Here is a 57,671-nt window from a genome sequence, read left to right as displayed (position 1 = left end):
GGCTGTTCCCTGTCCGTGTTGCCGGTCGACGACGCCGTACTCGCCCGGCTCGACGCCCCCACCACGGCCCCGGCCTGGCCTGCGCAACACCAGGGCCGGGCTGCCCGCGCCGTCGGCCGCGTCTCGAAGCGAACCCGCCCCGACACCACGGGGCACGTCGGCTCGGACCGTACGAACGGAGCTCGCGAAGCGCTGCGCGGCCACGTGGAGAACGTGTGCCGGACCCTGTCCGAGGCCGAGCCGGAACTCACTGCCATGGACCGTGAAGTGGGCGACGGCGACCTGGGCACCAGCCTGCTGCGCGGCTCCGAGGCCGTTCTGCGGGACTACAACACGTACGGCGACACCGCAGCCGCCGTCCTGCGCGGCATGGCCGCCACGGTGCGCCGGGCGATCGGCGGCACCTCGGGCCCGTTGTACGCCGTACTGCTGATGCGTGCCGCCGCGGTCATCGAAGAGGCGGAAGCGGCCGGCGCCGCCCCCTCAGCCGAGGCGTGGTCCCGAGCGCTCGCCGAGGGCACGAACGAACTCGCTCGACTCGGCGGCGCACAAGTCGGCGACCGGACCATGATCGACGCCCTGGTCCCCGCCGCCGAGGCCCTGCGCGACGCGCTCGCCAAGGGCTGCGACGGCAGGACGGCGCTGACCCGCGCGGTGGAAGCGGCGAACTTCAGCTCGGCGGCCACCGCCACGCTCGTCCCCCGGCGCGGTCGCTCCAGCTACCTGGGCGACCGGGCACTCGGCCACCCCGACCCCGGCGCGGTGGCGGTCGCCCGCTGGCTCACGGCTTTGCTCGACAGCCCGCCGCCGCGCTGACCCGGGCAGGGGCCGCCCGCACTCCGACTCGGGCGGGCCCTGGCCGAAGGCGGGCCCACCCCGTCGCATCGTCCCTGGCCCGCGCCGCGCTCCGGGCCGCCGTGACGACTGCGGCATTCGGGTGACACCACGAGAAGGAGACCGTATGGCCGTCGGCCGTCGCGGCTGTCGGGCCTGCGAGTGCGGGGGCGCGGTGTCGCCCTCCGCGGAGTGGGACCGGTGGGAGTGGTCGCGGCGCGGGTCACGCTCGGCGCACTCGTCCTCCTCCCGTTCGCCCTGCGCCGCGGCGGCCTGGTCGCTCTGCTGCGCAGGCGGTGGCGCGCGCTGGCGGTGGTGGAGCTGGCGGCGCCCTTCCTCCTCATCGCGTTCGCCGAGCGGAACCTTCCGACCGGGACCACGGGTGCGCGTCCGCCTGCTACGCCGTGGGGGCCCTGCTGATCAACCGTGTGTTCCCGACGGAGCCCGCCAGCACGCTCACCGCGGCCATGCTCGCCCTGGCCGCGTTCACCGAGCCGGCTCCCCGCCTGACAGCCGGATCCGCTCTCGCCCTGCTCGTCCTCGGCGCGGCCTGCACGGCGGGCGGTTTCGCCGCCTTTTCGCGCTCGTCAACTCCGCTGGCGCGGCGAGAGCCGCTCTGATCACCTATTTCGCGCCGGTCGTCGCCGTCTCGGCGGGCACGCTCGCCCTCGGTGAACGCCTCACCCTGCGCGCGACCCTCGGCACGGGCTTGATCCTGCTGGGCGCGCTCCTCGCATTGCGGACTTCGGGGCTGACAGAGATGGAGAACATCATGCAGTGCACCACCCTCACACTCAGCCTGCCCCGCTGTCCGCAGGCGGTGGCCACCGCCAGACATGCCGTCCGGGGCCTGGCCGCGGCCGACCCGAACCTGCGCGACCGTGTCGCGCCGGCCGTGACCGAGACCGTCGCCAACGCGGTCCGGCACACCCAGGGCGGGTCCGTGGAGCTCATCGCAGGTACCGACAGCGCCGGACTGTTCGTGGCCGTCTTCGACGAGGACCCAGCCGCCGCACCGCGGCCCCGCCCCGGGTTCGAACTGCTGTGACATCATGACGCCACAGCGACTGGCGGCCCGGGTGGAAGCAACCATGAGGGAGCGGTCTGCGGGGTCCGGCCGCCTGGGTGCCCGCTGAGGAGCTGTCATGAACGCCTTCTCGGATGTCGACGGCAGCGGGCGGGACCGGGAACTGATCGACTACCTCGATCAAGTCGACCGTGCCCTGCGCGCGCCGCACGGGCCCAAGCAGAGGCTGCGTGCGGGGCTCGTGCCGACGCCCGGCGGCCGGGTCCTGGACCTGGGGTGCGGTGCCGGGCACGAGCTGGTGCAGCTGGAATCCGACGGCATGCGCGCGTACGGCGTGGATGCCAGCGCCGCGATGCTGGCCGCGAGCCGGGACCGCCTGCAATCCCTGGGGCACCCGGCGAGGCTGGTCCGTGCCGATGCCCAGCGCCTGCCCTTCGCGGACGGGTACTTCGACGGATGCCGGATCGAGCGCGTGCTGCAGCACGTGGCCGACCCGGCGGCCGTACTGGCCCAGGCCCACCGGGTGCTGCGGCCCGGCGCCGTGATCGGGATTCTCGAGCCGGACTGGGCCTCCCTCACCCTTGCCTCCCGCGACCGTGAGACGGCACGGGCAGTGGCCGACCAGGCCGGCCGGCACATCCCCCACCGGGACATCGGAAGGCACCTGCGCAGACTCCTGGCCCACAGTGGCTTCGACCGGATACACGTCGAGGTCGAGCTCATGGCCTACAACTCCGTCGAAGAACTCTCCCGGATCATCTCCCTCGACGACATCACCGATCAGGCCCGCGACACCGGCCGCATCGAACCCTCCCGCGCCACAGCCTTCCTCGACGAACAGCACGCACTGTCTGCAGCCCGTGCCTTCCACGCCACCCTCCACCGATCCACCCTCGCCTGGGCACACCGTCCCTGATTCACCGACCCCGCAGTGCGGCGGCGCGGCGGCACAAGTCGCGACAGGCCGGTCTTCAGCATGGCAACGCTGATCTCGCGTACCAGGCGCAAGTGGGGACCGGCATCCCGGGCGGGACAGAACGACGGAGGCATCCCCCGGGCTCGCCCACGCCCAACAGATGGGTGTTGGCGGCGAGCATCGGACCGAACCCCTCCAGCTCGGGCCTCGTCGGCTCCTCGGCGAACGCCCCCGCGAGATTCAGACCTCGATGTACGCCACGACCACCACGGTGCGCAGCGCTGTGACGAAGTACAGGACGCGGACGGCTTCGACCTCGTCGGCGTACTGGCGCAGCTGGGGGCCCGTGGTGTCGCCGGGGATCGGGTCACCGACGTCCGGGTCTACGGAGATGACGACCAGGGCGCGGTCCAGGGCGTGGATCTCTGCCTCGCTGGTGAGGTTCTCCAGCTGCTTGGCTGCGGCGTCGGAGAAGGCGATGCGGGCGCGGCGGCGTCCGTGTCCCGGCATCAGGCGACGGCGGGACGGTGGGCGGCGAGCCGGACGAGGTGGGCCTCGCGCAGATCCTCCCAGGGCGTGCAGAGCTCCGGGTCGGGCAAGCCGTTGGTGGCGACGTCCTCCAGGACGGCGGCGAACTGGTCGGCCTGGGCGCGGGTCCTGGCCGCGTACGCGCGTACCGCGTCGGCGGCCGCGGGCTCCAGTAGCTGCCGGGAAACAGGATCGGCAGGTGCCGGCTCTTCGCTCATCGAGGACTCCATGGGCCGAACGGGCTTGTCCGACTACGGTATCGCCAGGTGCGCCGGCCCGGGACCACTCCTGGCAAAGCCGGGGCGTGTGGAGAAGTGTCGCCACGGTCCGTAGTGAACGTGCGTACGCGCCGCACAGGCACTTGGCGGCGTCGGACGTGGTGATGAGGTAAGCGCCCTCTTCCCGTCGGCGTGACGCGAAGCAGCACGGCCTCGGTCCCGGCCGAATGCCATGGCTGCAGGCAGGAGCAATCCCCCGCTCACGGCCGGGTCATCATCGGGTTGGTGAGAGGCGGCCCTCCTGGCCGGGGAACGTTGGCGCCGATCAGCCGACAAGTACCCGCAGGCCCCCCGCACATGCCACACCATCAGCTGCCTACAAGCACCGGCGCAAGCGGAGGCGACGCCACCCATGTACTCGATGGCCTTGACCGGCTCGGTGCCCTGTGGGGGTGCCGCCTCAGGGCAGGAACTCGTGTGCGTGCAGGCCGCGTTCGCCGACGGCGACGAGACCGCGGCCGTCGGGCAGCCAGACGCAGGAAATGAGCGGCGTCTCGGCGCGGACGCTGGCGACGGTCCGGCCGGTGGCGGCGTCCCAGACGCGGAGCAGGGAGCCTGCGGTGGCGATCCACTTGCCGTCAGGGGAGACCGCGAGGCCGTTGACGGGGCCGTCGGGGTCGGCGACGGTCGTCAGGAGAATGCCGGTGAGCGGGTCCCACTGGCTCACGTCTCCGCTCAGGGACGCGGTGAGGAGGCGGGTGCCGTCGGGTGTGACGGCGAGGCCGGTGAGTTTCTCGACTCGGTGGATCTGGACCTGGCGGGCGACGCCGGCGCGGCCCCCCGCGAGGCGGATCACCTGCACCAGGGACTCGGCGTCGTTCCGGCCGCGCCGCGGCCGGTGGCGCAGGACGGCCAGCCAGGACCCGTCGGGTGCGACGGTGATGGTGTGCGCCCGGCTATCGGCATCCCACGGACCTGGCACGGTGGCGGTTCGCACCTGCGGCAGACGGTTCCACAGCTGGAGCGCTCCCGCGGAGTCGGCGACGGCGAGCCATCTGCCGTCGGGGGCGACGGCGAGGGCCTGCGCGGTGGTGGACGGGCCCAGTGGGAGGACCGCGGGGTCCACGTCCGCCGGCTGGTCGATGGTCTTGATCTCCACACCGTGAAGGTGGCCCGCCGCGTACCAGCTGCCGTGCGGCGCGAAGGCGACCGGTCCTCGGTACTCCCCGCGACGTGAGGACAGGGGGCTGCTCCAGGTGTCACCGTACGGGTCACACAGCCTGATGCTTCCGTCGCGGTGGGCGACGGCCAGCCGCTCGGCGTCGTCGACGACCGTGACCGTCCGCATTCCCTCGCCGGCGCCGAAGCGGCTCCTCTCAGGCCCACTGCTGTCCCAGACCCTTACCGTTCCGTCCTCGCCGGTGCTGATCACCCGGCCGCCGTCCGGTGTGACCGCGACGGCGTGGACCGGGCCGGCATGGGCGGTGTACCGGGCGCGGCACTCCCGTGTAAGCCGGTCCCAGACCGCGACGGTGCCGTCCTCGCCGCCGCTGGCCAGCCACGTGCCGTCCGGCGAGACCGCCACCGCGGTGGCGGGGCCTCTGTGCGCGGAGATCTGCGACGTGTGGAGGGGCGGCGTCTCGTCCCAGATCTGCAGCACGCCGTTCGCCTCGGCGGAGACGATCCAGTTGCCGTCCCGCGCGATGGCGATGGCGTTCACCGGAGCGCCGGCGGTGGGACCGCGGTCCTGCACCTGGGCGAGGTCCGCGGACATCAGCCGGACTCGCCGGAGGCCGCCGACGGCCAGCCACGCACCGTTGGCGGAGAACGCCACGCAAGTGTGCTCGTCACCCTGCTGGACGTTCTGGGCGAGGTGGGTCCCGCTCCAATCCCAGATCTCCAGAGTGCCGTCCGTGGCGACGGTCGCGATCCGGCTCCCGGAGGCCGCCATGGCCCGCACCGATGCCCCGCGGCCGCCGACCGGCCCGAGGGTTCTCGTCGGCGGGGTGGACCGGTCGAAGGTCCATGTGTGGAAGGAACGGCCCGGCCCGCCGGTGACCAGGTCGGTGCCGTTCGGGGCGACCGCGAGGACCCGAAAGCGGCCGGGGCCCCGGACGTCCACGGTGAACTCGCCGCCGATCTCGGGGTCGAGCCCTCGGGCCATCCCCTCGGCTCCGACGGTGATGAGCGACGTGCCGTCGGGCCGGAGCCCGACGGACCACACGGGTCCGGTGTGGCCGAGGAACGTGCGGAGCAGCGCCGGTTCGGGCAGGTCCGGCGGGGTACTGCGGTTGCGCAAGAGCGGTCGGGCCGCGATCTCGGGGGCGGCCCGCCGGCCCGCGATCCGGTCGCGCCACAGCGGCAGCCACTCCAGGCGGTTGTGCAGGACGTTCGTCAGGAGCTCGGGCGGGTCGGTCGGGGTGAGGAGGTGGGCGGCTCGGGTGAGATCGTCGGCCAGCCGGGTCGCGTGCCGTGTGGGGACGTCGAACAGGTCGGCCCAGGCCGCCATGGGGCCGCGTTGGTGAAGTCGGGTCTCGATCCAGCGCAGGTCGCTCGCGACGCGCTCCGCGTCATCCGTCCGCCCTGCGGCGAGCAGGTGCTCGATCGCGTGGTCCAGGACGTATCCCTCGGACGACTCCCAGGGACGGGGTCCGAAGGCATCGGCGAGCGTGCCGTGCAGCGCGGTCGCGGCCGGTTCGCCCAACTCCTTGTGCAGATAGTCGCGGAGCACGTCGTGGATCGCGACGCGGCCGCCGTGGTCAGGGGTGAGCGAGATCAGGGAGAGCCGGTCGAACGCGGCGCAGAGCGTACGGCTCTCGTCCTCCGTCAGACCGCTCGTCGCCGTCCACAGCCGGGCGATCAGCGGGACGGGGATCGACTCGTCCTCCGCGAAGACGGACAACTCCGCGAGGCGCCGGTCACCACCGGGCGGCAGCAGGGTCCGGGCCGCCTCCACTGTGGCCCGGACGGCCTGGGCGCGGCGGGCCGGATCGTCCAGGTCGAGCGTGGCCGGGTCGGAGTCGACCACGGCTGGGCCGTGCGCGACGAGCCCTTGCAGGGTCTCCGCCGCCGCGTGCTCCGGATCGGTGCCGGTGGCGATGCGGAGGCTGATCAGCCGGTTGGTGAGGCGCAGGAGCAGGGCCCAGCGTCCGGTCGCCTCCAGGAGGTCGCGGACGAGGGGTTCGGGTAGCGCGGGCAGGTCCCAGGTGAGGACCGCGCGGGCCTGAGCGGGGGACATCTGGTCGACGCGGACGCGTTCGGTGCCGCGCGGCAGGGCGCCGGGCACTCGGGTGGTGACGAGGCGGACGCAGCGGGCGCCGCCGCGCAGGAAGGGGTCGAGCTGTTCGGCATCCCAGACGTCGTCGAGGAGGAGGAGCGTGCGGGGGCGGCGGTCGAGGAGCCGGCCGAGGTGGTCACCTGCCAGGCCCGGGTCGTCGAAGGCCGTCGTGTCGCCGGTGACGAAGCGGGTTGCCTCGGCCACCTTGGCGGCGATCGCCGCCCGGCCGCGGACGTCACGGCCGATCGTGATGACGTAGATCCGGCCGCGGAAGCGCCGCCGTACGCGCGGACTCGCGGCCACCGCCCGGGCGAGGACCGTCTTGCCGAAGCCGCCGGCGCCTTCGAGGGCGGTCGTGATGGCGACGGTACGGCTGCCGCGCCGGGTACGGCACACCGCTTTGACGGTGCGTGCCCGTTCGGTGCGGTCGATCACCCAGTCCGGAACGGCTTGCGCGGACGGGGCGGGCGGATCGTCGGCGGGCCGCTCCTGCCTCCAGGCCAGGACGGCGGCCACGAGGATCCCGGCGACGGCGAGTCCGGCGACCCACCACCACGGCTGCTGCCGGATGCGGTCGAGCACGCCGGGCCAACGGTCCTCGGACGTGGCGCCGTTGGCCGCGAGCGAGGCCAGTACGGCCACGGCCGCCGCGAGTCCGGCGAGCGATGCGCCCTTGACGGCACCGCGCACGGGCCACCTCCCTGTCCTGACTGCCCTGACGATAGCCAGGGGGCGGGGCGGGCGTCAGCCGGTGGCGGCAAGTACCGGCCGGGATGCCCGTGCCAGGGCCTGGTCGTAGCAGTGCAGGATCGGCCGGGTGGGGGCCGCTTCCGCAGTTCCCCCGCGGCCGGTGTCCGGTGCGCCACCCGTAGCGGCGCACCGGGTCACGGCCGTAGCAGTCCTTCAAGACCGGCCAGCCGGGCCAGGTACTCCCCCACCGTGAAGGGCGGTTTGCCCGTCATCGCCGCGCGCTCGGGGGAGTCTGCGTAGACATCAGTGGGGGTGGTGGGGTCGTGGCCCGGTTCCAGGTAGAGGGTCACCGTGCCGCCCGGCTCCTCGTTCCACGCCCGGTGCAGGGTCCGGGGCGGCAGGAAGTAGCTCGACCCGGTCCCGTACCGCGCTGTGTGGACCAGGCGCAGCCGCGCCGGTCCGACGGGGGTGAAACACCAGTCGGATCGCGCGGGACCGGGCGCCTCCCGGAAGTGGAATGCGGGCATCCCGCCGTCCGCGCAAGGCTCGTACAGGGCCATCCCGAGCGTTCCGCGCACCACCCGTGACCCCAGGGCGCAGCGGTGGTTGTGGATGTCCTCCCGCGACCGGTCGGAGGCGTCGCCGGGGTGCCAGAGGTGGGCCCGGAGCATGAACGCGGGGCCGCCGTCGAGGAGGAGGAGTTTGTCGAAGCCGAGGACGTGGGGGTAGGAGCGGCGGGCGCGCCCGGCCGGATCACCGCCGCCCTCGGCGAGTTCGGCGACCAGGGGCCGTAATCGGCCGGGGGTTCCCCAGTGGTCGACGAGGTCCTTGACCATCGCGCTCGACTCCCCTTGGGTCCCCTCCTTGCCGAGGGCGGCCAGTACAGCGCGTCGCACCCGGCGTGCCACAGGACCGTCGGGGGCCGCAGGGCCTGCGGGGCCGGTCATGGAACGTTCCCGAACGCGCACAGCAGCGCTTTGTGGTCGGAGAAGTTCGTGATGGCCTCGGCCCGCAGCGGCCGTCCCGCGTCGGCCGTGTGCAGCACGTCATCGACCGCCCCGCGCGGGTAGGTGACCCGGCCCGCCGTAGCACTGGACAGGGGCAGGGAGCCGCGGTCCAGCACCAGCGCCCGGTCTCCGGTGTTGAAGTCCCCGCAGACCAGAGCGGGTCCGCTGCGCGCACTGACGCGAAGATCGGCGGCGAGGGCGTCCCAGATCCCCTTGAACTCCGCTTCGCCCGGGTCACGGCCGAACAGGTAGAAGGGGAAGGAGTGCAGCGAGGTCACTCCGAGGTCCCGGTCGCCCCAGCGGCAGGTGGCGTGGACCAGGCCCTTGTCATGGCTGTGGATCTCGTTTCCCCCCACGACCGTGCTCAGCCCGGGGTTGGGCAGCAGGACGCGGCGCACGTCCCGCCAGGGGAAGCGGCCCGCGAGGGCGACTCCGCCGAGCCGCCCGGGGAAGAAGGACGAGGCGTGCAGGGGGAAGGTGACGACGTGCCGGAGCGCGGTCGTCTCTTGTACTCGGGACAGGAGCTCGGAGAAGCCCTGGGCGTCGAAGCCGACTTCCTGAAAGGCGACGACATCGACCCTCCGGTCGGTGAGCAGTGCGGCGACCTCGGCGAGCACCGCCGGGTCGGCCGGGCCCGCGTCCGCTCGCGCACTCACCCCCTCGTGCAAGTTCCAGCTGGCCACGACGAGTTCGTGGCGCTCCGCATTTCCTGCCCCTACAGCCATGTCGTGTTCCTCAAGGCGAAGTCCCGTAGGACCGTTGCTCCCTGGTAGGTCATCCAGATCGGCCGCGTCTGGTCGTGCCACCGCCAGGTCCCGTTGTCGCATCCTCGCAGAACCTCCGCCACGGCGGTGCGCAAGCGCTCTTGACTGGAAGGGAGTTCGTGGGTGATCGGCAGCATCAGAGCCCGGGCGACCCATGCGGCCGTGAAATGTCCGATCACCAGCACGTCCACGGTCCCGTCCCCCACCGGCCGGCGCAGTTGTTCGTCCGTGGTGCGCAGATCAGGATCCTCCTCGCACAGCCAGGTGAGGCCCGCGCGGATCTCGTTGCCGAGGAGGGCGCCCGCGGCCGGAACACGGGTCGCGTAGGCATGCAGGGCGCACACCGCGCGCGCCGTGTGCGCCACGGACCGGCCCGGTCCGCGCGCGCTCTCGCCCCAGTGCTGCCGCGCTCCGGCGCCGGTGCCGTCCCGGTGCCCGGCCCCGAGCAGGCGCTCGGCCAGCACGGGCAGCGCGGGTGAGGCCGGTGCCACTTCCGCGAGCGCGGTGAGAGCGGCCGTCACCACGGTGGTCCGATCCATGCCCATGGGGTCGTTCTCCGGGTCGAGCATGTCCTCCAGCACCCGGACCAAGGCGGAGCGCGTCGCACTGTCGACGAGTCCGGAACGGACCATGGCAGCAAGTACCCATGCGGTGATCTCCGGCCGTCCCCGGTCCCGCTGGGTGCTCGCGGCCCAGCCACCGCCCGGTTTCTGCAGGGCCAGCAGGGAGCCCAGGACGCGCTGCCGGTCTGCCCGTGGCTCCCGCACGTCGAAGGCGGTCAGGACGCGCAGCCCGTACGAGGTACCGACGGCGGTGGGCGGGACCTGGTGGTCGTCCAGGTACTGCGACCACCCGGCCAGTTCGGCGCCCTGCCGGGTGACCTCCCGGTACTCGGCCAGGACCCCGCGCACGGCGTCGCCGAGTACCTCGCGCGCGTCCACCGCGGGAGGCCTCCCGTCCGGGAGCGGCGGGGCGGGCGGCGGAGCGGGGGCCAGTCGCTGCCCCCAGACGTGCAGCAGCAGTCCCACGCACAGCGAGCAGAGCCCCGCGAAGACGATCCGCAAGGCCGAGGAGGCGAACCAGTCTTCGGGGAGCAGGTAGTCCAGGGTCGTCTTGAAGGCGACGAGGGCAGCGGTGAAGGGGGCCAGCGAAACCGCGGCCCTGGCCAGCCGCCGGGCGGGCCCGTCCGCCGTGGTCGCAGCAGCGAGACCCGTACGGCCGGTACCGATCAACGTCGCCCCCCGGTGACAGCGCCCCCAAGACCCGGCCAGGGTAGCCCCGCGCCGTCGGGCTCCACTACCCCCCGATCAGGTGCGGGGCAGTAGCCCGAGGAGTACGTAGGGAGGACTACGTAGGAGGGGGCGGGGGCCGGGGAGGCCGGCGGGGACCACGGCGAGCCAGTCGCGGCCGACGGTGATCCCGACCCTGCCTTAGGAGGCGGCCCGCCGAGCGGATCGCCTGAGCCGCCGGAGGGGGCACCGGACGTGCCGCAGCCCTCCTCGCCGAGACCGTCGCGACGCCGGAGGCGTGCGTCGTGGTTCCGCAGCCGTGGCCGGACAGCGCGGGTACCGCGTGCGCGGGGGCGACAGCCTCGCCCGCAGCGCGGGCGAACAACTCGGCAGCGCCGAGCGACATCACGTCCGCTCCGACCGCACCGGAGCGCCACGGCATCGACTCCGCCCTACCGCGGCCCCGGAAACCAAGCCGGGGACGTGCCGGGCCTCCGTCCTCGGACGACGGGCGGATCCGGGAAGCGAACGCCGCAAGCGATTTCTGGCAGTCGACCCCACCGACCGGCTGGTTCCAGCCAACCTCCGGGAGCCGCCGCCCCAGCAGCACGGCGGCTCCCCGACATGATCAGCGCCCACAGCAAGGAGGCCGCCAGCGCGAGGTCGGCCAGATCCCGCTGCTCCGGCACCCGGACTGCGCTCTACTCACTCACTCCAGTCCCCCGCCTCTCGCGTCCGGCTCACCTCACCGTGCAGACGCGCTTCCTCGTCATGCGCGAGAGCGGGCGAACTCGGCTCCACAGCTCGCCGGTTGAAGGAGATATCGCGTGTCCGAGCAGCAAGACGTGAAGCAGAAACCCGTCGCGGCCCCCGCACCACCGGAGTTCAAGTACACCTGGGGCCAGCACAACGAGACGATGGAATCCCTGTCGCTCCGGCAGATGGCCCGCCGTGTCCCGGCCGCCCTGAAGCAGACCTCGCGGCTCGCCCTCGCCGTGAACCGCAGCGCCTTCTACGTGCTCGTGGCCGCCCAGATCCTTGGCGGGATCTGTACGGCCGCCTCCCTCGCGGCGATCTCCAAGGCGATGGTCCCCCTGCTGGCCGGCGACGGCGTCCATGAACGCATCTCGGCCGCCGCCTGGCCGCTGGTGATCGCAGCCGCGATGACCGCGCTCGGCGCGCTCTCCTCGATCGCCTCCGGCAGCGCCGCCCGCCGGCTGAACCCCGGCATGGCCACCCTCGCCGACCTCGCGATGGTCGACGCGCACATGGACGTCGAGCTCGAGGCCTACGACGCCCCGGACTTCACCGAGCGCTCCGAGGCGGCCGAGACCGGATCCGCACGATCGGCGATGCTCCTGCAGGATGCTCTGGGGTTCACCGGCGGCTTGATCGACATGGTCGCCGTCGCCTCCGTGCTCGCTCTCGTTCATCCCGTGCTGCTGCCGCTGCTCCTGCTGTCGGTGGTCCCGCGCGGCCTCGGGTCCGTGTACGCAGCACGCCTGGACTACCGCCTGCACAACGCGACGGTCGCCTCGCGGAACATCAAGCACATGATGCGGTGGCACCTGACGACGCCGAAGCTTTCGGAGGAGCTGCGCGGCAACAGCATGCGGCCGTACGCGCACGCCTGGTACGCGGCCGTCTGCGAGCGCATCGACTCCCGGATGGTGTCCTCCGCCCCCCAGTACCTGGTCGTCTACCTGATCGCCGCCGTGTGCTCCGGGGTGTTCGTCGTCGCGACGTACGGTGCGCTCGCCGCGCTGGTGGTCGGCGGGTACATGGCCATCGCCGCGGCCGGCACGGCCATCGTCGCCATGCGCACCTCGACCGCAGCGCTGTCGCAACTGGTGGTCTACGGGGCGGCGATGTTCCAGCACGCCCTGTACCTCGGGGACTACACGACCTTCGTGAGGGAGGCCGCCGTGAAGTCGGGGCCCCGCGGCCCTCAGGTCATCGAGGGCGGGCCGGAGAAGATCCGGCTCGAGGAGGCCACGTACACCTACCCCGGCAAGGACGAGCCCGCGCTCGGCCCGGTCTCCCTCACCCTGACCCGCGGTGAGGTCATCGCCGTCGTCGGCGAGAACGGCGCCGGCAAGTCCACGCTGATCCGGCTGCTCACCTCCCTGACCGTCCCGAGCTCCGGCGCGGTCTCCTGGGACGGCATCCCGACCACCGACTGCGACCAGCGCACCGCCTGGCAGCATGTCGGCCTGGTCACCCAGTCCTACGGCTACTGGCCGTTCTCCACCCGGGAGAACGTCACCCTCGGGCAGCCCGATCCCGTGCGGGGTGAGGAGGCCGTGTGGGATGCCCTGAACGCGGTCGGCATGCGCGAGGCCGTCGAAGCGTTCCCGCAGCAGCTGGACACGCTCCTTGCGCGTTCGATCTGGGGTGGCCATGAGCCGTCCGGCGGGCAGTGGCAGCGGCTTGCGTGTGCGCGGGCGTTCCACCGGCGGCCGCGGCTGCTGGTCATGGACGAGCCGACCTCGGCGATGGATCCTCGCGGTGAGCACATGGTCTTCACCGGCCTGCGGGACATGAAGCAGGACCGGATCACGGTGATCGTCACGCACCGGATGGAAAACTGCCGCCTGGCCGACCGCGTGATCGTCCTCGACGGCGGCAGGATCACCGAGCAGGGCACCTACGACGAGCTCGTCGCCGTGGAAGGGGGGCGTTTCAGGGAGCTCGTCGATCTTTCGCAGGATCGATGACCCGCTAGCCAGGGCCTCTGGAGGTCTCCGCCTTCGGAGACCTCTTCAGACACCACCGCCACCGCCACCGCACGGCTGACAGGCCGGCACCCGCCCGAAGCAGGCAAGCCGCCGATCGGGTGCCGCTCCACCGGCTCCACTCGAACGCGTGAGTTCAAGACCGCCCAGCCCCGCGCGATCCGCCCCGCACACCGCAGCCGCAAATTCGTTCTATGAATCATCCGTTCCCGGCCGTTACGACCCGGGGATGAGCGCGTTTTTAGAGCACCAGTACCATCCCGCCACCCAGTTGGAGGACGCCGTAGGAGCTGACATCGACACCGGGCAAACGCCTTTGGGAATCGAACACTCCTGGGCGGTGAGCCAGGTCCCGAACCCACGACAGTCCGCCTGATGGCCAGTGCCTCGGCTCTGCGCCCCGCCGGCAGCTCCAGCCCACCGCTCCCCTCATCCGCCATCTCTGTGAGGTCACCTTGCCGCCCTCCACCGCCCACATCCGCGCTCTCGTCACCGCCTACCTGGAAGAGCACCCGGTCGAAGCGCCCGCGCTCGCACCTCTGTTGCGGATGCTGGACGAAGACGCCGAGCCCACGAGCCGCTCGACCATGCCCGGGCACATCACGTGCAGCGCGGTCGTCGTCGACCACGACCGCCGTGTCCTGTTCATCCACCACAACGTCTTCAGGCTGATGCTGGCACCAGGCGGGCACGTCGAGGCAGGTGATCGCTCACTGCTGGAGACGGCGCTGCGCGAGGTCCACGAGGAGGCCGGCATCCCGCCCGGTGCCCTGTGCGCCACCGCCGCCTACGGCCCCCTGCCCATCGACATCGACGTCTTCGGCGTCGACGCCAACCCGGTCAAGGACGAAGGCGCTCACCAGCACTGGGACTTCCGCTTCGTCTTTCAGCTGGTGGACAGGGACGTCGAGGTCACCGTGCAGACGGAGGAGGTCTCGGCCGCCGAGTGGCGCGCCTTCGACGAGGTCAGGGCCCCGCAACTGCGCGCGAAGCTCATGGCCTCCGGTCTCAACGGCCGCATCGAGCCGGTCAACGCCTCCACGCTGATCCATGACGGCCGGGGAAAGTACCTTCTTCATCTGCGTGATGACGTCGAGGGGATCTGGGAGCCGGGTGCCTGGGCTCTGCTCGGTGGTGGCCGTGAGCCCGGGGATGTCTCGTTGGAGGCCACGGCCCGCCGCGAGCTGTGGGAGGAAGCCGGACTCGCCCTGCCGGTGCTCGAGCCGTTCGCCGTGGAGGTGGTCACCGGAACCAACGGCATGGCTGTCCCGGTCCAGATCTTCTGCGGCCTGTGGACCGGCGATCCGGCCGGCGTCGACCTCCGGGAAGGGGTCATGGTCGCCTGGTTCAGCCCCGAAACGATGACCCGCCTCAGGCTGAGCCCCTCCACCCTCGACCTCGTACGCCGGCACGCGGCCGGACCCGCCTCCAACACCCACTCCGATCCGGAACTGTTGGCCGTTGCGGAGCAACGGCCAAGGTCACGGGGAGGGAGCAGCAGCGCCCCGCACATCGTGGGTGTCCATCTCTACCTCCAGCGCGAGGACGGGAAGGTCCTCCTCGGGCTGCGCCACCCCACCTCCGCGTTCGCCGCCTCCACCCATCACCTGCTCGCCGGCCACTGCGAGCAGGAATCCGCGGTGAGCTGCGTGGTCCGGGAGGCAGAAGAGGAGGCGGGACTGCTGATCGACCCGGACGAGGTGGAACTGGTCCACGTGGTGCACATGGTCGACGCGCCCGGGGCCCAGCCACGGATCGGTCTGTTCCTCCGTGCCCGGCGGTGGCAGGGCACACCCGAGGTCCGCGAGCCGGACCGCTGCACGTCCTGGGACTGGCACGACCCGACACGGCTTCCCGAGCGCGTCGTCCCGTACGCAGCGGCCGCCATCGAAGGGATCCAGGCCGGCCGCGTCTACACCGAACTCGGGTGGTCCTGAGCTGTTCCCGGCGCCGTAGCCGCCTCGCGCTCCGTCTCCGACTCCCTGAAGGAACCGCCCATGAACCGGTCTGCCGCCGACCGCGCTCAAGCCCTCGTGCCACTCCAGAACAACGGCCCGGAACCACAAGCCGCCCGGGCCGCGATGATCGCCCGCCTCGAAGAGGAAGACGTACTGCACCCAGGACGCGTGCGCGACGCGTTGCTGGCCATCCCGCGCGAGGTGCTGATGCCGCAGGCGTACGTACGCCGCACGGAGGACGACGTGACTCCGCCGGAGTGGAAGCTCCTGGACTGGGCGCAGTCGGCGGACCGAGCCGAGCTGCTCGACGTCCTGCACTGCGGGGAGAGCGTGCTGACCCAGCACGACGGTGAGCCGGTCCTGGGCAGGGAAGCCGGGACATGGAGGAAGGGCGGCGAGATCACCTCTCTGTCCAGCGGCATGACCATGACCGCGGGCCTCATGGAGCAGCTCGGCCTCCAGCGGGGCATGCAGGTGCTGAACCTGGGCACCGGGCCCGGCGTGACGTGCGCGGTCACCTCGACGATCTGCGGCGCGCAGTACGTGGTCTCGCTGGACAGCAGCGCACACGTCACCGAGGCCGCACGTGTGCACCTGGCCCGCCTCGGGCTGTATCCGACGCTGGTCACGGGGCAGGGCGAGGACGGCTGGCCGGACCTGGCACCGTACGACCGGATCTTCGCCTCGTACGCGGTCCCCGCCGTCCCGGCGCCCTGGCTGGAACAACTCGCACCCCAGGGGCTCGCGCTGGCCCACATCACCTCCGGGTCCCCGTCCTGGCCCGCGCTCGCGGTCATCACCAAGACCGCCGGCGGCACGGTGACGGGAGAGCTGCGCCCGGCACGCTACGGGCACCGGGCCGGCCACGGGCTGCCCCGCCTCTACCTGTCCAAGCCGTTTCGGGACCGGATCGACGCGGGTGAGGGCGCCGTCGTCACCCGCAGCCGGCAGGAGGTGCCGGCATGGACCGAGCGTGGCTTCTGGCTCGCGTACGACGCCCTGCACCCCGGAGCGGTCCGCCGGGGAGGCGTGGAGCATCTCGTCATCGGAGCGCCGGCCTGCGGATCCTGGATGACCGCCGAGCCCGCGCCCGACGGCGCGTGGACGGTAGGCAGCCTCGGGCCACGGGACATCTGGGCCGAGATCCAGGACACCGCCTCGCGCTGGCGGGCCGCCGGATCCCCCGACTCCTACCGGATCCACCTCGCCCCCGACGGCACGCAACGGGTCAGTGCCCGCTCAGGGTCAGGGCCCGGGCAGCTGTCCTGGCCCCTGCCCATCGCCACCCCTCCGGCACCCGGGCCGGTCCCGGCACCGGACGCCGAGGAACGACCGAACCAGGAGATGACCGCATGACCCCCACCCCCTCCAGCGAGCCGCGCACCGGTGGCTGCATGGGCCGCACCATGGGCACGGCATGAGCGGCAAGCAGTGGCTTCCACTGGAGGAGTTCGCCGCGAGCCTGCCGAAGGCGAGCATCTTCGGGGCCGTGTTCTTCACCGACGAGGACGACCGGCCCGTCCAACTGCGCGCCACCTACTCGAGCGCCCACCCCTGGCAGTGGCCGGGCGGTGTGGCCGATCCGGGCGAGCGGCCCTGGGAGACGGCCGTCCGGGAGTGTGCCGAGGAGACGGGGATCATCGTAGCCGGGCCTCCACGGCTGCTCGCCGCGGTCTTCGGACTCCCCGGGAAGACCTGGCCCCTGGCCACCGTCGGCTACGTCTTCGACGGCGGGTGCCTGACGGCCGGGCAGCTCGCCTCGATCGTCCTGGACCCCGATGAACACGACGAGGTCCGGGCCCTGCCGGTGGCCCGGTGGCGGGAACTGATGCCGGTCCGGGACCATGACCGCCTCGAGGCGGTCATGGCCGCCCGCCGGAGCGGCGTACCCGCGTACTTCGACACCTGGGACTGGGAGGAGTAGGCGCCCGCCCGCAGGTCACCGGGTCTCGGCTGCACTGCCCGCGATCACCTCGGTGCCGGCTGCTCCAGATCGAACTGTCGACGGGCCCTGACGGTCCCGGCGAACCGGCACGTTTCCGCACTGCTGCCCGCAACGACCCACGAGGAGCACTCCGTGGCGTACACCCGGACCGAATGGTCTGAGACGTTGCCGAGGGCGCGACCCAACGGGCCCGCGTCTTCGTCCGGGACCGCGGGCCGGGGTCCTGCCGGGCTCGATCCGGTCCACTCCTACGCGTGCGTCGGCGCCGTGCCCCGCCGACGTCCGGGCGCAGCCCGGCGAGGGCGACCGGTATCGAGTCGACACCGGGCGCTCCACCGTCGAGCTTCTCGAGCCGGCGGTCGACGTTCCCGCGTATCGGCATGGCGAGCAGCACAGCGCCGGACTCGGACTCCTGAACGCGGGCGAGGAGCGTCCGTCGGCAAATTTTCCCCCTGCTGACCGGCTCCCGGATTGCGGGCCTCTGGTCATGCAATCCCCGCCCAAAGCGCTCCGGCGCCGCACCGGAGCACGAACCTCGGACCTCGGACCTCACTGGAGAAAGCCATCCCAACGCCATCCGTAATGGCCATCTTTGCCCACCCCGACGATGAGTCCTTGGCTGCTGGTGGAGTCCTTGCGCAGCACGCTGCAGCCGGCTCCCGCACCGCCGTCGTGACGGCCACCTGGGCACCCGGCACCCATCGCGCCGAGGAACTCGCCCAGGCGCTTGAGGCCCTCGGGGTCGGCGCACCCCGCCTGCTCGGCTACGCGGACCACCAGGTGCCGGTCTCCGCCCCCGGACAGCCACGCCTGTGCGATGCACCGTTCGACGGGGCGATCGGCCGCGTCGTCGCCCACCTGCGCGCATTCCGGCCCGACATCGTCATCACGCACGACCCGACCGGGGCATCCGGCCACCCCGATCACGTTCGGACCCACCACATCGTCCTGCTGGCCACCCATTCCGCAGGGATCGAAGAACTCCACCCCCAGGCCGGGCCGGCCTGGACCCCGAGCAGCCTCTGGCTCTCCGTGTACCCGGCCGCGGGCGCCCGGGCTCTGGGCGACCTTGTCGCCACGGCCGGGAAACGCCTGCGTACGGTCCCGGACGAGATGATCACGAAGGCGGTCGACGTCCGGCCGTGGATCGACCGGAAGCAGGCCGCGATCCTGGCCCACCGGTCCGAAGTGGCGCGGCCCCGCTCCCTGCCCGCCCTCCTGACCGGCCTCCCCGACAGCGAGCGGGCGCACATCCTGGGTACCGAGTGGTTCGTCTGCTACGACCTGGCCCCCGGCCGAGTCCCTGGGCACCGTATCCAGGAGCTGCCCCGGCCGGCGACGGAGCGAAGCGCGTGAAGGCGCCACGGCAGTACCCGGCCGAGCTGGCAGGGTGGGTGGAGCAGCGCCTCGGGCCGGTCTCGGCCGTACGGGACACCTCGCACGACCGGCCTTCCTCCCGGGTCTGGCAGCTGGAGACCAGCAAGGGCGTCCGGTACTACCTGAAGGTCTCGCCCGATGGTCTGGCGTTCACTCGCGAGACCCTGGCCTACCGATCCGCCGTGCCGACCCTTGGCCACAGCCGGGCGCCTCAGCTCCTCGACTGCCGCGCCGAAAGCCTCGCCCTGCTCCTCACCGCCGTGCCCGGGACTCCCGTCAAGGGTCTCCGTTTGAATGCGGTCGAGCAGCGGAGCGTGGGCTGGCAGGCCGGTGCGCTGACCGCCCGCCTCCACGAAGCCGGCCCGGCCGGGGGGCCAGTCCGCGCTGTCGCAGAAGCGGCCTTTTACGCGGCGGCGAACGCGGTGGAGGAGCATCTTGTCCGAGCCGGAGCCCAGATGAGCCTTGCCGAGCAGAGCCTGGTCCGCGGGTACGCGGAGCGGCTCCGGCATGTCGCCGGGGTGCCGGTGGGCCTGATCCACGGTGACAACAGACCTCGGAAGCCACCTGAAGAAGATCGGCACACGCTGGCGGGCCCTGCCCGCCGGGGAGATCGCCGGGATCGTGTCGGCGGTCCTGCGCTGTGACCAGCGCCCGGGCGACCTGGCCGGCGACAACGGGGTCCACCGCACCACCGTGGGCCGGTGGGTGCGGGAGGTCGTCGGCCTGCTGGCCGCCCGCGCCCCACGACTGGACCGCGCGTTGAAGAAGATCGCCCGGAAGGGTGGCGGGGTGGTACTGCTGGACGGCTCGCTGATAAGTACCCGCCGCCGCACCGGGGCGGCGAACCGGAAAAACTACTCCGGCAAGCGCAAATGCCATGGCCTGCTCGTGATCGCACTCGCCGACGACAAGGGCCGGCTGGTCTGAGCCTCGGCGCTCCGGCCCGGACGCACCTTCGGAAATCACCGCCTGCCGTCACGACAAACTCACCACCCATCTCCGCGAGGCCGGGCTCGGCGCCATCGCGATTTCACGATGCACACTGCTCAATGGGCTACCCGGAAGGGGTAGCCGGTGGGGTCTGGTGGATCAGAATTGGAGGGAAGCCAACCAGCCGTAGAAGCCGTCCGTGACCCTCGGGCCGAGGATCGGTTGCAGTAGGCACAAGAACATGATCAGGGACATGGCGACTGTCATCGGCGTACCCATGGGGCGTCTGCCTCGGCGTGCCACGGGGAGGGCGAGCAGCATCCCGAGTACGACAAGCAGGTATCCGAGGGGGCTTCCATACGCCATAAATGTGTGGAAGACGATCAGGAGTGCCAGTGCCGTGAGCAGCCTCAGCCACCGCAGGGCCAGGGTCACCCTCGGTCGCCGCGCCGCGGACGGAGCGCCCCCGCCACCCGGGGTGGGGGGCAGCGGAGTTGCCGTAACCGGACCAGCCGTCGGGAGAGCTGGGGAAGTCAGGGAGGCCGGGGAACCAGGGAACGGCACCAGTGGAGGGGCGGAAGGCGGTGGCCCGAACGGTTGCTTCGGGACGTTCAGGGCAGTCGGCGTCGGGGCGGCCCCGGGGACCCGCAGGGCTGCCCTCATGGCGTGGGCATCGGCATACCGTTCCTGCGGTCCCTTGGCCAGCGCACGCGCGAGCACGGTCTCCAGCTGGGGCCGGCCAAAGATCCCATGTGAGGCCAGCGTGGGCGGCGGCTCCGTCACGTGCCGGTAGCCGATCACGTAACCGTCCTCGCCGTCGAAGGGCACCCGGCCCGTCAGCATTTCGAAGAGCAGCACGCCTACCGCGTACAGGTCCGAGCGACCGTCCACCTCCAGTCCCCGTACCTGCTCCGGAGACATGTACTGCGGGGTCCCGACCATCATCCGGGTCCCGGTCAGCGGCACGTCATCGCCCACCATGGCTCGTACGATCCCGAAGTCCGCCACCTTCACCGTGTCCTCGGACCCGGCGAGCAGTACGTTCGCGGGCTTGATGTCCCGGTGGACCATGCCCCGCTCGTGGCTGACGGCCAAAGCTGCCAGCACCTGGTCCGCGATCCTGGCCGCCTCGGCCACGGGAAGGGCCCCTTCGGTGCGCAGTCGGTCGGCCAGTGAGCGTCCGGTGACCAGCTCCATGACGAAGTACGGCACCGGCGGCCCGTCGACGCGCGGCTCCTCCCCAGTGTCGTGGACGGTCACCACGTTCGGGTGCGCGAGCGCGGCCATGGCCTGCGCCTCCCGCCGGAACCGCAGCGAGTATCCCTCGTCGAGGCTGAGTTCGGGCCGCATCGTCTTGACCGCCACGGCTCTGGAGAGGCGCGTGTCCCACCCGTGGTAGACCAAGGCCATCCCGCCACTGCCGAGCGTCCCATCGATCCGGTAACGCCCACCCGCCAAGGTCTCACCCTGCTCGAAGATCTCCCCCATGTGCGCATGGTAGGTGCAACACCCTTACGAACTAAAGCACTTGTCTTCCTCGCCGTCGCCGACGAGACCGCTGCTGCGACGCGCCTGCGGGGACCTGGCGAGGCCTTCGGGTACGTGGCCGTGGCACCCGTGCCCCGTACGGCCCGCGTACGGACGGCCGACCGGCATTGGAGGGCTGGGCTGCCCCCGCCCACCAGGTGATGCCGGAACCACCCCAGTCGCACGGTCAGAAGATCTTCACCCTGGACACCCGACGCCGGCCAGCGCGAGCACGCCGACATCCACGCACACCAGCCCACCTGACCATGGATTTTCACGATGCACACTGCTCATTGGACGGGTCCGCTCCACTCCCCCACCCCGGGCCTTCCAGCTCCGCCACCAGGACCAGCCGCAAGGCCCTTTCGGTATCGGTCAGGCGTCCACGATGGGGAGTTCGGCGAGCGCTTTGCGGACCCGCTCCGCGAAGTCGCAATGCCCCACCTCGTGGTGCGCGGCCGGGAAGGTGTTCGCTCGGGGCTTCTCCCGCCACTCGTACGTGGACCGGGCAGCGCGGCGGACGTACACCACGGCTCCCACCCTGTTCTGGTGGAAGATCACCTCCAGCTCGCTGAACCGACCGGTCGGGCGAACGCGGTCGGTCAGGAAGAAGATCTGGTGGGTGCCGCGTTGGGCTTCCACGTCTGGAATGTACGCGTCGATCAGTTGCGACCCGTCGACGAAGTAGCCCTCCTGCGCGAAGGCATCAAAGACCGCTTCGTACAGCGGCGGCGCCGCGATATGCAGAAAGTCCAGGTCACGGACGGGGGAATCGGAACCGTAGGTGAGTCGGGTGGTGAGCGAGACATCAACACCCAAGGCTTGGCCGTAGAGTTCGGTGACCGGGCACTCCCAGGGCAACCGGCCGCTGAACGCGACTACGGTCTCCTCGCCAGGAGCCAGCTGCAAGTCGTACCGCTTGGCGCTCAGAGAGGTGATCTCGTCGTCGTTGAGGGACCCGTTGTAGTAATAGGCCTTGGCGACGACGGCGAGGCTGGGGTGTTCCGCCTTGAGTCCCTTGCTGCCACCCTTCAGGACGATCTGGCCCTCGATCGTCTGCCCGGGCTGCGGAGCAACCGTGGTGATCTGGGTGTCGATCTCCGACGGATCCTGCTCGTCGTCCGCGATGCCGAACAGCCTGCGAAAGCCCATCAGTAAACACTCCCCCATAGGTTAAGAGCATCATCCTTCGAACTACTGGGTGGCTTGGTTCGTCCGGTCGGGGTGGATGATGTGCCAGCCCACTCCGCCCAGCGCATCCAACGGGGCGCACCCTCGCGGAAAAGGCACCTCAGGTCCAGCCGAGAACACCCTCTGCGCGCCTCCGGCGGGAGCTTCACGCTGTTCCGCTCCCAGCCGCGGCCCTCGAGACCGGCGAGCGCGGCCTGCACCAGATGGTGTTCGAGGTCGTCACGTATGCCGTCGACGAGCACCTTGCCGGCCACGCCGACACCATCGAGGTCACGATCACCGCGGACGGCGGCATTCGCGTCAGGAACAACGGGAGGGGCCTGCCCGTCCAGGTGGAGGAATCCACCGGTAAGCCGACCGTCGAACTCGAACTGACGGAACTGTCCTTCGGTCTTAGGGCACGTACCGGCTACTGGGTGTCCGGCGGCATCAACGGCCTGGGGCTGTGCGTGGTCAATGCGCTGTCGAGCCGCCTCACGGTGGAGATCCACCGCGACGGCCACCGCTGGACCCAGGCGTACGAGAAGGGCACCCCGATCACTGCCTTGAGGAGGCACGAGGAGAGCAGCGGACACGGCACCGCGATTGCGTTCCTGCCCGACGCGGACATCTTCGAGACCACCCGCTACTCGTTCGCCACGCTGTCGGAGCGCCTCCAGGAACTGGCCTTCCTCAACGGGGGGCTGGCCATCTCGCTCACCGACGAACGTCCGGAGCGGCCGGTTCGCTACCACCACTCGGACGGGCTTCGGGCCTACGTCGCCCATCTCAGCCCCTACCCTCCGAGGCTCGTCCACTCCCCCGCGATCGCCTTCGAGTCGGAGAATCAGGATGCGACGATCTTCGTGCAGGTCGCCATGGAGTGGAACACCTGGTCCACGGGAGGGTTGCGCTCCTTCGCGAACAGCACCCGCACCCCTGAGGGCGGCAAACACGAACAGGGCTTCCGTAGCGCACTCACGAACATCGTCAACGACCACGCGCGCCGTCAACGGCATCTGCGCGCGGACGACGAGGACATCACGACCGAAGCGATCTACGAGGGCCTGACCGCGGTGGTGTCCGTACGACTCGCCCATCCAGTCTTCGAAGGCTCCACCGGAACGAAACTCGGCAATCCCGAGGTGAACGCCTACGTCCAAGAGGTCGTCCGCGAGCACCTCACCGACTGGCTCGACCACCACCCCAACGAAGCCGCGGCCATCATCCGCCACATCCTCAACGCCTCCACCTGACGAGGGTGCACGCCGACCGGATCTCCTCCAGCAGCTCCAGGTAGTGCTCGCCGTAGGTGTTCACCGCGGCCCACACCGCGTCCAGCGCCGCCTTCAGCGGGTCGGGGTCGGCGGCGGCGAGCACGGCGGGAAGAGCGATGTACGGCTGTGAGATGCGGAGAGGGCCGTGCGGGGTACGGGAGGTGTGTACCGCCATCGTGATGTGGCCGCCGCCCCCGGTCGGTGTCGGGCCGTCGTCGGCGGGGGCCGGTGGAATGAGCGCGCCCAGTCCCCGGCCAAGGGGCCACCCCGCCGGCCTGTTGTCCCCCGGCTTCTCGGCCGGGAGCGGCGCCAAGCCAGCCGCCTCCGGGGACGTCGGCGGACGGTATGGCGGCCGCTCGGACGGTATCGCCTCGAGCACCGACCGGCTCGGGACCTGTGGATCGGAGCTCAGGGTCTCCCACATCCGGTCCGGGTCATCGAACGGTGGCGGCAGCGTCCGTCCCTCCGCCAGCGCCGTGAGCGCCTGGCCGATCCACGAAACGCCGAGCAGGCCCGCCGCCCCGCAGGCCCTCCGGGCGGCCAACAGGGCCACCGCGCGCTGGACATCGGAGCCCACGGTATCAAGCGCGTGGTTCGGTCTCGGCTCGCTGCTCCGGTGTGGGGGGGGTGGTGGAAGCTCGCGCGCGTAGTCGTGCCAGTAGGCGGCGTGCTGCGAGGTCTGGCGGATCACGCGGTCCGCGCGGGGCGGTGCGGGCCAGAACTGCAGGAGATAGCTGTCCGCCTGTGGCTCTCCTGACGCTCTGGTGTCGAGGTTCCGTGCTTCGTCCATCCCCTGGGCGCAGTACCGCACCCGGTAGTCGGTCCGCGTGAGGTTCAGGTCCCACGCTGCCTCGCCCGCCCACTCCGCCAAACCGGTGCTTTCCGATACCGGGTGGAAGGACACCTCCACGACGTCTTCCCAGACCGGGTCCAGCGCGGGTTCCTCGTCGTGGACCTCCACGTCGAAGGCGATGTTGCCCGTGTGCAGCCCGGTGATCAGCCAGAGCACACCCGGGACCGCCGCCCCGCACAGCCCCACGCTCTGGCCCGCGAACGCCTCGGAGAGGCCCGGGAAGCCGTTGTCCTGATCGCTCTGCACGTAGATCTGAGCGTAATGAACGTGTACCTCGCCGGTGACCGGCCTGCGCACAGCACCCTCCCTCCGTAGTTGACGGCCTCGAAAGCCCTCGGTCGGACGGGCCGTCACATGCCCCGCATCATGCAGCAGGCCACTGACAACCGGTCCGCTACTCCTCCTGTTGTCCGGAGGCCAGCAGGGCGATGCCGCCCTGCTCCGCCGACCCGGCACCTGGGGCGACTCCGTCGCCGGCCGGGGCTCGGGCAGGATGGCTCCGTGGAGACATCGGAGCTGATCGTGAGGGCCGGCCTGCTGGCCGAGCGGGGCTCCCGGCGGATCCTCGGCATCGCCGGACCGCCCGGAGCCGGGAAGTCGACCCTGGCCGCGCTGATCGAGGACGCGCTCGGGCCGGAGCGCGCCGTCGTGGTGCCGATGGACGGGTTCCATCTCGCGCAGGCAGAGCTGGAGAGGCTCGGGCGGGCCGAGCGCAAGGGTGCCCCGGACACGTTCGACGTGGCCGGGTACGTCTGCCTGCTCCGCCGGCTGCGGCAACCCGGCGGACCCGCCGTGTACGCACCGGCCTTCGATCGCTCGCTCGAGGAGCCGATCGCGGGCAGCATCGCCGTCGCCCCGGGCGTCCCCCTGGTGATCACCGAGGGGAACTACCTGCTCCACGAGGCGCCGGAGTGGGCCCCCGTACGGCATCTTCTGGACGAGGCCTGGTACCTGGCTCCGGAGGAGACCCTGCGCGTGCAGCGCCTCGTCGACCGGCATGTCCGCCACGGCAAGGACCCGGCGTACGCGAGGGCGTGGGTGGCCCGGTCGGACCAGCCCAATGCCCGCCTCGTCGCCCTGGGCCGCCACCGCGCCGACCTCGTCGTGGACGCCGGCTGACGCGGCCCGGACTCCCTCAGGGGGCCCGGGCCTGAACCATTCCCTCAACACGTCCCCGGTGGCCATCGCGGTTTTGTGAACGGGCTCGGGCCGGGGTGACAGGCCGGAGTCAGGAAGTGTGGGTCTTGAGGCCGTCGAGGACGAGATTTGAGGCCGAAGTCCAGGGCGGGTCTGACGTTGCCGTCGTCTTCCATGGCGCCCGAGGTCATCAGGGATGCGAGGGTGGGGAACTCGTCGGGCTGGACGACCTGGGCGAGCAGGTTCCCGTAGTCGGAGCCGGACGGGACGATCTCGGTGGCGATCCGGGCCAGCTCATTCGGACCGGTCGGGGCCCCGGTGGTCGCCACGCGCAGCATCCAGGGGTGGGCAAGGTAGAAGTCCCAGGCTGCATCGGCCCAGTTCAGGATCTCGGCGCGCCACTCCTTCCCCGGGCCGGGGGTTTGCCTTGCGCCCGGTCGGCCATCAGGGCGACCAGTTGATCCTTCCCGGGGACGTGCCGGTACAGGGCCATCGCGGTGTAGCCGAGTTCGCCGGCGACCCGTTGCATCGACACCGCGCCCAGGCCTTCGGCGTCGGCCAGCGCGATGGCGGCCTCGACGATGCCGCCGACGCTGAGAGAGGACCAAGCGCTCTCCTTGGTCTCCCACAGGAGTCGGAAGGTAGCCGCCGCGCTCTTGTCCGCTGACACTTCCACCGCCGATTCTCCGAGGCCCATCCCGGGTGCCCAGGTTGATTCAGGGCGACGACGTAGGCCGACCGGGCGGCCCACTGGGACAGCAGGCCTGAGCGAACCGCGGCATATCCGGCTGCGATCAGGAACACCGCCGTGAGGATGCGGCCGATCGAGCCGTACAGCAGATAGGAGCCCGCGGCGGTGATCGTCGGATCGACCGGTTCTTCGGCGGCAATGACCTCCCCGGCCTGGAGGGAGTGTGCAACGAAGGTGACCGCAATGTAGGCCAGTGCCGCGCCGTAGGCGAAGTCCGCGACCCAGCCGCAGGCCGGGTCCGCCTGGCGGACGAGTTCAAGGACCCCGGTGACGAACCCTAGGAGGAGTACGAGGACGACAAGGCTGAGCCCGCTCAGGTTCCGGGGAGGATGCGGCGCGTTTCGTAGGCCCACATCGCGATCTCGACCCGGTTGCGGGCCCCGAGTTTGGCCATGAGGCTGGCCAGATGCGTCTTCACCGTGCTGAGGCTGATGTGCAGCGCATCGGCGATCTCGGTGTTGGTCAGCCCGCGAGCGACGGCCAGGAGCACCTGCTCCTCGCGGGCGGTGACGGGGGCGACCGGCTGGGCCGCGGGCCGGCCGGCGGGAAGGTCCGCGAAGGTCTGGAGCAGGCGGACGGTGACGCTGGGGGCGATGAGCGCCTCGCCGTCGGCCGCCGACCGTACGGCCTGGGCCAGAAGGTCCGGTCCCGTGTCTTTGAGGAGGAATCCGCGGGCGCCTGCGCGCAGCGCGCCGTAGACGTACTCGTCGAGGTCGAACGTGGTGATGACGACCACGGTGAGTGGGTTGGCGACGCCCGGGCCGGCGACCAAGCGGGTGGCCTCCAGCCCGTCGATCAGGGGCATGCGGATGTCGAACAGGCAGACGTCGGGGCGTAGTTCGCGGGCCAGGCGTACCGATTCCTGTCCGTCGGCGGCCTCGCCGATCACCTCGATGTCGGGCTGGGCGTTCAGCATGATCCGCAGCCCGGTGCGGATGATGGTCTGGTCGTCAGCGACGAGGACGCGTATGGGCACCGCTCTCGGTCCTCCCTCTCGGCAGCTCGGCTTCGACGTGCCAGCCCTGGTCGGCGCCGGGGCCGGCTCGTAGTGTGCCGCCCAGCAGGGCAGCGCGCTCGCGCAGTCCGGCAAGCCCGTATCCGGCACGGCCCCGACCGGTGCGTTGGCCGTTGTCGCGCACGCTCACCCGTACCGTGTGCCGTTCGGCGGCGACCCGGACGACGACCTCGGACGCGTCGACCGCATGGCGCATCGCGTTGGTCACCGACTCCTGCACGATGCGGTAGACGGCCGCGTCCACGGCCGGGGGCAGCGCGTCCAGCTCGCCGTCGAGTCCCAGGTCCACCCTGAGACGGCCACCCGGGGTCCGCACCAGGCGCTCCAGATCCGCTACGCCGGCGGGCGGCGCCAGCTCGGCGCCGACGCCGCGGTCCCGCAGCGCGGCAACCATGGCGCGCATTTCCTCCAGCGTGCGCGCCCCTTCCTCCTCGACTCCCTCCAGCGCCTCGACGGCGGCGGACGGGTCGGTGCCCGCGAGTACCCGGCCCGCCTGGGCGATGATCACCATGGCCGACACGTGGTGGGCCACCGTGTCGTGCAGTTCCCGGGCGAGTTGCTCGCGCTCGCGGGAGCGCACCTGGTCCAACTGCCGCTCGCGAGCGGTCACCCGGAACCGCACGGCAGCCCCGACCACGCCGTTCAGCAGCAGGAAGGCGAAGCCCGCGACCTTTTCGACGACCGGGGTCTCGTCCGTGACGGTCGCCAGGGTGCAGGCCGCGATGATCACCGCGCCGCCGAGCACGATCTCCCGTCCCGATCCCCACCGGGGCAGCGCGTACACCAGCACGAGCACGACCGCGCCGGTGTCCAGGCCGACCGACTCGCGCGGTGCGGCGACGAGCGAGGCCACTTGAACCAGGATCACCGAGCCGAACGCCAGCTTGACCATCGTCAGTGGGCGGGTCCGGCGCCACAAGGGCAGCAGGCACAGCCATACGGCGAACACCACCGCCACCGGCCGCCACACGACGTTCTCGCGCAGGGTGGCCTCCAGGACCACACCGCCCAGGCCCACGGCGAGCAGCGCCCAGTCCCGCCACACCCGGGCGGGCGCGTCGGGCGGCCGGGGTTCGGTCCACAGGGTTCGCAGGTCGTCTCGTAGCACGGTTCTCAGCCTAGGGGCCGCGCCGTGCCGCGCATCGGCCGAAAGGACGGGGCGTCACTCCGCCCTGGGGCCGACGGATCGGCGGCCCGCGAGCCGATGCCGCGGAGCGCCGTGGCGACGAGCCTTGGCACCGGCGGCCGTACAAGGACGGCCGCCGAGGTGGTTGGAGGAACCGATGCTCTCGAAAGCCCTGTTGCGCCTGGGCACAAGCGCCGCACGCCATCCCTGGCGGGTGATCGCGGCATGGCTGATCGCCGCCACGCTGGCCGTCCTCGCCGCGATCGCCTTCGGCGGGCGGACCGCGGACTCGATGACCGCTCCGGGGCTGGACTCCCAACGGGCCGCGGAACTGATCGAGCGGGCCGGCACCGGCCAGGAGGGGATGACCGCCCAACTGGTCGTCACCCCCCTCGACGGCGGTGCGACGTTCTTCGACCACGGCAGTGCGCGCACCGCTCTCACGCGGCTGCAGACCGAGGTGCAGCGGCTGCCGCACGTGCTCGGCACGAGCGACCCGGCGGGGGCACTGGACGCACCCGGGGACACCGCTGTGCGCGGCGGCCTCGTCTCGGCCGACGGGCGGATCGCAGTCGTCCGGGTGCAGTACCCCGACCAGAGCCGGCTGTCGGCCGAAGACCTCGACGCCCTCGTCGATCTCGGCGGCCGGCTGCGCGCCGAGCTGCCCCTGCGCATCGAGATGGGCGGGAGCCTCTTCTACGCCTTCTCCGACCCCGACGGCGGCGCGAGCGAGCTGATCGGCATCCTCGCCGCGGCCGCGATCCTGTTCCTGGCGTTCGGTTCGCTCGTCGCCGCCGCGCTGCCGATCGGCATGGCGGTCTTCGGGCTGACCATCGGGGTCGCCACGATGACGGTACTGGCGGGGGTGACGGACGTCCCGACCTTCGCCCCCGTCCTGGGCAGCATGGTCGGGCTCGGAGTGGGCATCGACTACGCGCTGTTCGTGCTCGCCCGGCACCGGGAGTACCTCGCTCGCGGGCTCGATCCCCACGCGGCGGCGGGGCGCGCGGTGGCCACGGCGGGGAGGCCCGTGGTCTTCGCCGGCGGCGTCGTCGTCGTATCGATCCTCGGCCTGGCGGTCGCGAACGTGCCGTTCATGACGGTGGGCGGGCTCGCCGTCTCCATCGTCGTCCTGACCATGGTGGTCGCGTCGGTGACGCTGCTGCCGGCCTTCCTCCGCGCCGCCGGCCCACGCCTGGCCCGGGCCGGCCGGATCGGCCGGGCCCTGCAGACCTGGAAGCCGGGCCGACTCGCTCGGCGGCGGGACACGGTGGCGGGCGCCGCTCCCGCCGCCGGTTGGCGGCGCTGGATCGGGCACGTCAGCCGACACCCGGTGCCGTACGCGATCGGCGCCGCGGGGCTGCTGCTGACCGCGACGCTGCCCGTACTCGGCCTGCGCGTCGGCCTTCCCGACGACGGCTCACAGCCCCACAGCCGTACCGAGCGCCGCGCCTACGACCTCGTCGCCGAGGGGTTCGGCCCGGGCACCAACGGTCCCCTCGTCATCGCCGCGGACCCCGCCGGTGATCCGGGAGTGGTCGACCGAGTCGTCGGGGCGGTCGCGGCGGATCCGGGCATCGCATCCGTCGCGCCGACGCACATCGATCGGGCCACCGGCATCGCGACCCTCGTGGTGTTCCCGACCACCAGCCCTCAGGACAAGGCCACGGCCGACACCATCGCCCGGCTGCGCACCGAAGTGCTGCCCACGGCGATCGGGCACGGCCCGGCCAGGGCCCACGTCGGCGGCGCCACCGCGAGCCTGTCCGATGTGGGCCGACGCACCAGCCAACGCCTGCCGGTGCTCGTCGCCGCCGTATTGGCGATGTCGTTCCTGCTGCTGATGCTGGTCTTCCGCTCGATACTCGTACCGCTCAAGGCGGTACTGCTGAACCTGCTGAGCATCGGCGCGGCCTACGGCATCATGGTCGCGGTCTTCCAGTGGGGCTGGGGAGGCGCACTCATCGGGCTGGAAGCGACGGTTCCGATCGTGTCGTTCATCCCGATGTTCCTCTTCGCCATCCTGTTCGGCCTGTCGATGGACTACGAGGTGTTCCTCCTCTCCCGCGTACGCGAGGAGTACCTGCGTACCGGCGACAACGGCACGGCAATCGTCGAGGGCGTCTCGAGCACCGCCCGGATCATCACCTCGGCCGCCCTCATCATGGTGGCGGTCTTCCTGTCCTTCGCCGTCGCCAATGACCCCTCCACCAAGATGTTCGGGCTCGGCCTGGCCACGGCGATCTTCATCGACGCCACGGTCGTACGCATGGTGCTGGTACCGGCGACCATGACCCTCCTCGGCCGGGCCAACTGGTGGCTGCCGAGGTGGCTGGACCGGATGCTGCCCCGCGGCCCGGTCGACACCGACGGCACCGACGCGTGCGGTCTCTCTCCGGCGGACCGCCCGGCGAGCCGGAAGTAGAGGTCGTCTACGCGACCGTTCACCGGGGTCCGGGGTCCGGCAGACGCCGGCTCCGACGACGGGCGCCGAGCAGGAGAGCACCCCGGACCGGGATCCGGGGTGCTCTCCTGTACCCGAGGGCGCCGTCGATCGTGTTTATGCAAGGGACAAGAACAGCTTCTCCAGCTCGACCTCGGTGAGGGGTGGCGTCTCGCCGTCTGCGGCGTTCATGCAGTCCCGCATGCCAGAGGCGATGATTTTGAAGCCGGCTCGGTCCAGGGCGCGGGAGACGGCAGCGAGCTGGGTGACTACGTCCTTGCAGTCGCGTCCTGCCTCGATCATCGCGATGACTCCGGCCAGCTGACCCTGGGCGCGCCGCAGCCGTTTGAGGACGGCGTCCGTCGCCGCCGGGTTTGCGTTCATGAGCGCAGGGTAGCGCGGGCCGCGTCCAGTGCTCCGGGCGCGGGACGGTTCAACGGCAGCTTGGCCAGGAGCGCCGCCATGCCGCAGGTGTTGCTCAGACCGGAGTAGACCAGGCCGGAGGCGACCCCGGCGGCCAGCAGACGGGCCTTGGGAGCGCGGCGGCCGAGAAGCATGCCGACCAGGATGAGAGAGCCTGCGGCGAACCGTACCTGGCGGTCCATCGCCCAGACCGCACGGCCTTGGTGCGGGGTGGTGTCGACGGGCAGCCCCACGGCGCTCCATGCCTGTGTGCCTCCGGTGAGCCCGACGACCTCGATGCCGGCCTCGGCGAGCTGTGCGCAGGCTGCCGTCGAACGGTGTCCGGCCGCGCACACCAGGACGATGCGGCGCCGGTTCGCGGCGGCCCGTAGGTCGGGCAGGAGGTCGTCGAGGTGTTCGGCCGGCACGTTGATCGCGCCGGGCACGTGCCCCGCGGCGTATTCGCCGGGGGTGCGTACATCCACGACCAGGGTGTCGGCTGCTGGGCGTGCGTGCAGTTCCGCGGGGGTGAGGCGGGTGGTCATGCTTCTCCAAGGTGGGTGGCGGACAGGGCGCTGATCTGCGCTGCCGGCTGTCGTGCGTGGGGGTTCATGCGGCCGATGCCGCGGCCCAGGTGGCGTAGCCGCCGTCGAGGTTGGCGGCGTCGCGGCCGAGCCCGGCGAGCAGACGCAGGGCCGTGTGCCCGCGCAGGCCCACCTGGCAGTGGACCACGAGGTCACCGTCGGGCAACTCGGCGCTCCGCTCACGCATTTCGTCGAGGGGTATGTTCACGGCGCCGGGGATGGCGCCCCGGGCGTGTTCGGCTGCCGTGCGGACGTCGACGAGGGTGGCGCCCGCGTCCCGTACAGCCGCCAGTTCGTGCCACTGAACGGTCCGGTCGGTGCCGGTTGCGAGGTTCTCGGCGATCATCCCGGCCATGTTGACCGGGTCCTTCGCCGACCCGTACGGCGGTGCGTAGGCCAGCTCCAGGTCGGCGAGTTCGGGGGCGGTCAGGTTGCCCGCGATGGCCGTCGCGAGCACGTCGATCCGCTTGTCCACCCCGTCCGCGCCGACCGCCTGGGCTCCCAGGATCCGGAGATCCGACGGGTCGTACAGCACTTTGAGGGCGATCGGCGAGGCGCCCGGGTAGTAGCCGGCGTGCGAACCGGGGTGCAGGTGCAGCGCCTGGTGGGGGCGGGCTGCTGCGCGCAGCAGCTTCTCGTTCCACCCGGTGGCCGCCGCGGTGAGGCCGAAGACCTGGACGACCGCGGTGGCAGTGACGGGGCGGGCCTTCACCGGGCGTCCGGCGATGGCGTCGGCGACGAGCCGGCCGTGCCGGTTGGCCAGGTTCGCCAGCGGCACGAGCGTGCTTTCCCCGGTCAGCGCGTCGAGCTTCTCCGCGGCATCACCCACGGCGTAGATCGCCGGATCGCTGGTGCGGCCGGTCTCGTCCACGGCTATGCCGCCGCGCGGGCCGATGCCGAGTCCGGCAGCGCTCGCCAGGCCCGTGTCGGGACGTACTCCGACAGCCATGAGGACGAGATCGGCGGGGACGCTCCGGCCGTCGTCCAGGACGACGTCGTGAGTCCGGATCTCCTTCACCTGGGTGCCCAGTGCGACGTCGATGCCCGCCGCGCGCAGTTCGGCTGCGAGGGGCGCCGCCATCTCCGGGTCGAGGGGCGGGAGAACCTGGTCGGCGAGTTCTACGAGGGTCACCCGCAGTCCGCGGCGGCGCAGGTTCTCGGCTGCCTCCACGCCTATGAACCCGGCGCCGACGACCACGGCCGTGCGCGCGCCCGTGTCCAGCTCGGCGGAGATGCGGTCGGTGTCCGAGACGTCGCGCAGCGTGAATGCCCGGTCGGCGCCGGGCACGTTCGGCACGAACGGCCTGGCGCCCGGGCTGAGGACGAGCCGGTCGAACGACTCCGCATACTGCTTGCCGGTCTCCAGGTCTCGTACGTTCACGGTCCGTGCGGCTGGGTCCACGGTGACGGCTTCGTGCCGGACCCGGACGTCGATTCGGAAGCGGGTGCGCAAGGCCTCCGGGGTCTGCACCAGCAGGGCCTCCCGCTCCTCGATGACCCCTCCGAGGAAGTACGGCAGTCCGCAGTTGGCGTAGCTGACGTGCGGGCCCCGCTCGAGCACGACGATCTCCGCCTCCTCGTCCAGGCGGCGCAACCGCGTCGCGGCGGACATTCCGCCTGCCACTCCTCCGACGATCAAGACCTTCACGAAGAACCTCCTAGTACATCCCCCTGCCATCCAATACCCCCCAGGGTATCACTCAATACCCCGGGGGGTATCCGTTTGGCGATCTTTGGCGGTCAGAGGAGACCAGGAGGCCGACGGTGAACGGTCGCGCCATCATCCAGTGGCTGCGGGTGACCGGCGGGCCGGCCCGAAGGGAGCCCCCTCCACGCGGGGCGCTCACCCCGTTGCACTGCGGCCCCGCTGCCGGGGTACCGCGTTCGGGCGAGCCCCGTGTACGCGCCGCACGGGCCGGGCACAGTCTGTCCGCCGGGCAGCCACAGCGGCAGCCCGCGAACACAGGAGGAGCCGTCATGGCCGACAAGCCGGATGAGGGATCACGCAAGAGCGTCGAGGACATGTACGACTACACCACCAGCATCCTGAGCGGCTCGGAGGACTACACCCTCATGAACGAGGGCGTCTTCCCCGGCTGGTACGACGCCGACGGCAACCCCTGCACCATGCGGAAGTACAAGTTCGGCCCGGGCGACGCACCCGTCCCCATCGACCCCAAAACCCCGCCGCCCGTCCACCGGCCCTAGCCCGCCTCACCGGGGGGCCATTCTGCTCTGGGGGAATCTTGACCACCCGCGGCACGGGCGCGCCGTTCCGGCGCGTCCGTTCGCCGCGCACCGGACCAGGACCAGGCGGTCTGCGCAACACCGCCGGCGCTCTGGCGCTCGTCATGGCGGTGTCCAGGCTCTTCGGAGCCGAGGCCGCCATCGCGTCCGGCACCGCGACGGCCGCCGACATACCCTCCGCCGGTCCTCGATACGGATCCACGTCGAGGACCGGCGGCGGGGCCGTTCGTGCGCCGGGCCGGGCGTCAGGGCGGCATCAGGCCGGTCTGGTAGGAGATGGCCACCGCTTGTGCCCGGTCACGGGCATCGAGCTTCGCCAGGATCCGCTTGACGTGGGTCTTGACGGTGGACTCGGCGAGGGAGAGCAGCTCGGCGATCTCCGTGTTGGACAGGCCGTGCGCGACCTGCCGCAGTACCTCGCGCTCCCGGGCGGTGAGTCTCTCCAGGCGGGCATCGGACGGCGGCGGGTGAGTGCCGGGGTCGGGCTGGGCTGCGAGACGGGTGAAGATGTCGCGGGTGACGGCCGGGTCCAGCACGGCCTGGCCTGCCGCGACGGTCCGTACGGCGTCGATGAGGCGTTCGGGCGAGGCGCGTTTGAGGAGGAAGCCGCTCGCCCCGGCCCGAATCGCGCTCCATACGTACGCGTCGTGGTGGAACGTCGTCAGGACCAGCACCCGGGTCGGCAGACCGGCGGCCGCGATCCGCCGCGTTGCCTCCACCCCGTCGATCCCGGGCATCCGTACGTCCATCAGGACGACGTCGGGCGCGAGTTCGTGACACAGACGGACTGCTCGGAGGCCGTCCGTCGCCTGCCCGACGACCTCCAGGTCGTCGTCGGTCCCGAGGATCAGGGCGAGGCCCGCTTGCAGCAGGGTGTCGTCGTCGGCGACGACGACCTTGATCCGGCGCTGGTGGGAGTCCGGGCCCGGGGATGCCGCGGGCCCGATGGCGGGCCCCGTCATCGGACCGGGAGCCGGACGCGCAGGCGGAACCCGCCGTGCTCGCCCTGCCCGTGTTCGAGCCGGCCGCCGAGGATCGAGACCCGTTCTGCGATGCCGAGCAGCCCGCGTCCGGGCGCGTAGCCGTTCCCGGCGCCGTGGCCGTCGTCGCTGACCTCGATGTCGAGAAGGTCGCCGACGCGACGGACCGTCACGTCGGCGGACTCGGCGCGGGCGTGCTTGACCGTGTTGGTGAGCGCCTCCTGCACGATCCGGTACGCGGACATGTCGATGCTGCCGGGAAGCTCGGCTCCGCCCGGCTCCACGCGCGCCGCCACGGTGATCCCGGCCTGCTCCATGCGCGACGTGAGCCGGCTCAGGTCGCCGAGCCCGGGCTGCACGGACGGGGAGGTGGAGCCGTGGCGCAGCAGGCCGAGGACCCGGTCCAGTTCCTCCAGCGCCTCGCGGCCGGAGTCCTCCAGTTGTGCGAGCACCTCGCGCGCCCGCTCCGGGTCACGGCTGAGGAGCCGTCTGGTGGCGCCGGCCTGAACCAGCATCACGTTGACGGTGTGGCCGATGAGGTCGTGCAACTCGCGTGCCATGCGTGCTCGTTCGCTCGCGATCACCTCCGACCGCAGTCGCAGCTGGGTGGCGTCGCGCTCTTCCAGCCGCCGGGCGGAGCCGAAGCCGATCGCCCACACGAGCAGCCACAGGAAGAGCACCCCGGCGGGCACCGCGGCCCAGAAGGGGCGCTGCTCCTGCCCGGTGAAGTAGGCGATCATGCCCAGGAATGCCGCGAACGGACCGCACCAGGCGCGGATCCGGCTCGCGTGCAGGCCGAGGGAGTACAGCCCGATCAGGTTCGCGTACGGGGAGACCGCGTTCTCCAGACCCCACAGGGCTTCGGCCGACAGGGCTGCGGTGCCCACCAGGTACGAGGCGAGGGGGGCCGTCCTGCGGGAGGCCAGCGGTCCGGCGACCGCGGCGCACAGCAGGACGGTCCGCGTGGTCGTCCCGCTGTCCGGGCGTCCGTCCGGCCCCAGTTGTTCGACGAGCATGACGGCGAAGAAGACCGAGGCGAGGACGGCGTCCGTTACCACGGTGCGCGTGAACGGGGGCCGGCCTGCCGGCAGCGGCCGGGCGCGGGACGGCCACCAGGTGGTCGGGTGGGGCACGTGTCGGTGCATCGGAGCCGAGGTCCTTCCAGCCGAGGGGTGTGCGGGCGCGGGAAGCCGACGGCCCTGTCGCCCGCACGCTAGCCGGGGACCGCGGGGTGCGCATCGTCCCAGTGGGGTACTTCGCCCCGGTCAGGCACCCCGTCGGGGGTGCTGTGGATGCCCCCGGCAGAGGACGCAGCCGAGGAGCCGCCCTTCCTAGCCTGGCGGCCACTCACCAGCGCCGGCCTCCGGAGGACCTGTGAACCACGCACCGGCACGACTACGCACCTGGCATCGCCCATTGATGCTCAACGCCGCACTGATGTTTGCCATTTCGCTGGTCGCCGCCGTCGGCATCCTCATCGACGACCGGCAACTCATGGGCGAGTCCGTCTGGTTCAAGCCCATGAAGTTCGGATTCGCCTTCGGCGTGTACGGGGTCACGCTGGCCTGGCTGTTGAGCCGGCTGATCAGGGGCAGCCGGCTGGGCTGGTGGACCGGCAGCGTCATCGCGGCGGCAGGGGTGATCGACGTCTGCGCCGTCGCCTACGCCGCCGCCCACGGCACGTACAGCCACTTCAACGAGAACACCGACGCCGTGGCCCGCACCGTCGGCACGGCGTTCTCCATCGGTGTCATGCCGCTCCTCGCGGCCACCCTGGTCATCGCGGCACTGGTCCTGTTCCAGTCGGACGAGGACCGCGCGCTGCGCATCGCCCTCGGCGCGGGGCTCGCGCTGGCCGCGGCCGGGATGGCCGTGGCGGCCTGGCTCAACACCCTTGCCAGTGAGCCGCGTACGGTCGCGGACGCGGCCGGGAACCCGGTCGTCCTGAGCGGCGGCCACGGCATCGGCGATCCCGACGGCCACGGCATGCCGCTCACCGGCTGGAGCCTCACCGGTGGAGACCTCCGCGTGCCGCACCTCGTCGGCATGCACGCCATCCACGTCCTGCTGCTGCTCATCGTCCTCGTGCAGCTGTCCGGCACCCGCCTCGGCCGACCGCTCGGCAGCCGCGTCCGCACGCGGCTCGTCGGCGGCTTCGCCCTCTGGTACGCGGGTCTGTTCGCGGTCCTCACCTGGCAGGCGCGACGCGGCCAGTCCGTGGCCCACCCTGACCTGCACACCCTGGCCGCCCTCGCCGCGGTGACGCTGCTCGCCCTCGTCGTCACCTCGCTCGGCCTCGCCACCGCCCGGCGCCCGTAGCGGCCCCGAGCAGCCTGCTGACGGGCTCCCCCGGCGCCGCTGCCCTCACCGTTCCTGTTGCCATGCCGCCGCACACAGCGAGGTCTCGGCAGCCTCCGTGTACAGGGCCGCGCCCAGCCAGGCGCGGGCGAAATCGGTCGGGTCGGCGGGGAGCAGGCGGCCGAAGGGGTCGCGGGCGCGCCGGGTGGCGGTGCGTTGGAGTCCGGCCAGGAGATCGGCGGCGGTGGGAAGGGCCGAGCGGCGCAGTTGCCCGGCGTCGGCCGACAACGATCCGGGGACGGCCAGGAAGGGGCGTCCGGCGGCGACGGCCTGCTCGAGGCGGCGGCGCAGGAGGTGGAGGGGGGCCTGGTCCGCCTCCCGGCCGGTGGGGACCTGCGCGACGGGCGGCGGCGGGGCCGAGGGGAGGTCGGCACGTTGCAGCCGGTCCAGGCCCAGGTCGACGCGCCGGGCGGGATCCGTCGGGTGGGCGGCCGCCAGGAGTCGGAGGCTGGGCCGGGAGCCCGGGAGGAGGCGGCCGACGACGCGCAGGCGCGTACCGGGCAGGGCCGCGAGCATCCGGAGGTTGTCGCGGTACGCCAGCGCGGGATGGTCGTGGGCCGCGGTGAGGCGGAGCGTCAGGTCGCCGCACGTGGCGAGGAGGCAGTCGCCGCCGGTCTCGCGGGCGGGGCCCAGGATCGTCACGTCGAGGAAGAGCAGGTCGGCGCCCGGTGCCCGGGAGTGCAGGGCGCGCGCGATCTGTTCGGCGGCGGGCGGTGCCCACAGGGCGGCGAGGGGTTCGTCCGTCCAGGCCGCGCCCGCCGCCTGGACCGCCTTGACCCCGGTGCCCGCTCCGAGGCGGCCGGTGGGCGAGACCGTGGCCCCCGACAGGGCCAGCCCTGCGTGGGACAACTGGCGGTGGGTGAGCGCGGTGTCGCCCAGGCGTACGGTGCGCCCGGCTGCCGCCGTGGCTCGGCCGGGGCCGCCCGGGGCGATGTCCGAGACGGTGTAGAGGCGGCCGTCGGCGGCGGCGGTCCAGGTGATGGCGCCCGCGTAGCCGCCGGCGGTGATCAGGGGTTCGGTGAACAGGCCGTACAGGCGCAGGGATCCGTCCGGTACGTAGGTCTGCCGCGCGGTGCCGCGCAGGGCGGCCAGTTCAGGTCCGGTGGCGTCGGGCAGCCGGTGGGCGGTGCCGAGCAGTTCGAGGACGGCTGCCGTGAGGTCGGCGAGGCGGTAGGCGGGGTCTGCGGAGCGGGCGGAGCGCAGCGTGGTGACGACGGAGACGGCGGCCGCGGCCGGGCGGGGCAGGCCGGCGAGCTTGGCGGTGTGGGCCGCCCGCAGCAGTTCGGACTGCAGGACGGCTCCGGCGCCTTCGATGCCCGTGTCGAGCAGGGCGGCGCCCGCTGCCCACAGGTGGCCGGCCGCGGCACGCTGCTCGGGGGTGGCCGTGCTCTCTTCGGCCTCCGGCGGCTGAGGGGCTCCGGGGGCCTCGCCGGGGGACGGTTGGCCGGCGTCCGGGTCGGAGGACGGGGCGGCCTCGGGGTCGGCCACGGGCGCGGCGGACGCGATCGCCGCCCGGTGCAGGCAGCCCGGGGCGAGCAGGCAGCCGCAGCGGATGGCGTCCGCCGTGGTCACCACCCCGGCGGGGGCGTGGAGTTCCAGGTCGGTCTCGTCGTCGACCGTGATCCGTACGGTGTCGCCGTCGCGGATGACGGGCCGGTCGGCGATCTTGGTGATGGCGGCGTCGAGCCGCTTGCGCAGCCTGGGCGAGAGCGCGCCGACGATCTCGGCGGTCACGGCGGGCGCGACGGCGGGCAGGTGCTGGCTGTCCTGGCTCATGCGATCTTCTCCCCTACCCAGCGGGCGAGTTCGAGCGGGCTGAGGGCGGCGACGGGCATCCCGGCGGCGACGAGCTGCCCGGCGACACCGGTCGAGTACCGGGGGCGGCCGGTGTGGTCCAGGCTCGCGCAGCCGAGTACGTGGCACCCGGCTCCGACGAGGGTGCGCACCTCGGAGAGGAGCCCGCCGACCGGATGTCCCTCCTCGAAGTCGCTGATCACGACGACCAGGGTGCGGGACGGCACGGTCACCAGGGTGCGGGCGTGGCGCAGCCCGGCGGCGATGTGGGTGCCGCCGCCGACCCGTACCTCCAGCAGCAGGGACAGCGGATCGTGCACGTGGTCGGTGAGGTCGATGACCTCGGTGGAGAAGGCGAGGAAGTGGGTGGAGACGGTGGGCACCCCGGCCAGGACGGCCGCGGTGAGGGCCGACCAGATGGTGGAGGCCTCCATGGAGCCCGAGACGTCGGTGACGAGGATCAGCCGCCAGTCGGCGGCGCGCCGGGCGCGGGAGCGGAACACCGGGTGCTCGGGAACGACCTGGACGCTGCCGTCGGGGGCGCGGCGTGCGGTGGCGAGGTTGGCGCGCAGGGTGCGGGCCAGGTCGAGCCGGCCGCCGGGGCGTCGGCTCGGGCGGGGCAGCGTGATGCCGGTCAGGGCGGGGCGCAGCCGGGTGGCCAGCTGCCGGGTGAGTTCGTCGACGAGTCGGCGGACCAGGGGGCGGAGTGCGCCGAGCCGGGCCTCGGGGAGGCCGCCCGCGTGCTGGAGGACCGTACGCAGCAGGTCGACTGAGGGGCGGACGCTGTCGGGGTCGAGTTCGCCCAGGACGTCGCGGCGGCCGGACGCGGCGGCCGCGGCGAGGACCTCCTCGCGGATGCCGGGGCCGAACAGGGCGGACAGTTCCTCGGACCATTCGCGGACGCCGGGGTAGGGCGCCTCGCGGCCGCCGCGGTTGCCCGCGCCGAGATCGCCGCGGGAGCCCTCGCCGCGGCCGGTGCCGTACAGCTCGTCCAGCGCGGTGGCCAGCGGTGCTGCGGATGGGGGCAGTTGGTCGGTGCGGCGTCCGAGTACCAGCCGCCAGCGGTCTGCGGGGGCCAGGACGCGGTCCGGCGCGGGTGCGGCCCGCCCCGCCGCTCCCCCGGATGCGGCGGGCGCTGCCGGGGAGGCTGCCGGCGGCAGGCCGGGCCGCTGCGCGGCCGCGGGGGCGGCGGTGTCCGGGGCCGGTGGCCGGCCGGGGGCGTGCGGTGGCGTACCGGTCCGGTCGGAGGTCGCAGGCTCCGCCGGGAGGGCCGATGACGATTCCCGGGGGCGGTCGTCGCGGTCGTGCGGGGGCGTCGCGGAGGGTCCGTAGACGTCGACGTCGGCTTCCGCCTGGGGAGCTGGTGACGGTTCGGCGGGGCGGCCGTCGCGGTCGTGCGGCGGTGTCGCGCTCGGCCCGCGGAGGTCGGGATCCGGCTGGGGGGCGGAGGGCAGCAGGCCCAGTCGGTCCAGCGTCGCGCGGGCGGCGAGGTCGGCGCGGGTCCACAGCGCCAGCGCGGCCGGGTCGATGCCGTCCGTGTCGGTGACCCCGCCCGCGGCGTCGCCGAGCCGGTCCTCCACCGCCGCGAGCAAGCGGTCGCGGGAGGCGGGGCTGAGGGTGTCGAAGCCGCCGCGCAGTGCGGGCAGGCGGTCCAGGAAGGCGGTGTCGCCGAGGTCGGTGACACGGTCCAGCACCGGGTCGAGGACGGGCGCCATGGTCTCCAGGAGTGGGCCGGCTGCGGTGAGCAGGCCGGTGAGGCGGGCGGTCAGCGCGGTGCGGGTGGCGGCGTCGGTGGCCGCGTCCACCCAGGACGCGGTGCGGGTCCCGAAGGCGTGGGCGTCCTCGTGGCCGAGCAGGACGCGGATGGCTCCGGCTGCGGCGGACATCAGCGGCGAGCCCTCGGCGGCCAGCCGGGTGAGGGCGTCGGTGAGCCGGATCCCTCCGAAGACGTCCGCGCGGTGGGCGAGTTCGAGCAGTGCTCGGGCGTCGTCGGGGTCGTCGGAGCCGGTGAGGCCGTCGACCTGGCGGACGGCGGCCGAGGTGAGCAGTTCACCGACGGCCGCCGATCGCGCGGCGCGGTCCGGGTCCGGGCCGAGTCCGGCGATGTGGCCGGCCCGGATGCGGTCCAGCAGGGCCAGGGCGGCCAGCAGTTGGGGCAGTGTGCCGGTGGCCGGTACGCCCTCGCCCAGTTCGGTGAGGCGTTCGTCGGCCAGCGCGGGCAGTCCGCAGGCGGCGGCCTGGGCGAGGCCGTCGATGCTCTGGGCGGCGGTGGGCCCGCCGTCGTCCTGTTCGGCGCGGCGCCGTTCGCGCAGCAGGCCTTCGGCGGCCTGGGCCGGGGTGACGCCGCGTACTCCGGCGGCGGTGAGCATGGCGGCGGTGGCCGGAGTCCACCGCACTTCCCACCGGGTGGTCACGGCCTCGCCGGCGCCCGCGCCCGTCACGGGCGTCGACGAGGCGTAGGGGATGCCGCAGACCGTCAGCCGGCGCAGCAGGAGTTCGCGGCGGCGGTCGAGGTCCGAGCGCAGGGGGTCGAGCCGCAGGTCGCGGGCGGCGGGGCCGGTGTCGGCGGGGCCGGGCAGGCCGAGGGCCTCGACCGCGTCCTCCACGGCCGGGGCCAGACCGCTGCGCGGGGCGGCGGGTGCGGGCCGGCCGGAGCGGGTGCCGACCAGGACCCGTTCCAGCGAGCGGGCGACGGCGCGCCCGCGGCCGAGCGGTTCGCCCTGGGCCAGTACGGTCTGGACGGCCTCGATCAGTTCGCCGCGGCCGGGTGCGGGCAGGCCGCGCAGCCGGGCGAGGTCGCCCGCCAGCCGGACGATCTCGCGGGCGTCCGCGGGACCCGAGGGGTGGTCCTGCGCGCGCAGTTCGCCGCAGATCCGTACGGCCGTGGTGAGCAGTGCCTCGTCGATGGCGGCGGGACGGCCCGCCGCCTCCAGGACGAGGTGCTGCCATTCGGGGTCGCGGATGCCGGCCGGGTAGCCGGACCGCTCGTCCAGCAGCGGATAGGTGTACGGGATGAGGGAAACGGTCCAGGCCGGACCGTTGGGGAGCGCGTCCGCGGGCGGCACCGGGCCGGTCCCGGGGCCCAGCAGCGCCGGGGTGTGGAAAGCGCCCACGACCACGGCCGCCCGGCGCCCGGAGGCCGTGGCCTCGTGGATCCGGGCGCGCATCCAGCGCTCGCGGGCCAGGTCCGACGCGGCCACCGCCCCGGCCCGTTCGGCGTCGTGCCGCAGCGCCCAGCCCGTGAGCAGGGCGGCGCGGCGCAGCGCCTCGGGCGGGGAGCCGGGGGCGGCGGTCTCCACCAGGCGGTCCCACAGGTCCTCGCCGGGACGGCCGGTGAGGCGAGCGGTGAGCGCCTCGTGCAGTCCGGGGCCGTCGTGGCCCGCCGCGGCCGGGTGCCGGGGTTCGTGCCGGGGTTCGTGCCGGGCCGGGTCGGACAGCGGCAGGTCGCAGGCGATCACGGGGATGCCGTGGCGGGCGGCCCAGCGCACGGCGACGAGTTCGGGAGAGAAATCGGCGAACGGGTAGAAGGCCGGCCCGCGCCCGGCCCCGCCGCCGGCCCCACCGGCCCCACCGGAGGTGGCGGGGACGGCGGCCAGGGCGACGGGGGCCCGGGTGTCGGCGTGGGCGAGCCAGGGCAGCCACTCCTGCAGATCCGCGGGCAGCTCGACGAGCAGCACCTCGGGCTTCGCCGCGTCCAGGAGTTCCGGCATGACGGCGGCGAGCGACGGCGCGTGGTGGCGCACGCCGATGAGGTACGGGGCGGTGGGGTCGGTCAGGGCCTCCACCGCCTCGTCCGGAGTCATGGCCGGGGTGGTGAAGTCCGACGGGGCGGTGGCGGCTTCCGCCGTGGTGGCGGCTTCCGCCCTGGTGGCGGCTTCCGCCCTGGTGGCGGGGGCCGCCGTGGTCAAGGCTTCCGCCGTGGTGGCGGGGGCCGGGGGCGCAGCGGTCATGGTGTCAGCCCTCCAGGGCCGGGCGCAGGTCCCACAGGGTGCGCCAGGTCGCCGAACCCTGCTCTGCGCGGCGGCGCACCGCACCGTCCCAGTAGCCCAGCAGCCGGGCGGCGTCGGCCGGGTCGTCCTTGCGGACCACGCCCAGCAGGTGCCCGGGGAGCAGGGACAGCACGTCCCGGTCGCCGGGGAAGTACGCGGCGGCCAGGGCCAGCGAACCGGCTACGGACACCGCCTCCGCGGTGCTCATCACCGTCGACGGGCGCTCGACCTCCCAGCCTTCGGCCGACCGGCCGTCCCGGAGGTCACGGAAGGCCGTCACGAGTGCTTCGAGGATCGCGTCGTCCACCTGGAAGGGTGCACCGGCCCGGGTGACGGCCGCGTGGGCCTGGCGGCGTACCAGGGCGGTCTCGGCGTCCAGGTCGCCGATGGGGCCGACCGTCTCGAAGTTGAAGCGGCGCTTGAGGGCCGCGGACATCTCGGAGACGCCCTTGTCGCGGAGGTTGGCGGTCGCGATGAGGGTGAAGCCGGGGGCGGCGTGGGCGAGGGCGTCGGCGCTGCCGGCCAGTTCCGGAACGGCGATGCGCCGTTCGGACAGGAGCGAGACCAGGGCGTCCTGGACCTCGGGCAGACAGCGGGTGATCTCCTCGACCCGGGCCACCGCGCCACGGGTCATGGCGGTGAGGACCGGGGAGGGCACCAGGGCCTGCCGGGTGGGGCCCTGGGCCAGGAGCAGCGCATAGTTCCAGCCGTACTTGAGCTGGTCCTCGGTGGTGCCCGCGGTGCCCTGCACCACCAGGCCGCTGGTGCCGCACACGGCGGCGGACAGCAGCTCGGAGAGCATCGACTTGGCGGTGCCGGGCTCGCCGACGAGCAGCAGCCCGCGTTCTCCGGCGAGGGTGACGACGCAGCGTTCCACCAGGGCGCGGTCGCCGACGAACTTCTGCTCGACGACCAGCTTGCGCGGGACGCCGTCGGGGGCAGCAGCGCCCTCGGGCAGGCGCAGGGCCTCGCCCGCGCTGCCCATCACGAAGGTGACGACGGCGCGCGGGGTCAGCAGCCAGGCGGGCGGGCGGGGGCCGTCGTCGTAGGCGGCGAGGAAGGCCAGTTCGGCGGCGTGCCGGTCCTCCGGCGGGCTGACCTGCCGGGCGGCTGCGATTTCAGACGGAGGTGCGGACGGGGGTGCGGAAACGGTGGTGTCGGTGGTCATCGGCGGCGGCCCTTCCGGGTGGCACGGGTGGTGAGTTCTTCGAAGGCGGGGGCGTCGCCGTCCTTGACGCGGCCCCATGCGCGGGCGAACAGGGCGGGCACCGGCAGGTGCGGCACGGCCCGGGTGCGGTCACGGAGCGGGTAGAGGGGTTCCTTCCAGGTCTCCACCGGCAGGGCGGGGGCCTTGAATTCGTGCCAGCCACAGGGCAGGAACAGGGTCCGGCCCGCGCGGGACCGCTTGGCCTCCAGGACCAGGCCGGTGGCGGCCAGTTCGGTCCTGGCCTTCTTCGACCGGCCCGGCGTCCACCCGGTCCAGCGGGTGCGGTCGCGGTCGGTCGGGTCGGGCAGTGCGAGCAGTTGCAGGTAGAGCACGGCCGCGTCGTCGCCCAGTCCGTGGGTCGCGGCGACCTCGGCGACCAGCTCCGGGACCGAGCGGGCGGGGTCCTGGGCGTAGCCGGTGAAGCCGCCGGGAACCGAACCGGCCAGGACGGCCTGTTCGAGGTCGTCGCCGAGCAGGGTCCGCACCGCGGCCAAGCTGTGGGCGCGGCCCGTACCGACCAGCCCTTCGAGCAGCCCGAAGACGGGATCGTCCGCGCCGGTGAGCCCGGCCGTACGCACCAGCGTCATCTCGGTGTCGCCGTACCAGGGGCGCAGCACGAGGGCGTCCCCGAGGCGGGTGAGGCCGTCGGCTCCCGCCCCTCCGGTCGCGGGCATGCCGTACGCGGTGCGCAGCGGGAGCGCGGTCGCGGTGCCCTTCTCCGTCCACTCCACGTCCAGGTCGAGGATGAGCCCGGGGTCGGCGAGGCGCCGGCGCAGCGCGGCGAGCCCGGCCGGCAGGTGGGCGCGCAGCGGATGGCCGTACGGCAGCCCGTACGCGAGCCCGCTGAGCGCGGCCACCGCGCTCGTGAGGTGGCCGCGGCCGGGGACGGCGGCCGGGTCCTCGGCGACGAGGTCGCCGTCCTTGTCGAGCCGCATGACGGTGGTGCGGCTGAGCCACGTGGTGCGATCGGGGTTGAGGACGGCTTCCGCCGACGCGATGGACACGCCGGCCAGGACGTCGCCCAGGTCCTCCGGGAGCCGGACCAGTGACCCCAGGTGCTCCGCCCAGGTCTTGGCGGCCGCCGTGGTGTCGGGGCCGGTCTCCCACAGGTCGGCGGGGTCGGCGGGCAGCAGTGCGTCCAGCAGGGCCAGCCGGTTGGCGGCGCCGAGCGCGCTCAGCCGGTCGTGGGCCCGCTCGGCCTGCCGGGCCTTGAGACCCGTCAGCGTCAGTGCGTCCGCGTGCGGTTCGCCGGTGCCCGCCGCGACCAGCAGGGTCGCCTGTGCGGGCCCGATGCCGGTGGCGGCGTCGAGGGTGGCGGGCGCCTCGGGCCGCCACGGCGCGGCGCCGCGCTCGCGGACGAGGCGGATCAGCGGGAGCAGGCGCTCGTGCGGGAGGGCGGGGGTGTACCGCCGGTCCTCGTGGTGGGTGAAGTCGGCGATCTGGCCGAACTCCCCTGCCGGGTCGTGGTCGAGGGCGAGCCAGTGGACCCGGTCGTCGCGCTGGGTGTACTCCCGGCCGAGGATCACCACCGTGCGGTCGCCTCGGCGCAGCACCTGGCCGATCCGCTGCTTCTTGTTCTTGTCGGCCCGGTCCTCGCCGTCCTCCTCGCAGAGCAGGACCTGCCGCAGGGCGCCGACGGGGTGGGTGAGCGGGCCGGTGGCGACCGCTTCCAGGAGGAGCAGCAGCGCCTCCCGGTGTTCGTCGGTGGTGGTGGGGGCGGCGGCGCGGTAGGCGAGGGGGCCCAGGGCGTCCAGGAAGGGCAGCCAGGCCAGTTCGATGCCGGGGACGGTCCGGGTCTCGCTCGTCCAGCCGTCGCCGAGGGCCGGCAGCGCGGTGGAGTCGGGCAGGGGCTTGCCGTCGGCGGGCTTGCCGGACAGGACCTGGTTGACGGAGAGGATCTGCTGGAGGCCGCTCCACTTCTCGTCGCGCCCCCAGTACCGGTATCCGCCCGATGTGGCGATCCCTGCGACGGCGGCGGTCAGGGTGGCGTCGTCCCCGTGGACGGGCCGGTGGTCGGCGTACATCCCGTCGCCGTACGGCTTCCCCCCGTGCTGCGGGTCCTGCGGGGGTGTGGCGTACGCGGCGGTGGCGGCGCGGTGGTGGGCGGCCGTGCGCACCAGCGCGCTCACGCCGGTGAGCAGCCGGGCGTCGGTCAGCGCGGGGAGCGCCGCGGCGACGGCGGCCTCGACAAGTTCGTCCGCGGAGGGGCCGACGTACGACGTGTCGGCGGCGACCGCGGCCTTCCGTCCGGCCAGCGCCGTGGCGACGGTGTCGAGGAGGGTCGCGATCTGCGCGTCGGTGACCGTGCGCAGGGCCGCCGAGCCCTGCTCGTCGCGCGGGCGCAGGGCGTGCCAGAAGGCGGGCGGCGGGACGTACCGGGTGCCGGCGGCGTACTCGCCGCCCCGTTCGCCGAGGGGGACCGATCCCAGTGCGTCGGTGGTGACGGCGTCCTCCGGATACAGCTCGACGGTGCCGCCGACGAGGGCGGCCAGCGGCGCGGCTCCGCCCGGCAGCCTCAGGGCGCCCAGCGGTACGGGGTCCCGGCGGACCGGCTCGGCGGGCAGGGTGAAGGTCCGCCCGTCGGGGGTGCCGGAGGTGATGCGGCGGTCGGGGTCCTCTCCCTCGGTGCGCACCCAGCGGCCCAGGACGGTGCCGTCGGTACCGAACGGCGTGGTCTCCAGGCCCGGGAGCAGCGGCAGGACCTCGCATTCCTCGGTCACGAGGCGGGCGCCGTCGCGGATTCCCGACTGCAGGAAGGCGGGCAGCGAAGCACGCCCGTGGGTGCCGCCCGCCGGGTCGTACTCGACCCAGCAGTGGTCTCGGCCCTGCTTGCCCTGGCGCCAGTGTCCGGTGCCGTCGCCCAGCACGGGGCGGGTGGACGGCAGGGTGGTGTCGCCCGCGTGCAGGGTGCGGCCGCCGGTGGCGCGGCCGCCGCCGGGCAGCGGCAGCGACGGGGAGTCGACCTCCTGCCCGTTCCACCACTGCGGGAGCTGCTCGCCGCCGAGGGTGAAGGGTTCGGCGGGGCGGGTCGACCAGTACGCGCGCTGCTTGCCGTCCTGCGTCCAGATGACCAGCAGTTCGCCGTCGGTGTAGCGGAAGTGGGGGCGGCGCCAGTGGTCCAGGTCGGCGGGCAGGCGCAGTTCGTGTTCGAGGAGCACCCCTTCGGGGCCGACCACGACGGCCGTGTGGCGGTTGGCGAGGACCAGGGCGGGCCAGGCCTCGGCGACCACCATCCAGTGGTTCTGGTCGGCCTGGTCGGTGTCGAGGCGCCGGTAGGTCTCCTCCAGGGCGGGCCAGCCCAGTTCGTCCAGGACGCCGGCGCGCAGGGTGGCCGCGAGGACCGGCGCCAGGTCGTACGCGGCGATATCGGCGACGGCCCGCGGGTTGACCTGGCCGGCGACCGCGCGGAAGGACGACAGGCGCCGCAGCGCCGCCCGTGAACCGGGCAGTCCTGCCGCACGGGTGAGTTCCGCGGTGCGATCGCGCAGCCAGTCGTGGAGCACGGCGCCGAGCACCGGGTGGGCGGCGATCGCGGTGAGTACGGAGTCCCCCGTGCGATGGCCGTTCAGGCCGTTCAGCGCGTCGTACAGCAGTCCGCGGAAGCGGGGACGGCCGGCGACGGCCGTCAGGTCGCGGCGGCCCGGGGTGTCGTCACCGATCCAGCGCGCCAGCGGGAGGTGGACGTTGGCACCCGGCGCCGGTTCGGTGACGGGGATGCCCCAGGCGACGCAGGCGTCGAGCAGGTCCAGGTCGGCGCCCGCGTGCCAGCGTCCCTGGAAGAGGTCGGCGGGACGGCCGTCGGCGCGCAGCCGGGGGGCCATCCGCTCGACCAGGGCCAGGGTGCGCGCGCACCGCTGCGAGCTGGACGAGCCGTGCTTGCGGTGCAGGGCCCAGCGGCTGAGCCAGTCCGCCGGGTCGACGCCGTCCGTGCTCCGCACGTCGGTGAGCAGGGTGTCCGCGCCCGTCTCGGCGAGCAGCGACAGCCAGGCCTCGTCGGCCTTGCGGTCGCCGCCGAGGCCGGCCGGCATGATCTCCAGCAGCCGGATGCGGATCTCCGGTCGTGCGGCGGCGAGCGCCACCAGGGTCGGGCGGTAGGCGGTCCAGAAGGACGCGGGGGCCCGCACGATGCTCGGCGAGGCGATCAGGTCCGCGACGAAGGTGCTCTCGGCGGTCTCCCGGTCCAGGCCCGCGGCCTTGATGAGCGCGCGGGCGTCCTGGGGCAGGGCGGCGTACGGTGCCATGCCCGCGCCGCAGCGTTCGACGGCGAGCTGGCGGAACTGCGCCCAGGCCTCGGCCGGGGCGAGGCGGCGCGACAGGTCCTGCGCGTGGTCCTTGAGCGCCTTGACGGTCAGGGCTCCGGCGAAGGCGAACTCCAGGAAGACCGCCCGCTGCCGCTCCTCGTCGACAGGCAGGCCGTGGACGCGCTCGGCGGCGCGCGCCTTGCCGAAGAGCGTCGCGCCGTAGGTGCTGTTGTCGTGCTGGAGGAAGACGCGCGCGGCCTGCTCGTAGAACGTCGGCAGGAAGTGCGGTACGGCGCGGCCGAGCCGGGTGGCGAGTGCCTCGAAGCCGTCCTTGGCGGCGCCGGCCCGCGACTTGGCCTGGCGGGCCAGCCGTTCCATGTCCTTGACCAGGGCCAGCGCGTGGTGGCCGTTGGCCGGATCGTTGACCAGGGCCCAGGCGGGGAAGCCCAGCGTCTCGCGGCGCACCTGCCCCACCTCGGGCGCATCGGGCTCGCGGGCGAGTCCGAGGAAGTCCAGGGCCAGGTCCTCGGCCTCGCCCAGGGTGCCCGCCACCAGGCGCACCACGCGCCGGTCGTCCAGGGCCGGGTGGGTGTAGGTCCGGGCGGTGAGGGTGTCGGCGTCGTCGCGGGCGACGGAGCCGACGCGCAGGATCGCCCCGGCGTCCAGCAGGGCGGCGGCCCGGGTGATGTCGTCGGTGTTCACGCCGGTGTTCATGTCGGTGTTCATGCCGCCTGCTCCTCGTCCTCGATGTCGCGTCCCGCGTACAGGGCCGCCGCCATGCGCATGCCTTCCGACCAGGCGACCGGGCCGACCTGTCCTGCGGTCAGGGCCCGGCCCGCGGCGTCGGTCCAGGTCAGTGAGCCGGTTTCGGTCCGCTCGTAGCTGTCGTAGTCGCCGATCCAGATGCGTGCCTCGACCGCCCGGCCGTCCTCGACGACCGGGCAGACCGCCTGGCCGCCGCGGGCCCGGTAGCCGAGCTGGGTGGTGCGCCCGTGCAGGAACCGCAGTTCCTTGAAGGCGCCGCCCGCGTAGTCGTCGACCGAGGCGGTCTCCGGATCCAGGTCCGCCGGGCGGTGCCAGACCTCGCGGAAGAGCTGCTGCACCTGCTGGTCCACGGTGAGTTCGACCGCGAACTCGCGGAGTTCTTCCAGGTCCGCCAGCAGCACCGGGTGCGGGATGCGGACCAGTTCGGGGCTGATGCGCACCGTGTCGCCGTCGAGGTCGACCAGGCCGAGTCCCCGGACGGGGTCGGCGTCGCGGAGGAATCCCGCGACCTCGCCGTCCTCACCCGTGACGACGAGGTCGCGCAGCGCGGAGCGCCAGGCCGTGTCCTGCCACACCTGGGCGACGACCGCGACGGGCACGGGCAGCGAGCGCACCATCCAGCGCTCTACGTCGGCGACGCACTGGCGTTCGTGCCGGTCCAGCCACTCCACCAGCTGGCGCAGTCCGACCACGGCCGGGTCGTCCGCGAGTTTCCCCGGGACCGACTTCAGCCGGCGACCCGCCGCGTTGCGGCAGACCACTTTCCCGTCGTCGAGGGCGACTTCGTAGTCGCCGGCCGGAACCCACCCCATGTGCTGTCTCCTCGGTAAGACGGCCTGGTCCGGGGCATGGCACGGCATGGCACACCCCCGGTCGCAGCGCCGCCGCGATCACGTTGGGGCGACTCTAGGGGCAGGCTCGGACAATGCCTCCGGCAGCATCACCGGGAGGGCGGATCGTGGTCTGCGTGAGCAAGTTCGGTTCCCTCGGCTCAGTGCGCGCCGGTGTGGCCCTCTCGGGGTCATGGCCGAGGTGGGAGCTCGAGGATCCGGCCGTCGACGGTTCCGATGAGCAAGTGTCCTTGGGGCGTGACGGCGAGGGACAGTGCGGCGGTCGGTGCTCCTTCGACTTCGAGCTCGGTGTGCCAGCGCACCGAGCCGTCGTCGGCGTCCAGCGCCGTCAAAGCGCCGGAGTTGTAGGCCACGTAGACGGTGTCCCCGTCGGTGTCGAGGGCAGTGGCAGGGTGATCGGTACGGTGCTGCCACCGCACCGAGCCGTTGAGGGATCGCCGCACGACGTAGGCGCCACCGGGTTGGAGCCCCTGACCGTGGTGGACGGCGCCGGCATAGACCAGGGACTGCGCGAGTTCGACCGCGGGGCCCCCGAAGTGATGCTCCTCCGGAACCCAGGAGTGTGCGAAGAGCCACCGCAACGTCCCGTCGGCGCCCAGCGCGGTGACCCACTTGCCCCTGTGCGGCATGTCCGGATCAGTGCCCACCAAGACGTACGGGCGGCTCGCGCGACGGACGGCGAAGGGGTGATTGAACAGGTCGAAGTGGCCGACTTCCGGACCGTTCTCCGGACCACCGTCGAGGTCGATCATCATCAGCCGTTCGGGATGCTTGCGGCGGCCGCCCAACTGCCTGAGGACCGCCCTCTGGCCGCCTGCGACGAGAACCGTCAGCACCCCCGGACTCAAGGTCTCCAGCACCTGCCCCGTATCGACGGCGATCCGGGCGACCCGGGGGGCGTCCGTCTCCCAACGCCTTCCCTTGAGGCGACTGCGACGTTCGGCATTGGTCCAGACCGAACTGCCGTCGGAGGCCGGCACCAGCTGCCGACCGCCCGCCTCGTCCTCGACCGCCCATTGCAGGTCTCCCGATGGCAGCCACGACTCCGCCAGGACCCCGTCCAGAGCGGCCAGCACGCGGCCGTCCTCGGTCCCTTCGACGGCCCACACACGGCGCCGTACGGACCACTGCCGATCGGCCGACGCCGCGAGCTCCGTAAGGATGCGGCGGGCCTCCGGGCCGTGATCCGGCCGGACGACCGGTTCCGCAGGGGCGGCCAGTTCCTCGCCGCAGATCGCTCCCCGCCCGACGGCGCCCCAGTCCGAGCGGGCCACAACGACCGCATGACCCTGCTCGTGTGCCTGTGGGTTCTCCCAGTCGTCGAACGGCGCCAACACCAGACGAAGCGCCGTCTCGCTGCGCCACTCCACGTCGAGCACCTCCCGCCGGAACGGCAGGGCGGACACCACGTCGCCGGAGTCCAGGTGGATCAGCAGCAGCTCACCTTCGAACGAGTAGCCGCCGTCGTAGCACCCCGTGCCAACGGCCAGCAGGGGGAGAACGGGGTGGAAGGCGAGTGCGCCAACGGGGTACCGGGACCGCACGAGGTGCCGACACCGCAGCCCGTCCTGCTCGTAGACACCGATTCGGTGCCCCGTCCACCGGGAGTCCGCGGTCCCGCTGCCCATCCACTGGAGATGTCCGAGGTCCCCGCCCACAGCGACCGTCCGCGAGCGCTCGTCTACGACGGCCAGGGCGGGTTCTCCGATCTCGGCGAACGGGCCGCCGCCGAGCACGCGTCGGACTGTCGGCACAAGGGTCATGCAGGGTTCCTCCCAGGTCGGCACATGAGTGACCGCCGTCCCGGCTCGGAACGGCGGCAGCTCATGGTCCTGGGGCATGGCGGGATACACCAATGGTTTTCATCCGGGCTGATGGTGGCCGTAGGTGCGGTGATGGTTGTTGCCTGCGACTCTGCGGCCCAGCCGGTGTTTCCGGGTCGGTCAGTCGACCATTCGCTCGCGCAGCTTGATCAGGGTGGGGATGTCGAGGCCGAGGCCGTTGGTCAGGAAGCTGCCGAAGCTTCCGTAGTCGGCGACGGCCTGGTCCCGGAACGCGGCGAGGTACGGGCTGCGGACCTCCTGGAGCGGGATGAGCAGGTCCGGGTTCTGCATGTACCCGCCGGCCTTCACCTGATCCCGAAGGGCCTTGTCGGAGGCGGCACGCAGCTGGTTGGAGAGCAGGTAGTCCTGTTCGGAGATGGTCGCCGGGACGCCGACCGCGCGCAGGATCGTGTCTGCGAGGACGCCGGTGCGGTCCTTGCCCGCGGAGCAGTGGAACGCCACCGGCTTGGTGGAGTTCGCGACGGACCGGATCGCGGCGCCGAGCGCGGAACGGTTCGCCGGGTTGGTGACGAAGCCCCGGTACAGCGCGCTCATCCGGGCTTCCGCCGCGCCGTTGCCGAGTTGGGCCTGCTGGTAGGCGGGGTCCTTGCTGCGGACGATCTGCCCGATGAACGCGAACAGGTTGGTGTCGTCGACCGGCTGGGCGATGGAGGTGACGCCGGCCGGGAGGCGGTCGAGGCCGTCGACCTGGACCTCGAGGCCGGTGCGCAGGTCGATGACTCCGCCGAGCCCGAGCTGGCCGAGCGCGGTCACGCCCTCCGGCGGGAGCTTCGACAGGGTCTCCGAGCGGTACAGCACCCCCCACCGCGTTCTCTCACCGTCGTACGTGAGGTACCCGCCGGTGTCACGGAAGTTGACCGTGCCCGGTATGGCGAGGACACGGCTGGAGGTGCTGGAGCCGTAGCCGGCCCGTACGGAGGCCCGGGGCGCGGCGTGAGCGGCCACGGGGGCCAGCGGGGCGGCGAGGGCCAGGGCGACGGCGGACGCGCCGAGGGCGCGGAAGAGGGATCGCACGACGAGGGTTCCTTCCTCAGGGAGGACCGGAACGTAACCCTCTGATCGTGGGATCTGAAGCCTTCACCCAGACCGCTTGGGCATCGACCCATGCCCGGACCAGCATCTTTTACGCGGAGATGGGTACGTGCGCTTGCTCGGGATCAACCTCGGGATTTCGGCGAGCCGTCGGTGTGACCGCTGCCGACGCCGTGTAATAACGTTGCCCCGTCGCCTTTTGAGTGAATTCCTGGTCCGGGGTGGGGGAAATCGGTGAGTGCACGCATTCTGGTCGCCGAGGACGACGAAAAGCAGTCACGGCTCGTCCGGATCTATCTGGAGCGGGAGGGAAACGCGGTCCACGTCGTGGCCGATGGGCGGAGTGCGCTGGAAATGGCGCGGGCCAACCGGCCGGATCTCATCGTTCTGGACGTGATGCTGCCGTACGTGGACGGGCTCGACGTGTGCCGCATTCTGCGGGCCGAGGGCTCCGACGTTCCCATCCTGCTGCTCACCGCCCGGAGCACCGAGGAGGACCTGCTCCTCGGCCTCGACCTCGGCGCCGACGACTACCTCACCAAGCCCTACAGCCCGCGCGAGCTCACCGCCCGGGTCCGGGCGCTTCTCCGCCGGTCCCACACCGGCGGCGCGGGCGCCGCCAGGCCGGGGCCGTTGCGGGTCGGCGCCCTCGAACTGGACCCCGCACGCTTCGAGGTGCACGTCGCCGGGCGGCCGGTGATGCTCACCGCCAAGGAGTTCGCCCTCCTGGAGGTCCTCGCCCGCGAACCGGGACGTGTCTTCACCCGGGCCCAGCTCATCGACCACGTCTTCAGCCTGGACCGGGGCGTCCTGGAACGGACGGTCGACGCCCATGTGATGAACCTGCGGCGGAAGTTGGAGACGGACCCCGGGCGGCCGCGGCTGCTCGAGACGGTGTACGGGCGGGGGTACCGGCTCGCCGACGGCACGGGGGCGGGCGCGTGAGCTTCCGGGTCCGGGTGTTCGCGCTCTTCCTCCTCGTCGTGGTCACCGCCACCGCGGCGACCGCGTGGCTGACCCTCGCACAGGTCACCCGACAGGTGAGGGAGTCGGCCGCAGCCGATCGGCAGGTCGTCGCGGGGATCACCGAGGAGCTGAGGCAGTACGCACTGGGCCACGGGACCTGGGACGGTGTCGGCGGGACCGTACGGGCGCTCGCGCGGGACACCGGGCAGCGGATCCGGATCACCGACGCGGGCGGCGCCCAGCTCGCCGACTCCGACGTGCTGCTCGGCCGCGAGCCCAGGGCCGGCGGCACCGCGGCCCCGCTGTTCGTCGATCCGCGCCCCGAACCGGTCTTCCCCGGCGGCGGATTCGTCCCCTCGCAGCCCAAGATGACGGCGTCGGCCATCGACCAGTACACGCGGAGCGTGACGTACGCGGGCTGTCTGACCCGGGCCGGCCGGGCCGTCACCATGAGTGTCGGCTCCCTGGGCGTACCCGACTACGCGGACGCGGGCACGGGCCCGGCCGAGAGCAGTGGGGCCTGCACCCGCCCGGCTGCCGTCGGCGACCCCGCCGAGCTGCGCGAGAACGGCGCCGCCATCGAGGCCGCCTGCGGCCGCCAGGAGGGAGCCGCGCGCACGGACTGCCTGCGCCGGCTGTTCGCCGAACGGACCGCGAAGGTCGCCCCACAGCCGCTCACCGTCCGGCTCGGCGCGCTCGACGGCACCGGGCGCTCGCTGGCCGTCGGTCCTACCGTCGCCGTCGCCGTCGCAGTCGCCGCCGCGGCCGTCCTGGGGGCGCTGCTGCTGAGCCGGACGGTGCTCCGGCCGGTCCGGGCGCTGACCGCCGCCTCCCGCGGGCTCGGCGAGGGGGACCTGGCCCGTCGGGTACCGGAGGCCGGAAAGGACGAGATCGCCGAGCTCGGTCGCTCCTTCAATCGCATGGCCGGCTCGCTCCAGGCCAGCGAGGAGCGGCAGCGGCGCATGGTCGGCGACATCGCGCACGAACTGCGCACGCCGCTGGCCAATCTGCGCGGCTATCTGGAGGCGCTGCGCGACGAGGTCCTGACGGCCGACGCCGAACTGCTCGACTCGCTCCACGAGGAGGTGCTGCTCCAACAGCGGATCGTGGACGACCTGCAGGACCTGGCACTCGCGGAGGCCGGCGTCCTCACGTACCACCGCGCGGGCGTCGACGCGCGCGTGCTGGCCGAGGCGTGCCGTACGGCGCACGGCGCCCTCGCCGCGGCGGCCGGGGTGGAGCTCTCGGCGGCCGTCCCGCCGGTGCCGGTACGGCTGTACGGCGATCCGGGGAGGCTGCGACAGGCGCTCAGCAACCTGGTGGGCAATGCGGTGCGGCATACGGCTCCGGGAGGCAGCGTACGGATCGAGGTGACCGAGCGGGACGGGCTGGCGCGCATCGCGGTGAGGGACACCGGCAGCGGAATCCCGGCGACCGATCTGCCCCACCTGTTCGACCGGTTCTGGCGGGCGGACGCGGCGCGCGGCCGGGCCACCGGAGGCAGCGGGCTCGGGCTCTCGATCGCCCGTCAGATCGTGGCGGACCACCAGGGCGGGATCGAGGTGGAGAGCGAAGTGGGGGCGGGAACGGTCTTCACGGTCGCGCTGCCCGTGCGGGGCGGGGCGACCCCGTGACCCCGACCGGTCCCCCGGTCACGCGACGGACCACGTGACCAGGGGACCGGGTCACGTGGTCCGTGGACCGGTCACCGGCGGGCCGAAAAGCGGGGTCAGCAGTGGGCGCTGGCTCCGTTGCCGTTCAGCAGGCTGTCCTTGATCCAGCCCTGGTACCCGGTCGCGTAGTCGTAGATGTGCGACCAGGTGCCGTTCTCACCGCTCACCCAGCAGTCGTAGCGCAGGGCATGGCTGATCTGGGCCTGGCCGAGGGCGGTACAGCCGGTGGACGGACCGGAGCGGATGTTCACCGCGTTGGAGGTGGTGCCGCCGGTCTTGCCGTCGTAGACGCCCCACCCGGGAATGCTGCAGGCGGTGGCACCGGTCGGCGCGGCAACGGCCGTGGCGGGCAGGACCAGGCCGCCGGTGGCTGCGATGACGCCGACGGCCGCCGCGGCGACCTTTGTCCGAAGATTCATTTGTTCTCCCTGAACTCGTGGATTTCCCGCCGGGCTTGTGTGCCGGGCGGGTCAGTTCGTTCGGGTACAGGGAGAAGACTTGCCGTGAGACGTGCTTTGTTCAATGCCCTACGGCGAGCCCGGTCGCTTTTCAGAAATGGCCGGTACATATCATTCCGGACTCCGCAGAAGCAGTCCGGCCATGGTGGCCAATTCTCTGCAGAATTCCGGTTGGGGCAATGCCCGGCACCCCGGGGCGAGAGGGGAACCATCCGCTTCGCAGGACCCCTCCATTCCGGGCGGCCGCGGGCGGAACCGGGACGGCAGACGGTTCCCGGGGCATGTTGGCCGCTTCCGGACCGAGGTGGGGCGGGTTCCGCACGGGGGGCGGGACGTACCGCGTGACGGTGGGGCGGGTTTCGTACGAGGGCGAGGCCCCGACGGGCGGCTCCCGGGGCCGGGCGAGCGGCCCCGGAACGGCGGTCAGGTGCCGGACAGAGCCTCCGTCGGGGCGAGCCGGCTGGCCCGTACCGCCGGATAGAGCCCCGCGATCATCCCGATCACCAGCGTCGCGGCGACGCCCGTGGCCGTCGCCCACACCGGCACCACCGTCGGCCAGCCCCGCGAGAGCGCGTACGCGGCCGTGATCAGCGTTCCGAGGACGGTGCCGCCGAGGCCGCCGAGCAGCGAGAGCAGCAGTGACTCGGTCACGAACTGGATCCGGATCTGGCCCTTGGTCGCGCCGAGCGCGCGGCGCAGGCCGATCTCGGGACGGCGCTCCAGGACGGAGATGACCATGGTGTTTCCGACCCCGACCCCGCCGACGAGGAGCGCCACCCCGCCAAGGCCGAGCAGCAGTCCGGTCAGCGCGGACTCGGTGGCCTCGCGGGCCGCGAGCGCGTCGGAGGGGCGGGAGACCTGCACCTCGCCCGGGGTCTCGGGGTTGGCGGTGGCCGCGAGCACCGACCGTACGGCCGCGACCTGCCGGTCCTCGGCCCTTACGTACACGGTGGACGGGTGGCCGTCGAAGCGCAGGTACGTACGTGCGGCCGGCCAGCCGACGAGTGCGGCCCCGTCCAGTTCGGGAGCCAGCGCGACCGGATCGAGGACGCCGACCAGCGAGAACCAGCGGCCGCCCAGCCACACCCGGGTACCCGGGGTGTGCACGTCGAGGCGCTGGGCGGCGGTCGCGCCGAGGACCACGGCCGGGTACTGCTCGGTCGTGGCGTCCAGCCAGCGGCCCCGGCCGAGCCGCCCGCCGACCACGGGGAGCAGCTCCCGCCCGGCGGCGAGCACGGTGAGCGAGCCGGTGCGGCCTACGGCGATCCGCTCGTTGCGGTAGACGTGGGCATCGGTCGAGCCGGTGGCGGCGACACTCTGCACGGGCGGGATCCGCCCCATCATGGCGGTCGCCTCCTGCGGCAGCCGCGTGGTGCCGCCCCCGAGCCGGCTGCCCGGGGTGACCCGCAGGAGATTGGTCCCGAGCGCGTCGAGCCGCCGGTCCACCTCGGCCTGCCCGGACCCGGAGATCCCGACCACGGCGATCATGGCGGCGACCCCGATGGCGATCCCGAGCGCGGACAGGAACACCCGCAGCGGGCGGGTC

The 57,671-nt window shown here is 72.7% G+C and carries 46 protein-coding genes and 1 pseudogene (2 of these 47 cut by a window edge); 20 read left to right on the top strand and 27 right to left on the bottom strand.

The annotated features are described in order from the left end of the window. The 6 genes and pseudogenes from ACFRU2_RS33270 to ACFRU2_RS33245 form a co-directional block, all read left to right on the top strand. Positions 1-816: the 3' portion of a dihydroxyacetone kinase family protein gene (locus ACFRU2_RS33270; protein WP_382979418.1), read on the top strand. Its footprint begins 900 nt before the window's first position; only the last 816 of its 1,716 coding nucleotides appear in the window; the start codon falls outside the window, past its left edge; its stop codon occupies positions 814-816. Between the two features lie 219 nt (positions 817-1,035). Next, positions 1,036-1,254 (top strand): hypothetical protein, encoded by a 219-nt coding sequence (locus ACFRU2_RS33265; RefSeq protein ID WP_382979415.1) that lies wholly within the window; start codon positions 1,036-1,038, stop codon positions 1,252-1,254. Positions 1,255-1,262: 8 nt separating this feature from the next. Continuing rightward, on the top strand, positions 1,263-1,454 hold the full coding sequence (locus tag ACFRU2_RS33260) for a hypothetical protein (protein WP_382979546.1): 192 nt from the start codon (positions 1,263-1,265) through the stop codon (positions 1,452-1,454). Beyond that, positions 1,451-1,513, top strand: a pseudogene (locus tag ACFRU2_RS33255) (hypothetical protein); the annotation flags it as partial. The gene ACFRU2_RS33260 and the pseudogene ACFRU2_RS33255, both read left to right, overlap by 4 nt. Before the next feature lie 93 nt (positions 1,514-1,606). Continuing rightward, positions 1,607-1,882, top strand: a complete 276-nt coding sequence (locus tag ACFRU2_RS33250) for an ATP-binding protein (protein ID WP_382979544.1) — start codon at positions 1,607-1,609, stop codon at positions 1,880-1,882. Positions 1,883-1,979: 97 nt separating this feature from the next. Then, on the top strand, positions 1,980-2,777 hold the full coding sequence (locus ACFRU2_RS33245; protein ID WP_382979412.1) for a methyltransferase domain-containing protein: 798 nt from the start codon (positions 1,980-1,982) through the stop codon (positions 2,775-2,777). Positions 2,778-3,017: 240 nt separating this feature from the next. Here the strand turns inward: ACFRU2_RS33245 and ACFRU2_RS33240 are convergent, their stop codons facing one another. The 6 genes from ACFRU2_RS33240 to ACFRU2_RS33215 all read right to left on the bottom strand — a co-directional run bounded on the left by ACFRU2_RS33240 (position 3,018) and on the right by ACFRU2_RS33215 (position 10,493). Continuing rightward, positions 3,018-3,287: a hypothetical protein gene (locus tag ACFRU2_RS33240; protein ID WP_382979409.1), complete on the bottom strand. Its 270-nt coding sequence runs from the start codon at positions 3,285-3,287 to the stop codon at positions 3,018-3,020. Next, positions 3,287-3,523, bottom strand: a complete 237-nt coding sequence (locus ACFRU2_RS33235; protein WP_382979406.1) for a hypothetical protein — start codon at positions 3,521-3,523, stop codon at positions 3,287-3,289. Before ACFRU2_RS33235 ends, ACFRU2_RS33240 begins: the two co-directional genes overlap by 1 nt. Positions 3,524-3,983: 460 nt before the next feature. Then, the gene (locus ACFRU2_RS33230) at positions 3,984-7,490 is read right to left on the bottom strand and encodes an NB-ARC domain-containing protein (protein WP_382979403.1); all 3,507 of its coding nucleotides are present in this window, start codon (positions 7,488-7,490) and stop codon (positions 3,984-3,986) included. Positions 7,491-7,684: 194 nt separating this feature from the next. Next, positions 7,685-8,386, bottom strand: coding sequence for a hypothetical protein (locus tag ACFRU2_RS33225; protein WP_382979400.1), 702 nt, complete (start codon positions 8,384-8,386; stop codon positions 7,685-7,687). A gap of 47 nt (positions 8,387-8,433) precedes the next feature. After that, on the bottom strand, positions 8,434-9,222 hold the full coding sequence (locus ACFRU2_RS33220) for an endonuclease/exonuclease/phosphatase family protein (protein ID WP_382979397.1): 789 nt from the start codon (positions 9,220-9,222) through the stop codon (positions 8,434-8,436). Further along, positions 9,213-10,493 carry a hypothetical protein gene (locus ACFRU2_RS33215; protein ID WP_382979394.1) on the bottom strand — a complete coding sequence of 427 codons (1,281 nt, stop codon included), beginning with the start codon at positions 10,491-10,493 and terminating at the stop codon, positions 9,213-9,215. Before ACFRU2_RS33215 ends, ACFRU2_RS33220 begins: the two co-directional genes overlap by 10 nt. Before the next feature lie 824 nt (positions 10,494-11,317). Between ACFRU2_RS33215 and ACFRU2_RS33210 the strand changes: the two genes are divergently transcribed. The 7 genes from ACFRU2_RS33210 (at position 11,318) to ACFRU2_RS33180 (ending at position 19,432) form a co-directional block, all read left to right on the top strand. Next, a complete protein-coding gene (locus ACFRU2_RS33210) occupies positions 11,318-13,207 on the top strand; it encodes an ATP-binding cassette domain-containing protein (RefSeq protein ID WP_382979391.1) in 1,890 nt (629 codons plus the stop codon). A 473-nt stretch (positions 13,208-13,680) separates the two neighbouring features. Next, the gene (locus ACFRU2_RS33205; protein ID WP_382979388.1) at positions 13,681-15,162 is read left to right on the top strand and encodes an NUDIX domain-containing protein; all 1,482 of its coding nucleotides are present in this window, start codon (positions 13,681-13,683) and stop codon (positions 15,160-15,162) included. A gap of 60 nt (positions 15,163-15,222) precedes the next feature. Next, complete coding sequence (locus ACFRU2_RS33200) at positions 15,223-16,539, top strand: protein-L-isoaspartate O-methyltransferase (RefSeq protein ID WP_382979385.1); 1,317 nt, start codon at positions 15,223-15,225, stop codon at positions 16,537-16,539. A gap of 61 nt (positions 16,540-16,600) precedes the next feature. Further along, positions 16,601-17,107: an NUDIX domain-containing protein gene (locus ACFRU2_RS33195; RefSeq protein ID WP_382979383.1), complete on the top strand. Its 507-nt coding sequence runs from the start codon at positions 16,601-16,603 to the stop codon at positions 17,105-17,107. A gap of 603 nt (positions 17,108-17,710) precedes the next feature. Beyond that, on the top strand, positions 17,711-18,484 hold the full coding sequence (locus ACFRU2_RS33190) for a PIG-L deacetylase family protein (protein WP_382979380.1): 774 nt from the start codon (positions 17,711-17,713) through the stop codon (positions 18,482-18,484). Beyond that, complete coding sequence (locus ACFRU2_RS33185; protein WP_382979377.1) at positions 18,481-19,149, top strand: phosphotransferase; 669 nt, start codon at positions 18,481-18,483, stop codon at positions 19,147-19,149. The genes ACFRU2_RS33190 and ACFRU2_RS33185 overlap by 4 nt, the downstream gene beginning before the upstream one ends. Continuing rightward, entirely contained in the window at positions 19,127-19,432 is a 306-nt protein-coding gene (locus tag ACFRU2_RS33180; RefSeq protein WP_382979374.1) for a hypothetical protein, read from the top strand. Before ACFRU2_RS33185 ends, ACFRU2_RS33180 begins: the two co-directional genes overlap by 23 nt. Positions 19,433-19,594: 162 nt before the next feature. Here the strand turns inward: ACFRU2_RS33180 and ACFRU2_RS33175 are convergent, their stop codons facing one another. Beyond that, positions 19,595-20,923 (bottom strand): protein kinase, encoded by a 1,329-nt coding sequence (locus tag ACFRU2_RS33175; RefSeq protein WP_382979371.1) that lies wholly within the window; start codon positions 20,921-20,923, stop codon positions 19,595-19,597. A 414-nt stretch (positions 20,924-21,337) separates the two neighbouring features. Beyond that, a complete protein-coding gene (locus tag ACFRU2_RS33170) occupies positions 21,338-22,114 on the bottom strand; it encodes a sporulation protein (protein ID WP_382979368.1) in 777 nt (258 codons plus the stop codon). Between the two features lie 233 nt (positions 22,115-22,347). Here ACFRU2_RS33170 and ACFRU2_RS33165 point away from each other — a divergent pair, with 233 nt between their 5' ends. Next, positions 22,348-23,388, top strand: coding sequence for an ATP-binding protein (locus tag ACFRU2_RS33165; RefSeq protein WP_382979541.1), 1,041 nt, complete (start codon positions 22,348-22,350; stop codon positions 23,386-23,388). Here ACFRU2_RS33165 and ACFRU2_RS33160 read toward each other — a convergent pair. Further along, positions 23,372-24,514, bottom strand: a complete 1,143-nt coding sequence (locus ACFRU2_RS33160) for a hypothetical protein (protein WP_382979538.1) — start codon at positions 24,512-24,514, stop codon at positions 23,372-23,374. The genes ACFRU2_RS33165 and ACFRU2_RS33160 overlap by 17 nt on opposite strands. A 249-nt stretch (positions 24,515-24,763) precedes the next feature. Here ACFRU2_RS33160 and ACFRU2_RS33155 point away from each other — a divergent pair, with 249 nt between their 5' ends. Then, positions 24,764-25,381 carry a nucleoside/nucleotide kinase family protein gene (locus tag ACFRU2_RS33155; RefSeq protein WP_382979365.1) on the top strand — a complete coding sequence of 206 codons (618 nt, stop codon included), beginning with the start codon at positions 24,764-24,766 and terminating at the stop codon, positions 25,379-25,381. 44 nt (positions 25,382-25,425) lie between these two features. Here the strand turns inward: ACFRU2_RS33155 and ACFRU2_RS33150 are convergent, their stop codons facing one another. From ACFRU2_RS33150 to ACFRU2_RS33135, 4 genes are all read right to left on the bottom strand, one after another. Continuing rightward, the gene (locus ACFRU2_RS33150; protein WP_382979362.1) at positions 25,426-25,728 is read right to left on the bottom strand and encodes a hypothetical protein; all 303 of its coding nucleotides are present in this window, start codon (positions 25,726-25,728) and stop codon (positions 25,426-25,428) included. Between the two features lie 53 nt (positions 25,729-25,781). Beyond that, positions 25,782-26,075 carry a TetR/AcrR family transcriptional regulator gene (locus ACFRU2_RS33145; protein ID WP_382979360.1) on the bottom strand — a complete coding sequence of 98 codons (294 nt, stop codon included), beginning with the start codon at positions 26,073-26,075 and terminating at the stop codon, positions 25,782-25,784. 388 nt (positions 26,076-26,463) lie between these two features. Continuing rightward, complete coding sequence (locus tag ACFRU2_RS33140) at positions 26,464-27,126, bottom strand: response regulator (RefSeq protein WP_382979357.1); 663 nt, start codon at positions 27,124-27,126, stop codon at positions 26,464-26,466. Continuing rightward, positions 27,101-28,273: a sensor histidine kinase gene (locus tag ACFRU2_RS33135; RefSeq protein WP_382979354.1), complete on the bottom strand. Its 1,173-nt coding sequence runs from the start codon at positions 28,271-28,273 to the stop codon at positions 27,101-27,103. Before ACFRU2_RS33135 ends, ACFRU2_RS33140 begins: the two co-directional genes overlap by 26 nt. A 175-nt stretch (positions 28,274-28,448) precedes the next feature. On the opposite strand from ACFRU2_RS33135, the gene ACFRU2_RS33130 reads away from it, so the two are divergent. Then, entirely contained in the window at positions 28,449-30,716 is a 2,268-nt protein-coding gene (locus tag ACFRU2_RS33130; protein WP_382979351.1) for an MMPL family transporter, read from the top strand. Positions 30,717-30,851: 135 nt separating this feature from the next. Here the strand turns inward: ACFRU2_RS33130 and ACFRU2_RS33125 are convergent, their stop codons facing one another. The 3 genes from ACFRU2_RS33125 to ACFRU2_RS33115 form a co-directional block, all read right to left on the bottom strand. Next, positions 30,852-31,118 (bottom strand): metal-sensitive transcriptional regulator, encoded by a 267-nt coding sequence (locus ACFRU2_RS33125; RefSeq protein ID WP_382979348.1) that lies wholly within the window; start codon positions 31,116-31,118, stop codon positions 30,852-30,854. Continuing rightward, on the bottom strand, positions 31,115-31,681 hold the full coding sequence (locus tag ACFRU2_RS33120; protein WP_382979345.1) for a rhodanese-like domain-containing protein: 567 nt from the start codon (positions 31,679-31,681) through the stop codon (positions 31,115-31,117). The genes ACFRU2_RS33125 and ACFRU2_RS33120 overlap by 4 nt, the downstream gene beginning before the upstream one ends. Before the next feature lie 64 nt (positions 31,682-31,745). Next, positions 31,746-33,398 carry an FAD-dependent oxidoreductase gene (locus ACFRU2_RS33115; protein WP_382979343.1) on the bottom strand — a complete coding sequence of 551 codons (1,653 nt, stop codon included), beginning with the start codon at positions 33,396-33,398 and terminating at the stop codon, positions 31,746-31,748. A 299-nt stretch (positions 33,399-33,697) separates the two neighbouring features. On the opposite strand from ACFRU2_RS33115, the gene ACFRU2_RS33110 reads away from it, so the two are divergent. After that, a complete protein-coding gene (locus ACFRU2_RS33110; protein WP_382979340.1) occupies positions 33,698-33,928 on the top strand; it encodes a hypothetical protein in 231 nt (76 codons plus the stop codon). A gap of 284 nt (positions 33,929-34,212) precedes the next feature. Here the strand turns inward: ACFRU2_RS33110 and ACFRU2_RS33105 are convergent, their stop codons facing one another. Both ACFRU2_RS33105 and ACFRU2_RS33100 read right to left on the bottom strand, forming a co-directional pair. After that, positions 34,213-34,929: a response regulator gene (locus tag ACFRU2_RS33105; RefSeq protein WP_382979337.1), complete on the bottom strand. Its 717-nt coding sequence runs from the start codon at positions 34,927-34,929 to the stop codon at positions 34,213-34,215. Continuing rightward, the gene (locus tag ACFRU2_RS33100; RefSeq protein ID WP_382979334.1) at positions 34,926-36,092 is read right to left on the bottom strand and encodes a sensor histidine kinase; all 1,167 of its coding nucleotides are present in this window, start codon (positions 36,090-36,092) and stop codon (positions 34,926-34,928) included. Before ACFRU2_RS33100 ends, ACFRU2_RS33105 begins: the two co-directional genes overlap by 4 nt. A gap of 292 nt (positions 36,093-36,384) precedes the next feature. Here ACFRU2_RS33100 and ACFRU2_RS33095 point away from each other — a divergent pair, with 292 nt between their 5' ends. Then, the gene (locus ACFRU2_RS33095; protein WP_382979332.1) at positions 36,385-37,266 is read left to right on the top strand and encodes a hypothetical protein; all 882 of its coding nucleotides are present in this window, start codon (positions 36,385-36,387) and stop codon (positions 37,264-37,266) included. Between the two features lie 45 nt (positions 37,267-37,311). Here the strand turns inward: ACFRU2_RS33095 and ACFRU2_RS33090 are convergent, their stop codons facing one another. The 7 genes from ACFRU2_RS33090 to ACFRU2_RS33060 form a co-directional block, all read right to left on the bottom strand. After that, entirely contained in the window at positions 37,312-39,081 is a 1,770-nt protein-coding gene (locus ACFRU2_RS33090) for a hypothetical protein (protein ID WP_382979329.1), read from the bottom strand. After that, positions 39,078-43,049 carry a DUF5682 family protein gene (locus ACFRU2_RS33085; protein WP_382979326.1) on the bottom strand — a complete coding sequence of 1,324 codons (3,972 nt, stop codon included), beginning with the start codon at positions 43,047-43,049 and terminating at the stop codon, positions 39,078-39,080. Before ACFRU2_RS33085 ends, ACFRU2_RS33090 begins: the two co-directional genes overlap by 4 nt. A 4-nt stretch (positions 43,050-43,053) precedes the next feature. Then, positions 43,054-44,256: an AAA family ATPase gene (locus ACFRU2_RS33080; RefSeq protein WP_382979323.1), complete on the bottom strand. Its 1,203-nt coding sequence runs from the start codon at positions 44,254-44,256 to the stop codon at positions 43,054-43,056. Next, positions 44,253-49,262: a hypothetical protein gene (locus ACFRU2_RS33075; RefSeq protein ID WP_382979320.1), complete on the bottom strand. Its 5,010-nt coding sequence runs from the start codon at positions 49,260-49,262 to the stop codon at positions 44,253-44,255. The genes ACFRU2_RS33080 and ACFRU2_RS33075 overlap by 4 nt, the downstream gene beginning before the upstream one ends. Beyond that, positions 49,259-50,113: a DUF4132 domain-containing protein gene (locus ACFRU2_RS33070; protein WP_382979317.1), complete on the bottom strand. Its 855-nt coding sequence runs from the start codon at positions 50,111-50,113 to the stop codon at positions 49,259-49,261. The genes ACFRU2_RS33075 and ACFRU2_RS33070 overlap by 4 nt, the downstream gene beginning before the upstream one ends. Before the next feature lie 209 nt (positions 50,114-50,322). Beyond that, entirely contained in the window at positions 50,323-51,915 is a 1,593-nt protein-coding gene (locus ACFRU2_RS33065; protein WP_382979314.1) for a PQQ-binding-like beta-propeller repeat protein, read from the bottom strand. 180 nt (positions 51,916-52,095) lie between these two features. Then, positions 52,096-53,010: a tyrosine-protein phosphatase gene (locus ACFRU2_RS33060; RefSeq protein WP_382979313.1), complete on the bottom strand. Its 915-nt coding sequence runs from the start codon at positions 53,008-53,010 to the stop codon at positions 52,096-52,098. A gap of 252 nt (positions 53,011-53,262) precedes the next feature. On the opposite strand from ACFRU2_RS33060, the gene ACFRU2_RS33055 reads away from it, so the two are divergent. Both ACFRU2_RS33055 and ACFRU2_RS33050 read left to right on the top strand, forming a co-directional pair. Further along, positions 53,263-53,973, top strand: coding sequence for a response regulator transcription factor (locus ACFRU2_RS33055; RefSeq protein WP_382979310.1), 711 nt, complete (start codon positions 53,263-53,265; stop codon positions 53,971-53,973). Beyond that, positions 53,970-55,628 carry a sensor histidine kinase gene (locus tag ACFRU2_RS33050; RefSeq protein ID WP_382979307.1) on the top strand — a complete coding sequence of 553 codons (1,659 nt, stop codon included), beginning with the start codon at positions 53,970-53,972 and terminating at the stop codon, positions 55,626-55,628. The genes ACFRU2_RS33055 and ACFRU2_RS33050 overlap by 4 nt, the downstream gene beginning before the upstream one ends. Before the next feature lie 95 nt (positions 55,629-55,723). Here ACFRU2_RS33050 and ACFRU2_RS33045 read toward each other — a convergent pair whose 3' ends face one another. Beyond that, positions 55,724-56,086 (bottom strand): hypothetical protein, encoded by a 363-nt coding sequence (locus tag ACFRU2_RS33045; RefSeq protein ID WP_382979305.1) that lies wholly within the window; start codon positions 56,084-56,086, stop codon positions 55,724-55,726. Between the two features lie 462 nt (positions 56,087-56,548). Then, positions 56,549-57,671, bottom strand: partial view of an ABC transporter permease gene (locus ACFRU2_RS33040; RefSeq protein ID WP_382979303.1) — the 3' portion only. 101 nt of this gene lie beyond the right edge of the window; 1,123 of the gene's 1,224 nt are visible here — the last part of the coding sequence; the start codon falls outside the window, past its right edge; the stop codon is at positions 56,549-56,551.

This window comes from Streptomyces sp. NPDC056883 (genome assembly GCF_042788835.1).
Taxonomy (GTDB): Bacteria; Actinomycetota; Actinomycetes; order Streptomycetales; family Streptomycetaceae; genus Streptomyces; species Streptomyces stoeckheimensis.
This window is presented reverse-complemented; position numbering and strand designations above follow the sequence as displayed.

What these genes read in the sequence shown, in the direction of transcription:
- ACFRU2_RS33250 (WP_382979544.1), top strand. Translation starts at nt 1,607, where the DNA reads ATGCAGTGCACCACCCTCACACTCAGCCTGCCCCGCTGTCCGCAGGCG.
- ACFRU2_RS33245 (WP_382979412.1), top strand. Translation starts at nt 1,980, where the DNA reads ATGAACGCCTTCTCGGATGTCGACGGCAGCGGGCGGGACCGGGAACTG.
- ACFRU2_RS33240 (WP_382979409.1), bottom strand. Translation starts at nt 3,287, where the DNA reads ATGCCGGGACACGGACGCCGCCGCGCCCGCATCGCCTTCTCCGACGCC.
- ACFRU2_RS33235 (WP_382979406.1), bottom strand. Translation starts at nt 3,523, where the DNA reads ATGAGCGAAGAGCCGGCACCTGCCGATCCTGTTTCCCGGCAGCTACTG.
- ACFRU2_RS33220 (WP_382979397.1), bottom strand. Translation starts at nt 9,222, where the DNA reads ATGGCTGTAGGGGCAGGAAATGCGGAGCGCCACGAACTCGTCGTGGCC.
- ACFRU2_RS33200 (WP_382979385.1), top strand. Translation starts at nt 15,223, where the DNA reads ATGAACCGGTCTGCCGCCGACCGCGCTCAAGCCCTCGTGCCACTCCAG.
- ACFRU2_RS33195 (WP_382979383.1), top strand. Translation starts at nt 16,601, where the DNA reads ATGAGCGGCAAGCAGTGGCTTCCACTGGAGGAGTTCGCCGCGAGCCTG.
- ACFRU2_RS33190 (WP_382979380.1), top strand. Translation starts at nt 17,711, where the DNA reads ATGGCCATCTTTGCCCACCCCGACGATGAGTCCTTGGCTGCTGGTGGA.
- ACFRU2_RS33175 (WP_382979371.1), bottom strand. Translation starts at nt 20,923, where the DNA reads ATGGGGGAGATCTTCGAGCAGGGTGAGACCTTGGCGGGTGGGCGTTAC.
- ACFRU2_RS33170 (WP_382979368.1), bottom strand. Translation starts at nt 22,114, where the DNA reads ATGGGCTTTCGCAGGCTGTTCGGCATCGCGGACGACGAGCAGGATCCG.
- ACFRU2_RS33130 (WP_382979351.1), top strand. Translation starts at nt 28,449, where the DNA reads ATGCTCTCGAAAGCCCTGTTGCGCCTGGGCACAAGCGCCGCACGCCAT.
- ACFRU2_RS33125 (WP_382979348.1), bottom strand. Translation starts at nt 31,118, where the DNA reads ATGAACGCAAACCCGGCGGCGACGGACGCCGTCCTCAAACGGCTGCGG.
- ACFRU2_RS33120 (WP_382979345.1), bottom strand. Translation starts at nt 31,681, where the DNA reads ATGACCACCCGCCTCACCCCCGCGGAACTGCACGCACGCCCAGCAGCC.
- ACFRU2_RS33115 (WP_382979343.1), bottom strand. Translation starts at nt 33,398, where the DNA reads ATGGCAGGGGGATGTACTAGGAGGTTCTTCGTGAAGGTCTTGATCGTC.
- ACFRU2_RS33110 (WP_382979340.1), top strand. Translation starts at nt 33,698, where the DNA reads ATGGCCGACAAGCCGGATGAGGGATCACGCAAGAGCGTCGAGGACATG.
- ACFRU2_RS33105 (WP_382979337.1), bottom strand. Translation starts at nt 34,929, where the DNA reads ATGACGGGGCCCGCCATCGGGCCCGCGGCATCCCCGGGCCCGGACTCC.
- ACFRU2_RS33100 (WP_382979334.1), bottom strand. Translation starts at nt 36,092, where the DNA reads ATGCACCGACACGTGCCCCACCCGACCACCTGGTGGCCGTCCCGCGCC.
- ACFRU2_RS33095 (WP_382979332.1), top strand. Translation starts at nt 36,385, where the DNA reads ATGTTTGCCATTTCGCTGGTCGCCGCCGTCGGCATCCTCATCGACGAC.
- ACFRU2_RS33090 (WP_382979329.1), bottom strand. Translation starts at nt 39,081, where the DNA reads ATGAGCCAGGACAGCCAGCACCTGCCCGCCGTCGCGCCCGCCGTGACC.
- ACFRU2_RS33085 (WP_382979326.1), bottom strand. Translation starts at nt 43,049, where the DNA reads ATGACCGCTGCGCCCCCGGCCCCCGCCACCACGGCGGAAGCCTTGACC.
- ACFRU2_RS33080 (WP_382979323.1), bottom strand. Translation starts at nt 44,256, where the DNA reads ATGACCACCGACACCACCGTTTCCGCACCCCCGTCCGCACCTCCGTCT.
- ACFRU2_RS33075 (WP_382979320.1), bottom strand. Translation starts at nt 49,262, where the DNA reads ATGAACACCGACATGAACACCGGCGTGAACACCGACGACATCACCCGG.
- ACFRU2_RS33070 (WP_382979317.1), bottom strand. Translation starts at nt 50,113, where the DNA reads ATGGGGTGGGTTCCGGCCGGCGACTACGAAGTCGCCCTCGACGACGGG.
- ACFRU2_RS33065 (WP_382979314.1), bottom strand. Translation starts at nt 51,915, where the DNA reads ATGACCCTTGTGCCGACAGTCCGACGCGTGCTCGGCGGCGGCCCGTTC.
- ACFRU2_RS33045 (WP_382979305.1), bottom strand. Translation starts at nt 56,086, where the DNA reads ATGAATCTTCGGACAAAGGTCGCCGCGGCGGCCGTCGGCGTCATCGCA.